The organism is Acinetobacter sp. P1(2023), from assembly GCF_028367635.1.
Taxonomy (GTDB): Bacteria; Pseudomonadota; Gammaproteobacteria; order Pseudomonadales; family Moraxellaceae; genus Acinetobacter; species Acinetobacter pittii_E.
In genome coordinates, this window is sequence record NZ_JAQNDD010000003.1 from 1 (window position 1) to 57671 (window position 57671).

Consider the following 57671-nt stretch of genomic DNA (forward strand, 5'->3'; position numbering starts at 1 on the left):
ATATTGATACAACTCCACAAGATCTGATTACAGCGATTACGGTTCCTGAAGACTTAAATGGCGACGGTATCTTAAATGCTGCAGAACTTGGCACAGATGGCACCTTCAATGCACAAGTGGCGTTGGGACCAGATGCAATCGATGGCACAGTGGTGAATGTGAACGGTACTAACTACACCGTGACAGCAGCTGACCTTGCAAATGGCTTTATCACAGCAACTCTTGCTGCAACAGCAGCAGATCCTGTGACTGGTCAGATTGTGATTCATGCTGAGGCTGTAGATGCTCAAGGTAATGTAGATGCTGCTGATGCTGATGTAACAGTAACACTTGATGTTACTCCACCAGATATCACTACAACTGTGTTAGCAATTGACCCGGTTACTGCTGATAACATCCTGGATGCAACAGAAGCTGGTGGAACTGTGACCTTAACAGGTACGTTGACTAACGTTCCTACAGATGCTGTAACAACAGAGGTTGTGGTGACTGTAAATGGTGTTGACTATACTGCAACCGTGGATTCAGCAACGGGTCTTTGGACTGTTGATGTAGCTGGTAGTGGCCTTGCAGCGGATACAGACTTAACAGTTGATGCTAAAGCTACTTTCACAGACCTTGCTGGAAATAGTAGTACTCTTCAAGATACTCAAACTTATACTCTTGCAGGTTCTATCATTGCTTTCGATAATACTGATACAGCAGTACTTGCACCTCAACCATTGCTTGTACAAGATGATGCAGCACTAGGAAGCAACATATCTAGCACTTGTATCACTTGCTGGACTTGATTTGCAGTTAGGATCAGAGTCAATCGGCTTTACAGTAGCTGCTGGTCAAGAAGGCAACGCGACATTTACCTATAGTGCATTGCTTGGTGCAGATGTTTTATCTGATTACTCTCTAGTAGTTCAGAAATTTGATACAGCAACAGGCCAATGGACTTCGGTTTATGGTGGTGGTGAGGCTGATATTCTTGATCTTACTTTACTAGGTTCAACTCCTGGTGTGGTTCTTGAAGGTCTAGAAGAAGGTCTACCGCGCATTCATGACTTACAATGGTCTTCTAGGTATAGGTTTACTGGGTACCTTAACTGGCACAATGGATGTTTATGACACAACACAAGTAGGTGGATACTACACCGAAGTTGCTGAAGGTAACGTCATTACAGAAATAAATGATGCTGGTCAAGTAGACGTTGTAACTCCAACAACAGTTATAAGTGAGGTTAACGGTCAACCTGTTGTAGCAGATGGCACAATCATCACTGGAACTTACGGTACATTGGTGATCAACCTTGATGGTTCATACACTTATACGCCTACTGCAAGTGCAGCTGGTGTAGGGCAAACAGATCAGTTTACATATACATTAATTGATCCTGTAACTGGAGATACGGCTCAAGCAAACCTTAATATTCAATTGAGCTCTGTGAAAGCAGTGGATAATGTTGTAACTGCAGAGATCAACCCAGAACCATTGCTAGTTGCGGATGATGTTGCTCTCGGTAGTTCAACTTACCTTGCAGCAGTATCGTTAGCAGGTATCGACTTACAATTACTTGGTAACGACGCAATTGAGTTTACTGTTGATCCAAACCGCGAAGGTACGGCAACGTTCACATTCGATGCGATAATCACAGCAGATTTACTCAGTGATTATGCGATTGTTGTTCAGAAATTTGATGAAGCAACAGGCCAATGGGTATCGATTGGTGGTACTAACCCAGAAGCATCACTCATTGATTTATCACTTATCGGTGGTACGCCAACAGCTGTACTTGAAGGATTGGATGCTGGTCATATCGCGCATTCATCGGATATGAAGGCTTGCTAGGTGTAGGTTTAGGCGGAACATTGACTGGTACAATGGATGTCTACAATCCATACATCGTGGCTGGTTACTCTGTTGAGCCGATTTCTGGTAATGTCATCAAAGATGCGAGCCTCACTGGTGAAGTCGATGCAGCAAGCAGCAGTGCTGTGATCTCTCAAGTGAATGGTGTCGCGGTCGATCCAGTTGCTGGTGCAACAATCACTGGTACATACGGTACATTGGTGATCGACCAAGATGGTAACTACACTTATACCCCAACTGTAGACGGAGCAAACCTAGGTCAGGTAGATCAATTTACCTACACCTTGCTTGATCCTGTAACAGGTAACACTTCTGAGGCAACACTTTACGTTCGTCTCGATAGTGACAGTGTAGATATGACTTGGAACGATGCAGATCCATCTCAACCAGCTGTAATTACTAGTCCGCTTCCAGTAGATGCGATGGATAACGTTGCTTCAGCTGAAATAGACATGGTTTATCCTGTAACGACTGAGGTACTTGATAACGCGATTAGCTATAACTGGTTACTCGGTGTGGGTGGTATTGTTATCGGAGCTAAAGAAGGTACAGCGACATTTACAGTTGATCCAGGTAATCTGACTGACGCCATTATTGCAGTGAACTTTGGTTCGGTTGCTACGGTTGTCGACGGTTTACATGTGGTATTAACACGAGTAAATCCAGATGGCACTCGTACTGTAGTTGCAGATAGTTCTGATACTGGCGTAATTGACTTGTTAGGTATCTTTGGTTCTGAAGTTCAATTCAAGATTGATAACCTAAGTGCTGGTACTTACGAGTTATTCATGGAAAGCAACACACTTCTTACAGCGCTAGGTAGTGTTACTGCGGATATCACGCTGAATCATGGTGATATCACTCAGCCGCCTGTACTAGTTGTTGACCCTGTAACTGGTAATGTACTCGCTGATGATAACTCTGCTGTTTACGGTACAAACTATGTGCCAGACTACATTACAACAACTTCAGTAGTAACTGCTGTTACAGCTGAGAATGGTAATACAACTACAGTTGTAGCGGGTTCTCCAGCAACGGTTATTGGTGCATACGGAACTCTGACTATTAATGCAGATGGTACTTATAGTTATCAGGCAACTGCGGATATGGCGAATGTAGGTAAAGTTGATAGCTTCACTTACACAGTGACAGATCCTGTAACTGGTAGAACTGATACCGCTACATTACATGTTCAAGTTGGTTCGCCAGATGTTGATGTAACTTGGAATACAGCAGATCCTTCGGCAGATGCTACACTTCCAACACCATCTGTAACAGCTGATATAGATGATGCAACAATCAGCATGGCACCAGTGGTAGACCCAGTTGTAGATGTTGTGAGCGGTAATGTGACTATCGGTAACCTAGCAGGCTTCCCACCACTACCTGTATTAAGCAGTACAGTAACCTCTAGCGAGTTTACAATAGCTGCAAATACAGTAAGTGATGTACATGTACAGTTGAACTACACTGCATCGTTAAGCTTGTCGGCTCTTCCAACGACTGGATATACAATTCAGCAATTGGTTAGCGGAACATGGGTAAATACCGCGTACTCTGGTTCTGCGACAGCATTAGCAGGTGTGTTGGGTGCTCCGGCATACTCAGCTGATGTACCTCATCTGTCAGAAGGTACTTACCGTGTTGTATTCAGTTTATCAAGTCTGATTTCTCTAGGTACTGTAACTCTAGATTCTGTAGTGACAACGACAGCGACTCATCTAGACCAATACACACCAGATGGTCAAACAGATTGGATTACTGGTAATGTATTTAATAATGATGTGGTAGAAGGTACTCAGCTCTATGTCATGAACTCAACCACTGGCACATATGAGTTAGCTGCTGGTCAAGGAGTGAATACAGGTGAAGGTACATTGTATCTATACAATGATGGTTCTTACTCTACAAACCATTAGACAGCGCTGCGAATGCGACAGTTGATGTGGTTGATTACAAGTTGGTTTCAGTGATTGATGGCAGTGAATATGTGTCTTCATTGACGATTAACTTGAGTCAAGAGTTGAATAGCCTTGCAGTAAGTACTGCGGCAAATGACACATTTGCTCTTGGTAACGGCTCTGACACCTTGATCTACAACACATTAACAGCTGCAAGCGTAACTAATGCAACTGGTGGCAACACTACAGCTGGTGGTGTAGATGTATGGACTGACTTCCATGTAGGTAACACTGCAACAGATGATCAGGCTGATAAGATTGACTTAAGCAACTTGTTGATTGGTTCTCAATCTAACTTAACAATCGGTCAATATGTGACAGTAAGTTATGATGCTGGTACTCAAACTGCGACAATCAGCGTAGACCGTGATGGTGGATTACTTGTAGAAGGTACTTACACTGAAACACCATTGCTTCAATTGACTAACCTCACTGGTCCAGTAACATTGAATGACTTGATCAACAATGGTCAAATCATTTTCTAATCTGACAATCGACTTATAAAAAAAAGAGCCTTCGGGCTCTTTTTTTACGTCTAAACAATACGTTAACTTAGCTTTTTATATGTTCAGTTATGATGCATTGAAAACTTTATAGAACAACAAATAACGGATAGGGACTGATTTCGAGTGACAGCATTTTTAAACTTCCAAAGACAACTGAACCTTTGGTTAGAACATATCGCTCCCCATGTTTCAGATCTTCAGAAAGAAACGATTTTATTCATATCATTTGGTCCCAAAGACCAAAGATGTAACGTATGGCATAGTAAAAAGACAAGCTTTTCACAAGCAAAGAAAGAATTATTAGATTTCATTAATGATCAGTTTGCACAGGAACCACTTCCAGACTATATAAAAATTGATGTTGCATATAATTTGACAAAACAAGCTTGGAAAGTAATAGAACAGCAGGTCCATCACCAATTTCATAACAACCACTATCGTCGAGGTATTGGATTTGATGAACAATGTTCTGTTGCATTTCTTGAGCAAGAGATTTATGGAAAAGCAATCATTCGAGGTTTGAGCTATGACAAACCCAATTTTTTTGATGAAACAAACCTAAATTACGCAGTTAAGCAAAAATATAATGCGACTAAACCACAGATTAAATTACAAGAGTTACAAGACATTTGGACTTTTGATACCTATGCAGCATTTTATGAAAATGGGCAATTCATTAATTTAGCGAGCCGCTATGATGCGAATGGGATTAGAGCGATTTCAAGCAATAAGAAACAGCATTTTCAGTCGTTAATTGAAAAAAATTCGGCATTTTTGCATGATCAGATTCAAGAAAATGGCAAACTTATCTATGGCTATTTTTCTGCTTATGATCGGGACATCCGTAACTATAACACAGTACGCCACTGTACTTCGGTGTATGCGTTGCTAGAAACATTTGAAGTGCAGAGTAAGCCAGAGTATTGGCCCAAGGTACATGCTGCTATCCAATATGCGCTGACCAACTTTTATAAAGAAAAAGACTCTGAAACCAGTTTTATGATTGATGGTAAAGAAGAGGAGTTTGAAATTAAATTAGGTGCCAATGCAGCTGCTATTTTAATGTTAACTAAATATCAAGACATTACTCAAAAAAATGATTATCAAAAATATGCAGAAAAACTCGCAAATGGTATTTTAAAATTAGTCGATTCAAATGGCTCAACCACTCATGTATTAAATTATCCAGATTATGATTTAAAAGAAAAATTCAGAATTATTTATTATGATGGTGAAGCTGCTTTAGCTTTATTAAGGTTATATCAAATTAATCAAAATTCTAGTTTATTAGAAACTGTTAAATTAATGTTTGAATATTTTATTAAAAATAGATATGAAAAATATCATGACCACTGGTTAAGTTATTGTACAAATGAACTCACTAAAATATGCCCTGAAGATAAATATTTTATTTTTGGTTTAAATAATTATTTAAAACATTTTATTTTTATTCGAAATCGAAAAACGACCTATGCAACTTTATTAGAAATGCTAATGGCTGCTTATAAAATGGTGAACCGTTTAAAAGAGCAGGGCCGAACGGTACTTTTTGAGCAGGCTTATATGTCTGAGCTTCAAAAGCTAATTGAGTTTAGAGCTGATTTCCAAACGACAGGCTTTTTTTATCCAGAAATGGCGATGTATATGGCGCGGCCAGATAAAATTTTACACGCTTCTATATCCGCCATGACCGCTTTCGAGTACGGATTGATGACCAGGAACATAACTTATCGGGCTACATCGCCTATGTAAAAGATTACAAAGGTGATGAGTCATGAACTATCAACCCGTTGAAATCAAATTATTAGCTCATATCAACACTACAAATTTTGATGAAGCTATATGGCAATTCGAATTTGATGAGGATGTTTCAACGCTCTTACTCATCGACTATGCACTAGAACAATTTCAACAAAAAAAAGTACAGGCTCAAGACGTCTATATTGTGCCACAAAAAAAGAGTGAACAAATTGGACAGCAAAATTTAGGTTTAAAAGCAACTGAAAGTTATACATTTACCGAGTTATTGCAGTTCTTAATTTTTACTCAAGCAGCAGATGTAAAAGATGCTTTAAGTAAAATGCTCTGCGGTACAAATGAGCAAGCATCTTTAATTTTCTCTAAAAGAGCTGCTACCTATAACTTGACTCTAAAAAATGCAGGTAACCAAAATCAGTTAAAGCATTTGTTTTTGTTGATTAGAAAAATTTTTAGTTACTCAATTGAAATAAAAAAACTTTTTTTTATTAAGGAACTTATTTTTAAAGGAAAGTCCTATCTTCCTCAGACCTCATTAATGGCACAGAACGTAGTAGAGGTCTTATATCTTACAAACTCATTTAGAAAAATTTATCTCACTTTCTTTGAAGAAAACAAACGATTGGTTTCTTTTTATTCTTAGATGATATTCATCGTGCTGAGCACTTGATTCCTTACTATCATTGTTTTCAAGCACAGAATGTAAAACCTAAAGTTTGCTCTGCTCCGAGTGGCATTATTAACATTTTTGGGGATACCTACTTTGGGGAAATCTACACCGAAAAGCGTAAGGCGAGAGGACAAACTGATGCTCTGCAACAATATGGGTATGACTATTCATTCGATAAAATAAAAGCCTTTTTAGGCGAAAATGACCTAAATATTGCTAACTTTGAAGCGGTCTTTGCTTTAGAAACTCAATCTCCTTTAGCACATAAAAAGCCATTCATTCTTAAAGCTGATGTTGAACAAACATTAGGTGCGTTCAAAAATATTCACCTTAACCATGTTGTACTGGCAAATAATCATCTAAAAGATTATGGGGATCGTGGATTAATTTATACATTACAACAATTTGATCAAGCTAATATTTCTTATATTGGGGCTGGCCTAAATCAAAAAGATGCTCATAGCTACTTTGAAATCACTTTTAATAACAAGCATTACGCTATTTTAATGGCTATTGGCACAGAGACACGGCCTATTTAGATTATGATTTTTATGCTTTAGGTCATACAAATGGAGTTTCGTGTTTAAATGGAGTTTTGCTTGAACAAATAGGCCGTTATAAGCAGACTAACCCTGAGCATAAAATTATTGTTATTTGTCATTGGGGTGTCGATTTTAAGCCCATTTCAAAAGAGCAGAGCAGACTTGCTAAGATTTTAACCCAAGCGGGTGCAGATCTTATAGTTGGTCATGGTGCTCATACTATTCAACCTATTCAGATGATCAACCATAAGCCAGTCGTGTTTGGTATTGGCAATGCTGTCTTTAATAGTAATGGTGAATATGATGCACACAATGCTTTACCTTATGGTTGTATAGCAAGGTTAGATTTGTCAAAAGATCAGCTGCGTTTATATCCGATCTACACTAATAATTTGAAAACATTTTGGCAGCCATATCCAGTCAATGCTGAAGATTTCTTAAAAGCCAGTAGTTACATGACAACTTTACTAGCCCAAGAAAATTATTACACGTCACAAGATGATTTAGGTTTTTACGTGGAAATGAGTTTTTAATAAAGTTTATGGATAGCGTTGATAGTTTTCTAAAATTGTTTGAAGTTGTACGGGCGTAAAACCTAAATTTCTAAGTCCACCACTACCAAGTTTACATTCTGCGCTTGTCATAATGTTGGTTGGCGTACGTTTAGTTGCGTTCGGTGCACATACATGTTTTAGTCCAAAAACATGGCCCATCTCATGTACGCTACCCGCCTGAATATTATAATTGAGACGGTTCCAGTCTAATAAAACAAAAGGTTTACCATTATTGCGAAACGCTCTACTCGTTACATCCTCAAATTTCCACTTCGTTGAGTAGGCATCATAAATGAAAACAATAATCTCTTTGCTCGCTGTCCGTTTAGGAAAACAGGTATTTACACTTGCAGGAATGGTTTCGATCGTAATTGGGTAAGGCTGATTAATCTGTTGTTTTAAATCACAGCGTAATTTTGAAAACTCTTCATAAGGGATATAACGATGTAATTTAAACTTGAAAATTTTATTATTTTTATCATCAACATAATATCTATTTAGTATTTTAATTTCCTTACGCATCTGTTGATAATTATCAAACTTCGTCGCTTCTGGTGTATTGGTTGTAAAAACAAAAGTGACTGGAACAATAGGGCGACCATCTATAGCTACTTTAGGGGGTTCTCCTGACGTAAAAGGAGGACGTGTAGTACAAGAAACGCATAGTAAAGTTCCAGTAACCACCAGTAATATTTTTTTCATGCAGATCTCCCTCAAGCCCACCTTGGATTGCATTTAGTTTTGGTCAAAAATTTTTATATGATATGAATTATGTCAATTTTTATGGAGTCCATTTTGACAACTCAGTATGAACTACATCGACAGATTTTAGAAGTCATTGCTTTGATTCCTTACGGAAAAGTTGCGACTTATGGGCAAGTTGCTCGTATGGCAGGATTACCTAAACATGCAAGGTTAGTGGGTTATGTATTAAAACATCTTGAAGCTGATCATCAAGTTCCTTGGTATCGTGTGATTAATTCTCAAGGCAAAATTAGCCTAAGTAAATTTAATGAAAAGGGTGAAAATATTCAGCAATTAAAGTTGGAAGCTGAAGGCGTCTATTTGTTAAATGGTAAAGTTAACTTAAAGCAGTTTGCTTGGCAGCCTTAATGTTCAGATTAGCGCCTAATTACACATGAAAAAGAATGATAAACGGTTTAGTGGAGCAATATGATTTTTCAGTTTGATGGCACAGATGAGTTATGCTGAAAAAGGGGAGTTTTAACTCAACCTTTTAAGAAATAAAAGCCTATCTTGCTCAATTTAGCCAGACAGGCAATTTCACTTTAGCGCACAATTAAAACAGGAATATGGCTTTCACCTAAGACTTTTTGTGCCACACTTCCTAACACAAGTTTTCGAACCCCTGTGCGGCCATGAGAGCCCATAACAATTAGATCTGCATTTAAATCTTGGGCAGCCTGAATAATTTCCTCATGAACAACAAAACCTTCCAGCAGTTTAGTTTCAACAGTGATGCCTTCATTAGAAAATTGCTGTTTTGCTTTTTCTAAAATATCGAGTAAATAAGTTCGAGTGCGTTCAATCAGCTCATTGGTTTCACCAGTTTTCACATAGGCATCAGCAATAAATGGATCAAGTGCCATCACCTGTACAACTGTAATTTTACTATTTAGCGCTTTTCCCAGTTTGATCGCCTCTTTCATGGCAACCATAGACGTTTCAGAACCATCAATTGGTACAAGAATATGTTGATATAACATGGGTGTTTTCCTTATTGTAATGATGCTTATTTATTAATACTTTAAACTTATTTTTTGACGATTTAAATTCAAGCGCGTAATCATTTGTGGCTTTATAACAACAATTTTTGTAGATATATTTTTTTATAAATTGCGCAAATTTTCTACATGTGCAGATAAAGCATCTATATCATCAGATTGTAAATATTCGCGTATTTTTAAAAATTGCTTCTCATTTAAGTCATAAAGTTTTAAAGCAAGTAATTTGTCTATTTGTTCTTGAGGAAAGCGATATTTAATAATTTTCGCGGGCACCCCACCGACAATTGCATAAGGAGGAACATCCTTAGTTACCACAGCTCCCGTTGCGATCACCGCACCTTCACCCAGTTTGACACCTTGCATGATCATCGCACGGCTACCAATCCAGCATCCGTCAGCAATTACAGTATCACCAGCTGCCAAAAAACTTCGAGTATCAAAAGGAAAAGTTGAAATCCAGTCTGGTCTGTGAAGTTGGTTACCACCCATCATGATCACACACTCAGCCCCAAAACAAACAAAATTACCAATATAAAGCTGGTCAATTGGCTTGTCTGGGGTAGAAGGCTTGTCATGTAAATAGCGCACAACACAACGTTCAAAACCCTGATCCCAATAGGCCGAATAATAAGAATAATTTCCTTTAATATGGATATTTGGATTTCTTACAGTTTTGGAAATAAACTCAAATTCGCACCAATGGCGGACTGGTGTGTTAATTAGAGGAGTATCCATAATTTATTATCCAAACAAAAATGAGCTAAACCATATTAAATAAAAAACCCCTCATGAAGAGGGGTCCAAGTGTATTACCTTAGAGATATTCTACACTTACGATTTCATATTCCACTTCGCCTTGAGGAGTAACGATTTTTACTTCATCACCTTCACTCTTGCTCAAAAGGCCACGTGCAATTGGTGAGTTCACTGAGATTTTATTGATTTTAAAATCTGCTTCATCATCACCAACAATTTTATAAGTCTTGCGTTCTTCAGTATCAAGGTTCTCAATCGTTACCGTAACACCGAATACAACACGACCGTTTTGTTCTAAGTCTTTAACATCGATGACTTGTGAAGCACCCAATTTACCTTCGATATCTTGGATGCGTCCTTCACAGAAACCTTGCTGTTCACGAGCAGCATGGTATTCTGCATTTTCTTTTAAGTCCCCATGTTCACGTGCCTCGGCAATCGCTTGAGTAATACGTGGACGTTCAACAGATTTCAGATGTTGTAATTCTTTCTCTAAGGCGATTTTACCTTCAGGGGTCATTGGATAACGTTGCATTTCGGTCCCTCTTAAGTTGAGAAAACACAGTTAAAAAAATGAAAAAATCCCGCCACCGATAAGGTGACGGGACTTATCGGTAAAAAAATTAACCTACAGTTAAATCTTGCAAGCGGTATACATCCATTGGCAATTTCACAGCAAAGGCTTGGCAAACAGCTTCTGCACCATTGATTGTCGTTGTGTAATACACTTTGCCTTGTAGGGCAGCACGACGGATCATTGCAGAGTCATATTGAGCCTGTTTACCTTCAGTGGTATTGACAATAAGGTGTATTTCACCATTTTTCAAGCGGTCAACAATATGTGGACGACCTTCAGTAACTTTATTTACAGATTCACATTCTAAACCTGCTTCTTTAAGCACTTGGTAAGTACCACCTGTTGCAACAAGCTTGAAGCCATACGCAACTAATTTCTTAGCGATATCAGCGATGTATTTCTTGTCAGATTCACGTACTGATAAGAAAGCATGTTTTACTTCGCCTTCAGTTGGTAAACCTGGTAAGCGTTCATTTGAGCCTAAAACAGCTTTATAGAATGCTTCACCAAATGTTTTACCTACACCCATCACTTCACCTGTAGATTTCATCTCAGGTCCAAGCATTGGATCAACGCCTTGGAATTTAGCGAATGGGAAAACTGCTTCCTTCACAGCAAAGTGAGTTGGAATGATTTCTTTAGTAAATCCTTGAGATTCAAGAGATTGACCTGCCATACAACGTGCAGCAACTTTAGCTAAAGAATCACCAATACATTTCGATACGAATGGGACTGTACGTGAAGCACGTGGGTTAACTTCTAGAACGTAAATATCGTCACCTTTTACAGCGAACTGAACGTTCATCAAGCCAACAACACCAAGTTCTTTTGCCATTGCAATCGTTTGACGACGCATTTCATCCTGAATTTCTTTTGATAAAGAATAAGGAGGAATTGAACATGCAGAGTCACCTGAGTGAATACCAGCTTGTTCGATATGCTGCATGATGCCGCCGATCACAACGTCTTTACCGTCAGATACACAGTCAACATCAACTTCAGTTGCGTCATCTAGGAAACGGTCAAGAAGAACAGGGGCTTCATTAGATGCCTGAACTGCTTCACGAAGGTAGCGTTTAAGTTCTTCTTCGTTATATACGATTTCCATTGCACGACCACCTAATACATAAGATGGGCGAACAACAAGCGGATAACCTACTTTTGCAGCTTCAGAGATACCTTCTTCAGCAGATTTTACAATGCTGTTGTTTGGTTGACGAAGCTGTAAACGTTGGATCATTTGCTGGAAACGTTCACGGTCTTCAGCACGGTCAATCGCATCTGGTGATGTACCGATAATTGGAGTACCTGCTTCTTCTAAAGCACGTGCCAATTTAAGTGGAGTTTGACCACCATACTGTACGATTACGCCTTTAGGCTTCTCGGTACGTACGATTTCAAGTACATCTTCAAGTGTTACAGGCTCGAAGTATAGACGGTCAGATGTGTCATAGTCGGTAGAAACAGTTTCAGGGTTACAGTTCACCATGATTGTTTCATAACCGTCTTCACGCATCGCTAATGCAGCGTGTACACAGCAGTAGTCAAATTCGATACCTTGACCAATACGGTTTGGACCGCCACCAATCACCATGATTTTGTCACGGTTTGATGGATTTGCTTCACATTCTTCATCGTAAGTTGAATACATGTATGCAGTACCAGACTCAAACTCTGCTGCACATGTATCAACACGTTTGTAAACTGGATAAACACCCAAGTTCCAACGTTGTTTACGGAATTGCTTTTGTGAAATGCCCATGAGGTGAGCAATACGAAGGTCAGATAAACCTTTACGCTTGAACGAACGGATGTTGTCAGCGTTTAAGTCACCAAAACCTAAAGTTTTCACTTGAGCTTCAGTTTTAACGATGTCTTGAATCTGGATGAGGAACCAACGGTCAATTTTAGTTGCTTCAAAAACTTCATCTAAAGAGAAACCATGACGGAATGCATCCGCTACGTACCAAATTCGCTCAGGACCCGGAACTTTAAGCTCTTTTAAAATAGTTTCTTTTGCATTTGTTGCACCAGCTTCGATTTTTTCATCAAAACCGCTTACACCAACTTCAAGACCACGTAATGCTTTTTGTACAGATTCTTGGAAGTTACGGCCAATTGCCATGACTTCACCAACAGATTTCATCTGAGTGGTAAGAACTGGTTCTGCTTGTGGGAATTTCTCGAAGTTAAAACGAGGAATCTTCGTTACAACATAGTCAATTGATGGTTCGAAGCTTGCAGGAGTGATGCCGCCAGTGATGTCATTTTTCAATTCATCAAGGGTATAACCAACAGCAAGTTTTGCTGCGATTTTAGCAATTGGGAAACCTGTTGCTTTAGAAGCAAGCGCAGATGAACGAGATACACGAGGGTTCATCTCGATCACAACCATACGTCCGTCTTTCGGGTTAATACCGAACTGAACGTTAGAGCCACCTGTCTCAACACCAATTTCACGAAGAACTGCAACTGAAGCATTACGCATCAATTGATATTCTTTGTCAGTTAATGTTTGAGCTGGTGCTACAGTAATAGAGTCACCAGTGTGTACGCCCATTGGGTCGAAGTTTTCGATCGCACATACGATAATACAGTTGTCGTTTTTGTCACGAACAACTTCCATTTCATATTCTTTCCAGCCAATTAATGATTCATCAATCAATAACTGGTGAGTAGGAGAGAGGTCGAAACCACGTTCACAGATCTCAAGGAATTCTTCACGGTTATATGCAATACCGCCGCCCGAACCACCCATTGTGAATGATGGACGGATAATTACTGGGAAACCAAAGCGTGATTGGATTTCTAAAGCTTCTTCCATTGTTTCAGCAATGGCAGCTTTTGGACATTCCAAGCCAATTTTACGCATAGCGATATCGAAGAGTTTACGATCTTCGGCTTTCTCAATTGCGTCTTTAGTTGCACCAATTAATTCAACATTATATTTTTCAAGAACGCCGTGCTCATCAAGTGCAAGAGCACAGTTCAATGCAGTTTGGCCACCCATAGTTGGCAATACTGCATCTGGACGTTCTTTTTCAATGATTTGAGCAACTGTTTGCCAAGTAATCGGCTCAATATACGTTGCATCAGCCATTGATGGGTCTGTCATAATGGTTGCTGGGTTAGAGTTAACCAAAATAACACGGTAACCTTCTTCACGAAGAGCTTTACACGCTTGAGCACCTGAGTAGTCAAACTCACATGCCTGACCAATCACAATCGGGCCAGCACCAATAATTAAGATGCTTTTAATATCCGTACGTTTAGGCATTATTCGCTCCGTAATTACTGTTTAGATGCTTCAATAAGTTCGATGAAGTGATCGAACAATGGGGCACAATCATGTGGACCTGGGCTTGCTTCAGGGTGACCTTGGAAGCTGAAAGCTGGTTTGTCTGTACGGTGAATACCTTGTAAGGTGCCATCGAACAATGATTCATGCGTTGCTTTTAAGTTAGCCGGTAAAGTTTCTGCATCTACAGCGAAACCATGGTTCTGTGAAGTAATCATCACTGTACCATCTTCAAGATTTTGTACAGGGTGGTTAGCACCGTGGTGACCATGGTTCATTTTTACAGTTTTTGCACCAGAAGCGAGTGCCAAGATTTGGTGGCCTAAGCAAATACCAAATACAGGTAATGTTGTGGTTTCAACAATAGTTTTTACAGCTTCGATTGCGTAATCACAAGCAGCTGGATCGCCTGGGCCGTTTGAAAGGAATACGCCATCTGGATTAAGTGCCAAAACTTTCTCAGCCGGAGTTTCAGCAGGTACAACAGTGAGTTTACAACCGCGGTCTGCAAGCATACGCAAGATGTTGGTTTTGACACCGTAATCGTATGCAACCACGTGATATTTTAATTCGGGTTGAGTAAAGCCTTTACCTAATACCCACGAACCTTCAGACCACTCAAAGCCTGTTGGATCACAGCATTCTTTTGCAAGATCTAAACCATTTAAACCACCAAAAGCACGAGCTTTGGCAATTGCTTCTTCTTCAGTAATATTTTCGCCAGCAAGGATGCAACCATTTTGTGCACCTTTGTCACGTAAAATACGCGTTAATTTACGTGTATCAATATCAGCAATCGCAACAACATTGTGCGCTTGTAAATATTCACTTAAAGACTGTTCAGCACGGAAGTTGCTGTGTAGTAGTGGAAGGTCACGAATAATTAAACCATTCGCCCATACTTTATGGATACGACCAGATTCAACGTCTTCCGCGTTGCAACCAGTGTTACCAATATGAGGGTAAGTTAATGTCACAATTTGTTGTGCATAACTTGGGTCAGTCAAAATTTCTTGATAGCCTGTCATGGCTGTGTTAAAAACGACTTCTCCAGTCGTACTTCCCGTTGCGCCGATTGACGTTCCTTTAAAGATCGTTCCATCTGCGAGGGCTAAAATGGCGGGGGTGCTCAAACCAAAGCTCCTGAATTTCGGCTGTAAAAAAGCGAGTAGACCCAAAAAAGATAGGCGATGTTGTGATAAAACATGCCCCTCCCTATCGGTCTGCTCGCTTGTAACTTAACAGCGCATTATACGCATGGAACCTTAAAAAGTCTATTTATTTTCTGCTAAAAAATATAATTCATTGCTTGCTTTTTACAAAAAAATTATCCACTCATCTGAATCAAGTACTTTTGATAAATTGTCTAACAATTTGCAAGGTCGATTTTTAGAACTGGATTTATTGTATTGTTAGTTAAAAAATAACCAATACGAGGAAATAGCATGAGTAATGATCAAGTTTCAAAAGATGTGAGCGAAAAAGCTCAAGCTGTAGTTGATTCAGCAAAAGCCGAGGTGAGTGAGGTGAAAGAAACCGTAGCTGCTACCACGACTAAAGCTAAAAGAGCAGTCACTGCTAAAACTGCACAAGTAAAAGAAAGTGTTGCTGAGAAAACCGAGCAGATTAAAGAAGTTGCTACAGAAGCGAAAACTCAGGTAAAAGAAGCTGTCGCTGAAACTCAAGAACAGGTCAAAGAAGTCATAAGTGAGGCTCAAGAAAAAATTGAAGCTGAAACTCATGAGTTAAATAAGAATATTCAGAATCAATTTATCCAAATTAAACAAGATATTTTGCAACGTCTAGATGTGATTAAAGCTCAGTTTAGTACTTCACAAGAAGGATTGTCTGAACTTAAAAATGCTTTGAAAGCAGAAATTAATGCTCTTATTGAAGATTTGACCAAAGTCAGCAAAGAGCTTAAAGGTGATATTAGCCAAATTTCTTTAAAGCACAAAGATTCTTTAAGCGAAAGCATTAAACGTACTAAAAATAATGCAGTTGAAGCTTGGAATAAAGCGCGAGATAATTAATAGTTCCAGTTTTTCAAAGCTATAAAAAAGCGAGAATTAATTTCTCGCTTTTTTACTTTTAAAACTGATGTAACCAGTCACGCTTATTATGGAAATCTGCACTTTTTCCACTATGCTGCATTGCATAGTATTGAATACCTTCTTTGGTTTTTAAAACTGCAGTTAAACCTAAATAAAGGTTTGCCCATTTCAAGCGATGCTGTTGCATAAATTGTCCCAAATCAAGACTAACATTTAAGCCATAATGAGTACGCTTGAGATGGTTCAGTTCAATATCGTAAGCAGCAAGGGGAGGCATACTTTCTGGATAGCGATATTCTTCAAACTGATAAGACTGCCATGCTTGAGAAGGGGAAAGGTTAATTTCCCGATAATAATCTTCACCATGCACGCCAACAAAAATTTCGAAACAAGTTTCTTCCCACAAAAAATCCTGACGAGGATGAGCCGCGACTTCTTGGGGCCAGACAATGAGTTGATTTGGATCACGGATCCAAAAACCGACATTTAAGGTGTGCGGAGCCTGCTGTTCAATTGCGCCAACAACAGAAACAGCATGAAAACGATCAAAAGCTGAAAGTTCGTAACTTGCCATAGTTTGTCAAATCAAATTAGTTTGCTAGGTGAGCGTGGCGAACAAGATTAGACAAATGCTGGTTTTGTTTAGCTGCTTTTTTGTAAAGTAAAACAATTTTACCAATCTTTTGAACAGCTTCTGCACCAGTCGCTTCTACAATTGCATCAATGACAGCAGTACGTGCTTCACGATCTTCACCGGCAACCTTAACTTTGATAAGTTCATGGTCATTTAAAGCACGAAGAGTTTCTTCGATTACAGCATCTGTTAAGCCTTGTCCACCAATCATGACAACCGGATTAAGCACATGACCAATTTGACGTAAACGTTTACGTTCATGGATAGATAAAGCGGCCATTAAAAATACCTGATTTTAAAAACGACTTAGTATAGCAAAAAACTTAAATTCAAATGTACGAAAAACTGTATAAATAATCGATTAACATTATTGAAAAAAAACTGTAAAACTTGGTGAGATTACGCTACATCCGTACTGTAATGAGAGTAATTTTCACGTACAATGAACGATCAGAAGTTTTTTTGATATTTAGTGAGTTATGGCAACACGCATTACAAACCAGAAATTGTCGAAAAGTAGTCGTGCGTGGATGAGGGAGCATCTAGACGATCCTTTTGTAAAAAAAGCACAAAAGGAAGGGTATCGTGCGCGAGCAGCATATAAACTTCTTGAAATTCAAGAAAAATATAAGTTGATCAAGCCAGGCATGACGGTGGTAGATTTGGGTGCAGCTCCTGGTAGTTGGTCTCAAATTGCTGGAAAACTTGTGGGTAGCAAGGGATTAGTAATTGCTTCCGATATTTTGCCTATGGATGCTTTGCCTGATGTCACTTTCTTACAAGGCGACTTTAGAGAAGAAGCTGTATTTGAAAAATTGTTAAATATTTTAAATGGGCGACAAGTAGACATTGTAATTTCTGATATGGCCCCCAATACATCAGGTAATAGGGCTGTTGATCAACCTAGACAGATTTACTTATGTGAACTGGCTTTAGATTTTGCTCAAAAGGTTCTTGGTCCTAATGGACAGTTTGTGGTTAAAGTGTTCCAAGGCGCAGGATTTGATGAGTTTCGTAAACAAGTGGTTGATAGTTTTGATGTGTTAAAGACAGCAAAACCAGCAGCTTCTCGGGCGCGCTCTAAAGAAGTTTTTTTGGTTGGACAAGGGCGTAAGAAAGCATTGCAATAAAGTTTACTTGCCAAGCTCCTAAAAATTGTGCATTTTGTACTTTTAGGTTATCCGCAAGCAATACAGTTGCTGTTTTTATGACGATCGGCCAAGATTGGGCATGATCAAATTAGATCGATATGGGAATAAAGCTTTGAGCGATTACTTCAAGAATGCCGTATTGTGGCTAATAATACTTGGTGTTCTGATTTTAATTTTCAGTAATATCAGTGACCGCAATAAGCCTACTGCGATGAAATATTCAGATTTCGTTGCAGCGGTGAATGCTGGCCAAATTAAGCAAGTCACAATTGACGGTTTAAATATTAATGGTGAAAAAACTAACGGATCACAGTTTGAAACTGTTCGTCCGCAAGTTGAAGACACTGAGCTTATGCCGAGCTTAAATAAGCAAAATGTTGTTGTAGAGGGAACGGCTCCTCAACGTCAAGGCATTTTGATGCAACTTCTCATTGCTAGTTTCCCTGTACTGTTAATCATTTTGTTATTCATGTTCTTTATGCGTAACATGGGTGGTGGTGCAGGCGGAAAAAATGGACCGATGAGTTTTGGTAAATCGAAGGCAAAAATGCTTTCTGAAGACCAAATCAAAGTCAATTTTTCTGACGTCGCCGGCTGTGATGAAGCAAAACAAGAAGTTGTTGAAATTGTAGATTTCTTAAAAGACCCAGCAAAATTCAAACGTTTGGGCGCTACGATTCCTCGTGGCGTACTTATGGTTGGACCTCCTGGTACTGGTAAAACGTTATTAGCCAAAGCAATTGCTGGTGAAGCTAAAGTTCCTTTCTTCAGCATTTCAGGTTCTGACTTTGTAGAAATGTTCGTGGGTGTGGGTGCGTCTCGTGTCCGTGATATGTTCGAGCAAGCGAAGCGTCATGCGCCTTGTATTATCTTTATTGATGAGATTGATGCAGTAGGTCGTCACCGTGGTTCAGGTACAGGTGGTGGTCATGATGAGCGTGAGCAAACCTTAAACCAAATGCTCGTAGAGATGGATGGTTTTGAAGGTAACGAAGGTGTAATCGTAATTGCTGCGACAAACCGTGTTGATGTGCTGGATAAAGCATTATTACGTCCAGGTCGTTTTGACCGTCAAGTAATGGTCGGTTTACCTGACATTCGTGGTCGTGAGCAAATTCTGAATGTACATTTGAAAAAATTACCTTCAGTTACGGGAGTGGATGTTAAAGTTCTATCTCGTGGTACTCCAGGTTTCTCTGGTGCACAGTTGGCAAACCTTGTGAACGAAGCTGCATTATTTGCTGCACGTCGTAATAAGAATACTGTCGACATGCATGACTTTGAAGATGCAAAAGACAAGATCTACATGGGGCCAGAACGTAAGTCGATGGTTTTACGTGAAGAAGAGCGTCGTGCAACTGCTTATCATGAGGCGGGTCATGCGATTGTTGCTGAGATTTTGCCAGGTACAGATCCTGTTCATAAAGTAACGATTATGCCACGTGGTTGGGCTTTGGGTGTAACTTGGCAGTTACCTGAACAAGACCAAATTAGCCATTATAAAGACAAGATGCTAAACGAAATTGCAATTTTGTTTGGTGGACGTATTGCTGAAGAAGTATTTATTCAACAGCAATCTACTGGTGCTTCAAACGACTTTGAGCGAGCTACTAAAATGGCACGTGCGATGGTTACGAAGTACGGTATGTCTGACAAAATGGGTGTCATGGTTTACGAAGATGAAAACCAAAATGGTTTCTTTGGAAATGTAGGAAGCCGTACGATTTCTGAAGCAACTCAACAGTTAGTTGATGAAGAAGTACGTCGTATTCTTGATGAGCAATACAAAGTTGCACGTAATATCTTGGAAGGTAATAAAGATATTGCACATGCAATGGTAAAAGCTTTGATGGAATGGGAAACTATTGATCGTGATCAAATCCGTGACATTATGGAAGGTCGTGAGCCACAACCACCTAAAGTATATGTTGCTGAAAACCCAGTGGCTGCATTTGAACCACCAAAAGATGGTCCATCTACACCGCCACCATTGCCAGCAATGAACTAATTAGTAAATAAAAAAAAGCCACAGTCATGTGGCTTTTTTTTGGGGATGAATTTAATAAAAGCTGAAAACAAATCAACACTATAGATAGTTGATAATTGCTAAAATACTTATCAGATTTTAAACCGGAGCTTTTTATGCAGTTAATGCCTTTACCTCAGCAAATTTTAGAGTGTGGACAGCTTCAGTTGGATCTATCACAGCCTCACGTTATGGGTATTTTAAATGTCACACCCGATTCTTTTAGTGATGGTGGAAAACATAATCAAGTAGATCAAGCTATTGCTCATGCGCTAGTCATGATAGAACAGGGTGTTACCATTATTGATATTGGTGGAGAATCTACTCGCCCGGGGGCGTCTGAGGTAAGTGTAGAAGAGGAAATTAGAAGAGTTGTACCTGTAGTTGAAGCTTTGGCCAAACATGATGTGATTCTGTCAATTGATACAAGTCAGCCAGATGTTATTCGTGCAGCGAAAGAGGCAGGAGCACATATTTGGAATGATGTACGTGCGCTTACTCGACCAAATGCTTTAAAAACGGCAGTAGAGCTAGATATACCTGTGGTAATTATGCACATGCGTGGTGAACCCACTACGATGAATCAGCTAGACCGATATACAGACGTAACCTTGGATGTTATAGCAGAGCTCCAGCAGCGTGTGAATGAGGCTTTAAAGGCAGGCGTAAAAAAACAAAATATTATTATTGATCCCGGGTTTGGTTTTGCAAAAAATGCGCAGCAAAATTTAAGACTTCTCAATGAATTTTGGAAGCTTAATGAAATGGGTTATCCAATTTTATCTGGTCTTTCTCGTAAACGTTTTATTGGTGAAGCCTTGCAAGGTGCAGCCGCAGATCAGCGCGCTGTAGGAAGCGTTACGGGGCATTTGCTGAGTATTCAGCAAGGTGCATCCATTGTTAGAGCACATGACGTGAAAGCAATGACAGATGCAATACGGGTTTGGAAAGCGATGATACAAGCTTATTGAAATAGGCTGTATAGAATCAAAGGGTGATCATTAATTGATTGGGCTAGATGGCTGAGTCAGGGAAAATGATCGTTATTCTTTGGAAAATATGTTATAAGCGGCAAGTTTTTGCTGTTGTGTAAACTTTTGTATGTTCGAAGACTTACTTCTCCCAATGTTTGATGATGAATATTATCCAGATATTTTAGTCGCTGAACTCAAGCAGTTGATTGAACAATTTGCTAAAAAAGTTCAGAAACCTGCTTTAGCTGAGCAGGATATCTATCGATATGCTCATCAAACTGTTATTGAAATTAATGAAATGAAACCTCAGTTTGAGGATCTAGATTCTTCCTTGGATGATAGTGCTGCTGACTATATTGCTGAGGCAATGATGATGGTGGCACAGGATGCAGGATATTTAGACCTTGAAATGGAAGAACTGGTGATGAATCGAGAGTGGTGATTACTCTCGATTTTCTCAATTTTTAAAATTAAATTTCCATTCACCTGTTCATTTTCTTCTGCCAATACGCTGATCCAATAGTTTTTTCTTATGGCTATCATTTTCATCAGATATAAAAAAACCAGCTTACGCTGGATTCTTTGTAACACCATATTCAATATTTGAAAATGGTGCCCGGGGCCGGACTCGAACCGGCACGCTTTGTGGGCGGGGGATTTTAAATCCCCTGTGTCTACCTATTTCACCACCCGGGCATGTGCGCAATAATAGAGGACAAGTGCACGATTGGCAAGAGAAAATCAGAGAGTTTGCTTTATTTTCAATCAGTTCTTGTCAGTATTGATATAAATTAACCAGTTTATGTCATGATTTGTTCATTAAACTGAGATCAGTTGTTCATCTTATTTACCTAAATTTAAGACACTCATTGCTTAAAACTTAGGTAATTTTATGTCAGAAAAAATTTCACGCCGAGAATTAATTCAAAAAAGTCTATTCGGTTTTGGGGCACTATCTTTGCCTGTTGCTTTTACAGGGTGTAATGATGGTTCCGATGATGAAAGTTCAGAAGTGCAAGCAGATTTCCTTCATGGGGTAGCAAGTGGGGATCCATTACAAGACAGAGTCATTTTGTGGACACGTGTGACACCGACAGATTTTGGGGTGCGCCTGAAAGTAACTTGGGAAATTGCCACCGATAATCAATTTACTCAGAATTTAAAGACTGGTACGGTTCAAACGACTAAAACTGACGATTTTACCGTGAAGGTGGATGCAACAGGTCTACAGGCGGGTACGACTTATTATTATCGCTTTCGATTTGGTAGCATAGTCTCGCCAGTAGGGCAAACAAAAACATTACCTGTAACTACCAATAAGGTCAGCTTCGCAGTATGTTCTTGTTCTAATTATCCTGCGGGTTATTTTTATGTATACCGTGAAATGGCAAAACAGAATGTGGATGTAGTCATTCATTTGGGCGATTATATTTATGAATATGGGGCTGATGGCTATGCGACAGAAGATGCTGCAAAGCTGGGCCGTACTTTGCCCTCAGATAATAATAAAGAAATTATTAAATTAGATGATTATCGCAAACGTTATGCGCTGTATCGTCAAGATAAAGACTTACAGGCAGCGCATCAGCGTCATCCTTTTATTGTGATTTGGGATGATCATGAGCTAGCGAATGATACTTGGCGCGAAGGTGCAGAAAATCATCAAAGTAATGAAGGCCCTTTCTTGGAACGTAAATTAGCTGCTCTACAAGCTTATTTTGAATGGATGCCAATTCGCCCAGTGTCTAGTGCCGATCATTTGAATATTTATCGTCAATTTAATTTTGGCTCATTGGTTGAGCTGACGATGCTGGATACACGTATTATTGCGCGAGATAAACAGCTTGAATATAAAGATTACATGACCGCTTCTGGTTTAGATGCTCAAAAATTTCAGACTGATTTAACAGATCCAAAGCGTACTTTAATGGGACACACACAAAGAGGCTGGTTGGTTGATAAATTAAAGCAATCGACGGCAATATGGAATGTGATTGGTCAGCAAGTTTTAATGAGTAAAATGTGGATTCCTGCTGAATTGTTGGCTTCTCTAGGGCGAATTACTTCAGGGGGAGCTTCGCCTGAAACGCTAGCTAAAATGAATGCACAAATTACAGAATTAGTCACATTAAAGTTACGACTAGAGCAGGGTGATTCAACTTTAACTATTCAAGAAAAAGCGCGAGTCACAACTTTAGTTCCATATAACCTTGATGCTTGGGATGGGTACTATGCTGAGCGAGAGTTTATGTATGATAAGTTGGTAGAGTTTAATAAGAAAATTATTGTTTTGGCTGGCGATACCCATAATGCATGGACCTCTTACTTGTATAGCCAAAAAGGGGAATATGTTGGTGTTGAACTGGCAACAAGCTCGGTTTCTTCACCAGGCCTTGAAAAATATTTAAGTATTCCGCTAGCTCAGTTGCAACAGTTTGAATTTGCTTTTACTACGCTTATCGATGAGTTGGCCTATTGTAATTTAAATCAGCGGGGCTATCTGGTAGTCACGCTTGATGATAAACAGGTGCAATCGGATTGGATTTTTGTAGATTCAATTAAAAATGCAGAATATAAAGTAGATTCAAGCCGACACTATCAATTAGTGTTGGATGCGAATTTAACACCTGAAAAAGATAAGCAAAAAACTGCTTAGATATATGGGGGAAGGGATAGTAATAAATATCCCTTTTTTTAGGCATAAAAAAACCAGCTTACGCTGGATTCTTTATTGCACCAATTTCTGTACTAGAAAGTGGTGCCCGGGGCCGGACTCGAACCGGCACGCTTTGTGGGCGGGGGATTTTAAATCCCCTGTGTCTACCTATTTCACCACCCGGGCTTTACCAAATTTGGAGGCGGAGGTCGGAATCGAACCGGCGTCCACGGAGTTGCAGTCCGCTGCATGACCACTCTGCCACCCCGCCTACATTTGGTGATGCACATATTAGCAACCTTTAGAAAAAAAACAATACTGTTTTGAGATAAGATGAACATAAAAGCAACATCTAGAATAAATTTGCCCAAATAATCATGTATTATTGGCACATTAAATTCATGTCTACCTTGGAGATGTGCTGTGGCATTGGTTTTAGACGGTCGTGCATTAGCAAAGCAAATTGAAGAAAATTTGTCAGTACGTGTTGAAGCTTTAAAAGCTAAAACAGGTCGTACCCCAATTTTGGCGACTATTTTGGTTGGGGATGATGGCGCATCTGCAACTTATGTACGCATGAAAGGAAATGCTTGCCGTCGAGTTGGCATGGATTCTTTAAAAATTGAATTACCACAAGAAACGACAACAGAACAATTATTAGCAGAAATTGAAAAACTTAATGCTAATCCAGATGTGCACGGTATTCTTTTACAACATCCAGTTCCTGCACAAATTGATGAGCGCGCATGTTTCGATGCAATCTCATTAGCTAAAGATGTTGATGGCGTAACGTGTCTTGGCTTTGGCCGTATGGCTATGGGTGAAGCTGCATATGGTTCAGCGACTCCTGCTGGCATCATGACGATTTTAAAAGAAAATAATATCGAAATTGCTGGTAAACATGCAGTTGTGGTTGGTCGTTCAGCAATTTTAGGTAAACCAATGGCAATGATGTTATTGCAAGCCAATGCAACAGTAACGATTTGCCATTCACGTACACAAAATTTACCTGAGCTGGTAAAACAAGCTGACATTATTGTGGGTGCAGTGGGTAAAGCTGAACTGATCCAAAAAGACTGGATTAAACAAGGTGCAGTGGTTGTTGATGCTGGTTTCCATCCGCGTGATGGCGGTGGTGTTGGTGATATCCAACTACAAGGTATTGAAGAAATTGCTTCTGCTTACACGCCAGTACCAGGTGGTGTTGGTCCAATGACAATTACAACTTTGATTCGTCAAACTGTAGAAGCTGCTGAAAAAGCTTTAGGTTAATTTAATTTAATCACGACGGCGTCCTACCGTTTAACGCAAATGTTAGGAGCTCGTATGTTACTTTTCTTTCGGGAAAAGTAACCAAAACCATTTGTCATCCGCAAAACTCGTCAGCTACTGGTTAGCTCTAGATGGGTCGCAGAAACATTTTAGTCTAATGTAGCCCTGCCTCGAACAATTGCGGATGACGTTAACGTGTATCAAATAGTAATTATAAATTGTTGAGCTTATTTATGAGCTGCACTTTTCAATTGACCAAAGCCCCTGAACATTTACTTCAAGCACTCAATGAAGTTATTCCCAATTGTGAATTGATGGTACAACAGTTACCAGAAACACCTATTTCTTTATGGTTGATTCCACCTGTTTTTCCAACTGATCGCTTAGATGACGAAGTTATTCGCCGCATTTGGAATGATACGCCGTATTGGATCTTCTGTTGGGCTTCAGGTTTGGCGATGGCTCAGTGGTTACTTGCAGAGCCACATCATGTTAAAGATAAAGTCGTTTTGGATTTTGGAGCGGGTTCCGGTGTAGTCGCAATTGCTGCAAAAATGGCAGGAGCAAAACGAGTAATATGCTGTGATATTGATCAGGTTAGTTTAAATGCTTGTCGCGAAAACGCTTTGTTGAATGATGTTGAGCTAGAATATTTAGAGGATTTATATAAAGCTGAGCAAGTCGATGTTTTATTGGCAGCTGATGTTTTATATGACCAATGTAATCGGTTCTTCTTAGATGAATTTTTAAAGTTTGCGCCAGAAGTCTGGGTGGCTGATAGTCGTGTTAAAAACTTTAGTCATCCGAAATATCAAAAGATTGATGAAAGAAGTGCTTCTACATGGCCTGATCTGGATGAAGCTAAAGAATTTAGAAATGTGAGTTTTTATAAGACGCTGTAAAAAGAACAGCGTCTTTTTTTATTTTATGAACAAGTATAACGAACAACTTTTAGTGTGCTTGGGCGTGCTTCAAGCGCTTGGCGAGTTGCATAGTCTTCACCATTATTTAAACTAGGTGTATTCGATAAACCAAAAGAAGCACGAGTCTCACCGAGTTGAATTCCATAATGCTCATCTTTTGCTGGATTAGGAATTTCGTTAATACTCAAAACTGATAATTTATAAACTTTCTGAGCGCCTAGCACATTTTGACAAGCGCGTTGTAATTTACGTTCATCGATTTGCTGGTTATTACGACTAGCTAAAGTGTAAGCTAAAGTCGCTGAAGTTTCTGTTTTGTTTTCAATCTGGTATCCAGTTGAACCATTATATTGTCGAGGGGTAGTCTGACAAGCAGTTAAAACAAACATACTACTTAATGCCAAGCATAAAATACTTCTATTCATCAGTATCGTCCTTATTTTCTTATAGCTAGTATCTCATAAAATACAGAGGTTGTTGGGGCTTAATCGCATGTTTGAGCTAACATCGGCGAACGATATTAGCCCTTATGAGAAAATTATTAATGTTCTTTAATTTTTGAATGATGCTTGGTGTCTTTCATGAAAATATAAATAATGAGGGAAATGAAGATCATGATACTGACATAAATAAAGTACCAAGATTCATGTCCAGCTTCTTTAAAACTTAAAGCAAAGAACTCTGCTGTACCGCCGAATAACGTATTAGCAATTGCATAAGGTAAAGCTACCCCTAAAGCGCGAATGTGCGCAGGGAAGAGCTCAGCTTTAACTACGGCATTAATTGATGTATAGCCGGTTACCATGACCAAACCTGCTAAACATAACCAGAAAGCAGTCCAATAGTTGTCTGTCGTTGCAAGGGTATTAAATAGAATATAAGTAAATAGAACCCCAGTTACACCAAAAGCGATCATGAGTGGCTTACGACCAATACGATCAGATAAAGCTCCCGCTACCGGCTGTAGACACATAAAAATAAATAGCGCTAAGGTTGTAATTTGGGTAGCTTCAGGTTTAGTAAATCCAGAAGTATTCACTAAATATTTTTGCAGATAAGTTGTGTAAGTATAGAAAGCTAATGTCCCACCAGCTGTTAAAAACAATACTGTGAACGCTTCTTTCGGATAATGTTTAAATAAAGCAAACATGCCTGATTTGGGCTGGTCTGTTTCAGTTTGAGCATTTTTAAAAGATTGGGTTTCTAATAGGCCGCGTCGAATACGGAAAACTACAATAGCAAGTAAAGCCCCGATAAAGAATGGAATACGCCATCCCCAATCATGAAGTTGTTCTTCGGTTAGTACCATTTGTAAGATTAATAGAACACATAGAGCTGTGAGCTGTCCGGCAATCAATGTTACATATTGGAAGCTAGAGAAAAAACCTCGACGGTTTCTTTCTGCCATTTCACTTAAATAGGTAGCACTAGCACCATATTCGCCGCCTACACTTAAGCCTTGGATTAAACGAGCGACTACTAAAAGAAGAGGGGCAAATACACCAATACTTTCATAACTTGGTGTCACGGCAATAAGCAGCGAACCTACACACATTAATGTGACGGATAGTGTAAGGCCTGCTTTACGCCCTTTACGGTCTGAATAGATTCCCATAATCCATGCACCGATCGGGCGCATGAGAAAGCCTACGGCAAAAATTGCAGCTGCTTGAAGGAGCTGAGCAGTTTGGCTGCCTTTTGGGAAAAATGCATGAGCAAAATAGAGCGTGAATGCGGCATATACATACCAGTCGTACCATTCGACAAGGTTACCCGCAGAACCACCCAAAATTGATTTTAGGCGTGTTTTTGTATCTAAATGAGGTTGTGGAGTTGTTGCGGTAGAAGGTTGATCAACCATGAGTCGCTCCATGTTTCGCTTGGGTTGAATGCTAAAAGAAAAGATTTATTCCGTTTCTACATATTTTCTAGAGGAGTATTTCACTTTATTTTTTTTATGTCTGTAAAACAATGTTTATTATTTAAGCAAAGGAATAAGTTGAATATTTATGTGATTTCAAATTAGCCGATCAATATATTTTCATCATCTAATTCTCATATTTCGCTTATTATTTTTCCCAAGTAGTAAAAAACTGATAAAGAATGAGTGATGTTTAGGCGAAGAATTCCTGTATACCTTAAAAATAATGATATATTCCAAAGAAAATTTTTAATAAATACAGTTAGACATAATGTTTTGGCATTGTGAACTAGATGTGTGTGGATAATGAAAGGGACATTTAGATGTCAAGTTGCCCGAAAAAATATATTGTGGCTTTCGATCAGGGAACTACAAGCTCAAGAGCAATCGTTTTAGATCATGATGCTAACGTTGTAAGTATTGCTCAAAGAGAATTTACTCAGATTTATCCGCAGCCAGGTTGGGTCGAGCATGATCCTATGGAAATTTGGGCAACGCAAAGTGCTGTTTGGGTAGAAGCTCTAGCTCAAGCAGGTATTAAGAGTGAACAAGTTGCAGCAATTGGCATTACAAATCAGCGGGAAACCACAATTGTTTGGGATAAAAAAACAGGCAAGCCTATTTACAATGCGATTGTTTGGCAAAGCAGACAGACGACTGAAATATGCAATCAATTGCATAAAGCAGGATGGCAAGAATACATCCGAAAAACCACAGGTTTAGTGATTGATCCGTATTTTTCAGCCACAAAAATTAAGTGGATTTTAGATCATGTTGAAGGAAGTCGTGAACGCGCTGAGCGAGGAGAGCTGTTGTTCGGTACAGTAGACACTTGGTTAATTTGGAAACTCACCAATGGTGCAGTTCATGTTACTGATTTTACCAATGCTTCACGAACCATGCTTTTTGATATCGAAAAGCTTGAATGGGATGAAAAACTTTTACAAGCTTTAGATATTCCTAGAGCAATGCTACCCGAAGTTCGTAGTTCATCTGAGGTTTATGGATATACACATACCATTAGTGGACAAGAAGTAGGGATCCCAATTGCCGGAATCGCGGGTGATCAGCAGGCTGCGCTTTTTGGTCAAATGTGTGTTGAGTCGGGACAGGCTAAAAATACCTACGGTACCGGCTGTTTTCTACTCATGAATACGGGTAAAAAGATTGTCCGTTCAGAGCATGGATTACTTACAACTATTGCCTGTGGTGCGAGTGGTGAGGTGAACTATGCCTTAGAGGGTGCCGTATTTAACGGTGGTTCTTGCGTACAGTGGTTACGCGATGAATTAAAGGTTATTAAGAATGCTAAGGATTCCGAGCTTTATGCAACACGTGTAAAGGATAATAATGGTGTATATGTAGTACCTGCTTTTACCGGATTAGGAGCACCATATTGGGACCCGACAGCACGCGGCGCAATTTTTGGTCTGACACGTGGGGCTAGTATTGAACATATTATCCGCGCAACTCTAGAGTCTATTGCCTTTCAAACTCGGGATGTTTTAGGTGCCATGCAACAAGATGCAGAGGAAGAGCTTCGTACACTCCGTGTTGATGGAGGAGTAACGGAAAATAATTTCTTGATGCAATTTCAGGCCGATATTTTAACGACACCGGTAGAGCGTCCAATAATGAAAGAAACTACAGCATTGGGTGCAGCTTTCTTAGCAGGGTTGGCCACTGGTTTTTGGCAAGATCTTCATGAGTTAAGAAATAAATCTGCCATAGAAAAGGTATTTGAACCGAAAATGTCTTCTGAGCAATCCGAGCTGATTTATAAAGGATGGCTCAAGGCAGTGAAGCGTAGTCAAAGTTGGGCTGAGGATTGATCTATTCTTTAGCTGGTTGAATTCAATAGTGGGGTAATCAATTAACGATTAAATACTTGGTTATTTAAAATTGATTATTCTACTTTTTTGATTGTTGTTTCATCAATTTGATGGTTTAATTTTTATAAGATCAACAATAAAAAGAAAATGAGAAATGACAGTACAGCCTAATGATTATTCAAAAATATATGATCTTGCCGTAATTGGTGGCGGTATTAATGGCGTCGGTATTACTAATGATGCAGCAGGCCGTGGTCTGTCCGTATTTTTATGTGAAAAAGATGATTTAGCTAGCCACACCTCATCTGCTAGTAGCAAATTAATCCATGGTGGTCTGCGCTATTTAGAACATAAAGAATTTAGATTGGTTAGAGAGGCTCTAGCAGAGCGTGAAGTGCTATTGGCTAAAGCTCCACATATTATTAAACCTATGCGTTTTATTATGCCTCATCGACCACATTTACGCCCTGCATGGTTAATTCGTGCAGGACTGTTTTTTTATGATCACTTGGGAAAACGAGAAAAATTATTAGGTTCGAATCTTATTTACTTCAAAGAAAATAGCCCTTTAAAACCAGCTATCACACGTGGTTTTGAATATTCTGACTGTACTGTAGATGATGCACGTCTTGTAGTGTTAAATGCACTACAGGCCAAAGAGCAGGGTGCTAAAGTCGTGACACGAACACGATGTGTTAAGGCTTATAAAGAACAAGAACTGTGGCATTTGGAATTACAAAGTGGGGCTGAGTTTTATCAGATCCGTGCAAGAGCTTTAGTGAATGCGGCAGGACCTTGGGTCGAGAAGGTTATTAGTGAAAGTCTAAATTTTAGATCGCCTTATCAAATCCGATTAATCCAAGGAAGTCATATTGTTGTACCAAAACTATATGATTGTCATAAAGCCTTTATTATGCAAAATGAAGACCGACGCATCGTTTTTGCAATTCCATATTTAGAAAAATATACGTTGATTGGTACGACAGATCAGGAATATACAGGTGATCCACAAAAGGTAGAGATTACCGATGTAGAAATAGATTACCTCTTAACCGTGACCAATTCACATTTTAAAAAGCAGTTAACTCGAGCTGATATTGTAAGTCAGTACTCGGGTGTACGTGCGTTATGTGATGATGAGTCAGATAACCCATCTGCAATTACCCGTGACTATACTCTGGCACTGCAGAGTGAACATGAAAAAGCACCTTTGTTATCTGTATTTGGCGGTAAGATCACGACTTATCGGAAATTGGCAGAGGCTGCTTTAGAAGATCTATCCCCGTTTTTTAATGACATGACAGAGGAGTGGACTGCAAACGAGCCCTTACCGGGAGCTGAAAACTGGACAACCTTAGATGATTTAACGCATCAGATCCAGTCCCGTATAAGCGGAGTTTCTGAGTCACTTGCCAATCGTTGGGCGCATGCATATGGCACAAGAGTGTGGAATATGCTTCAAGAGCGAAATGCATTAGAGCAATTGGGCCAAAACTTTGGACATGATCTATTTGAATGTGAAGTTAAATATTTATGTGAATATGAATGGGCGACTACTGCTGAGGATATATTGTGGCGTAGAACCAAACTCGGTCTAGCATTTAATGAAAAACAAGTAAAAGTATTAGAAGCTTATTTATCTGAGCGTCGACAAAAAGATGATGCCGCATAATAAAAAAGGTCGCACATAGCGACCTTTTTTATATTTAGCAATTAGAAGCCAGTTTTTACAGCTTCAAGTAAAGCTGCTTGACGTTCTTTTAATGCTTTAGGTAAGCGATCACCTAGCTTATTAAATAAATCAGTGTGGCTTTCAATTTCAGTAATCCACTGATCTTTATTTTGAGCTGTGATGAGGTCAAACTCTTCTTTAGAGAATTCAGTACCTTGCCAGTTCAAGTCGTCATATGTTGGAACAAGACCAATTGGTGTTTCAACAGCATTTGCACGACCTTCACAACGGTCAATGATCCACTCAAGAACACGCATGTTTTGACCGAAACCAGGCCATACGAAGTTGCCTTCAGCATCACGACGGAACCAGTTTACGTTGAAGATTTTTGGTAATTTATTACCGGCAGCTTCAGCTTTTGTACTTACTTCTTGACCAATGTTTAACCAGTGATCGAAGTAGTCAGCCATATTGTAGCCAGCAAATGGAAGCATCGCGAATGGGTCACGACGAACGATACCTTGTTGACCAACAGCAGCAGCAGTAGTTTCAGAACCCATAGTTGCAGCTTTATATACACCGTCAACCCAGTCGAAAGCTTCAGAAACTAAAGGAACCGTATCTGCACGGCGACCGCCAAAGATAAATGCAGAAATTGGAACACCTGCTGGATTTTCCCAGTCAGCATCGATAGAAGGACATTGACCAGCTGCAACAGTGAAGCGAGCATTTGGATGCGCTGCTTTTTCACCATTTACATGAGGTTGACCTTTCCAGTTTGTTAAGTTTGTTGGAACTTCTTTAGAAAGACCTTCCCACCATACTTGACCATCTTCAGTTACCGCTACGTTTGTATAGATAACATCTTTGTGAAGAGTTGCCATACAGTTAGGGTTAGTCTTGGTATTTGTACCAGGAGCTACACCGAAGAAACCAGCTTCAGGGTTAATCGCATATAAACGACCATCTTCACCTGGTTTGATCCACGCAATATCGTCACCTACAGTTTCGATTTTCCAACCTTCATAACCTGCTGGCGGAATTAACATTGCAAAGTTTGTTTTACCACATGCAGACGGGAATGCAGCAGCGATGTAGTGTTTTTCACCTTGAGGGTTAGTTACACCAAGAATAAGCATGTGTTCAGCTAACCAACCTTGTTCGCGTCCCATGACAGAAGCGATACGAAGAGCTAAACATTTTTTGCCCAGTAATGCGTTACCGCCGTAACCAGAACCGAACGACCAGATTTCACGAGTTTCTGGATAATGAACGATGTATTTTTCAGGGTTACATGGCCAAGCAACATCTTGTTGACCTTCAGCAAGTGGAGCACCTACTGTATGTACACAAGGAACAAACTCACCGTCTGTACCTAATACGTCATAAACTGCTTTACCCATACGAGCCATTTTACGCATGCTAACAGCAACGTAAGGAGAGTCAGTTAACTCAATACCGATATGAGCAATATGGCTACCTAAAGGACCCATAGAGAAAGGAACAACGTACATTGTACGGCCTTCCATTGAGCCTTCAAATAAACCATTTAATTTTTCACGCATAACAGCTGGGTTTTCCCAGTTGTTTGTCGCACCAGCATCTTCTTTATTTTGAGAGCAGATGTAAGTACGGTCTTCAACACGTGCAACGTCAGATGGGTCAGAATTTGCAAGATAAGAACCAGGATGTTTTTCTTGGTTTAATTTCTGCATGGTGCCGTTAGCGATCATCAAGTCGATTAGACGTTGATACTCTTCTTCGCTTCCGTCACACCATTCGATTTTTGCTGGTTTGGTTAAGTTTGCAATTTCTTCAACCCATGCGATAAGCTTAGGATGACGAACGAATTCTGGTGCGTTCACTGTGGTCATGGTGAGGCCTATTCAAAATATGTACAACGTACAAGTCATTCATTGAGAGGTACAATGAAAGATCAAATAAAAAAGTGGCTGTATTAAAGCACAAAATCATAAAAAAAATAAGACTAAAGACTAAGAAATAGATATTTTGATTTTTTAAATTTTTATTATTTAAATCATTAACTTATAGTTTTTCACAATATCTTATTGGTCATATTTTTATGTTGTATGTATGTTATTTATAATATTTATTTATTTAAAAATCAATTAGTTGAATTAAATTTTTTTCTTGAGAATTATTATTGATTATATAGATGATGTTCATTCGAAATTTACATAAAGGGACTTTTATTAGATGTTTTTATATACAATATTTGTGATGAATCCCTCTAAGATAATAAAAATGCGGACTTTAAAACCTCTCTCTATCATCTATAACCAAAAATCGGGTTTTCATGCGTCAAAACATGAAGATATGTATGAGCAGTTAATGACTTTATTCACCGAATTTGGTTTCGAAATACAAGTTTTTGAATTGGCAGAAGATGTTTCCTTTGATGATTTGATGAGTCAAGTGATCCATCGGCATAGTCAAAATACAAATTCAGGCGTTGTCGTTGCAGCGGGTGGGGATGGAACTTTAAATGCAGTAGCGTCAAAGCTTAGACATACTCATATTCCTATGGGAATTTTACCTTTGGGAACCTTTAATTATGTCGCTAAAGTTTTAGATATACCCTTAGATTTGTTAGAAGCTGCTGAAGTTATCGCTACAGGTACATCTCGTTCTGTACATATTGCGACTATTAATGATCATGTTTATTTGAATAATGCGAGCCTAGGGTTGTATCCATTATTTATAAAAAAACGTGAGCTTTATAATAAGTACTTAGGACGTTTACCTTTACATGCCTATACCTCAGCTCTCGATGTCTTGTTAAGAGAAAATAAATCCATGAAACTATCTGTCACAGTTGATGGGAAGAAATATCCAGTTAAAACACCTTTAATTTTCTTTGGTAATAACCAATTGCAATTGTGTGATATGAAATTAAGGATTGCCGATTGTGCTGCACAAGGACGGGTCGCTGGAGTGGTCATTACAAAAAGTGATAGGCTTAGTTTATTAAACATGTTGTGGCAGTGGATTCAAGGCAAAGTAGAAGAAGCACAAGATGTTTATAGTTTTTGTGCAGATCACGTTGTGGTTGAATGTGCAAAAAAATCGAAACTCACAGTTGCTTTAGATGGTGAAATAATAGAGATGAAACCCCCTTTAAATTTCACTGTAGAAAAAAATGCTTTAAATATTATGGTGCCAAATGTTGTTACATCTGTCTGATCTGCATTTTGGAACAGAAATTGAGGCATGTTTAGATGCAATCCGACTTTTTTGCATTCAACATAGACCTGAAGTCATTGTTGTAAGTGGAGATATTACTCAACGTGCCCGATATCAACAGTTTTATAAATGCCGTCAGTTTTTAGATAGTCTTAATATTCCTTACCTTGTTGTGCCTGGTAATCATGATATTCCGTTGTACCATATCTGGAACCGTTTTTTTTCACCGTTTACTCGCTATCAATATTTTTTTGGTCAGCTTGAACCAACTTTAGAAACTGAGCATTTTTATATTGTCGGAGTGAATAGTATACGTCGCCGTTATCATACTCGTGGACATATTTCGATTGAACAAATTCAAACTACATATGAGCGATTACAACGAGCACCAAAAAATAAAATTAAATTAGTTGTTTTTCATCAGCCTTTTTATACTCCACCTGATGATGAGCATGGTATTAAGGATTGCCCTGTATTAGGAAAAATGGCACTTGAAAAATGGAGTACAACAGGGCTATTTGGAATGTTGCATGGGCACTTACATAAAACTGCTGTATATGATTTAACGCAAATTTATCAATTAAAGATTGATCATCCTATTTATGATATTCATGCAGGAACAGCAACTTCTAGCCGTTTACATTACCATGTTCCGAATAGTTTTAATGTCATTTCAAATGAAGGAAAAATTAATCATTATTGGTTTAATGATGATTTAAAGATTTTTCAATTAATTTAATTTATAAAAACACTATAAGACATTTAACTTAAGAGTAGATTGATAAAATTTTATCCATTACAATGCCTAAGCTCAAATTCTATATGTGGGGAATAGAAAAACATTTTAAATGTTTTATCATTTTAAAAATAATATTAATGGATACATAAAAAATTTTTAACTATATAAAAAGCCGCGATTTAAAGTAGCTACAATAAGGGTTTAGTGTTTTATGATAGTTAATAATATTTGATTAAAATGAGTATCTATTTGACTTAATATTTTAGAATAACTTAATAATATTTAAAATTTCATGGTGGAAAAATGGTACAAGTATCATTAATGGCAAATAATGCTTCAAAAAATAATACAGTTGATATTAATGTAGGCCAGACAAAAAATATTGTAGTAAATCCTAAAGAAGTCGCAAAAATCGATATAAATCCAGAAAAAATTTCTTCAATAACAAGAGAAGGAAACAGTGCAATTGTTCATCTAAAAGATGGAACTGAAATTATTTTAGAAAACTATTTTATTAGCGAAAATCCGCAAATTCTTTTAAATGAAGGGCAGAGTTATTGGGCTGCTAATCTGGGAGAAGATGTTAGCGGACAGACCACTGTTAATTATTTAGAATTAAAAGATACACCAAAGTTTATAGATTCTTCATCTTCTGTACCTATCTGGTCGTGGGTAGTTAGTGCTTTAGCAGGGGCAGGAACAGTTGCTTTATTGTCTCGAAAAGATTCTAAAGATACGACGCCCCCTGAGCCAGGTACTTTGAATCTCAAAAATTTTTTAGATTCTGGAGTTTCAACAAACGACCAGATCACTCAAGACAAAAACTTTAATTTAAAAGTTGAAGGACAGGAAAATGGTAGCCGAGTAGCGTATTTAGTCTCTACTGATGATGGAAAAACTTGGCAGGAAACAACGGTTGTTCAAAAAGATTTAACTGATGGTGTATATCTTTATAAAGCCGTAGTAACGGACCGAGCGGGAAATGCTTCGGAAACTGCTATACAAAAAGTTGTTGTAGATACTACGGCGCCAAAAGCAGGCGAACTGACTTTAGCTGATTTGACTGATACAGGCGTTTCGGCAACAGACCAGATTACGCAAGATAAGAACTTCAATTTAAAGCTTGAAGGACAGGAAAATGGTAGCCGAGTAACGTATTTAGTCTCTACTGATGATGGAAAAACTTGGCAGGAAACAACAGTTGCTCAAAAAGATTTGGCTGATGGTATTTATCTCTACAAAGCCGTAGTAACAGACGTTGCAGGCAATGTATCTGAAAGTGCTATACAAAAAGTTGTTGTGGATACCACAGCGCCAAAAGCAGGTGAACTGACTTTAGCTGATTTGACTGATACGGGTGTTTCGGCAACAGACCAGATTACGCAAGATAAGAACTTCAATTTAAAGCTTGAAGGGCAGGAAAATGGTAGCCGAGTAACGTATTTAGTTTCTACTGATGATGGAAAAACTTGGCAGGAAACAACAGTTGCTCAAAAAGATTTGGCTGATGATATTTATCTCTACAAAGCCGTAATAACTGACGTTGCAGGCAATGTATCTGAAAGCACTATACAAAAAGTTGTTGTGGATACCACAGCGCCAAAAGCAGGTGAACTGACTTTAGCTGATTTGACTGATACGGGTGTTTCGGCAACAGACCAGATTACGCAAGATAAGAACTTCAATTTAAAGCTTGAAGGACAAGAAAATGGTAGTCGAGTAACATATTTAGTCTCTACTGATGATAGAAAAACTTGGCAAGAAACAACAGTTGATCAAAAAGATTTAGCTGATGGTGTTTATCAATATAAAGCTGTAGTGACAGACCTTGCAGGCAATATATCTGAAAGCGCTATACAAAAAGTTGTTGTGGATACCACAGCACCGAAAGCAGGCGAACTGACTTTAGCTGATTTGACTGATACAGGTGTTTCGGCAACAGACCAGATTACGCAAGATAATAATTTTACTTTGAAGCTAGCTCAACCGATTGTGATCGGAGAGCAAGCTGCTTTATTAGATCACTATGAAGTTTCAAAAGATGAAGGAAAAACTTGGCAAGAAACAACAGCTGATCAAAAAGATTTAGCTGACGGTGTTTATCAGTATAAAGCTGTAGTGACAGACCTCGCAGGCAACATCTCAGAATCTGCTGTACAAAAAGTGATTGTAGATAATTCCTTAAATGTTGAATCAACTACAGTAACTGTAAAGCCGATTACCGAAGACAATACAATAAGCCTAGTTGAAAAAGATCAAGTTATTTCTATAAGACTTGAAGTCGGTAATCTACCAACAGATTTAAATAATTCTCTGACTTCAGTAAATACGACTTTAAACGATGTTGTTTATAACTTTCATTTTGATGAGGTCACCCAAGAGTGGGTTACTGAAATTCCAGCAGAGTTCTTGTGGTCAGAAGAATCACAAACCAATATATCAATTGATATTAGTCTTACTGATCAAGCTGGCAATACAGCCATTATTAAACAGACCCAAAATTATAATGTAGATCATACTCCGAATTCTCCAACTCTAGATTCATTAACTTTCAATAATATAGATGGAGCTATCATTTCAGGTAGTGCATATAAAGGAAGTAAGGTTGATATCTATAATAAAAATGGTGAATTGCTTGCAAGTACAATAACGAATGAAGAAGGTAAATTTACTTTACAAGATCTTTCAATTAACTCAAATCAAGAGGTTTATGCAGTTGCTACTTATAGTGGATACAGTAGTGAAAATTCATCAATTGGACTAGTTACTGAAGTTCCAGCTATTAGTATTACAAGAATTAGTCCAGAAGGTGTGATCACTGGTTATGCGACTGAAGGTAGTCATTTTATTGTAAAAGATCAGAATGGAAATATTCTACAAGAGTTTAACTCCATTGCATTTGAGGGCGCTGGTATTACGCCTTTTAATGTAATGACATTAGGTGAGGTAAGACCATTTACTTTGTCCCTCGATCAACCTTTGGAGGAAGGGACTCAAATTATTATCTCTACAGATAAAGATAATGTTTCAGGTCATCCACAATATATTACCGCAGACTATACGCCCGCGGTATTTATAGAAACTCCACAGTTTGATGTTAGTGGTGAAACTTTATCAGTACATGTTAATGAGCCGAACAGCTTTATTCGTGTATTTTCTGGAGAAGGTAATTTAATTGCTACAGGTTTTACCGATGAACAAGGCTTTGCAAGTTTAGTTGTTTTCCAATTTTTAAAAGAAGGCGAATCAGTTACCGTACAGGTAGTGGATAAAAATCAGAATGTTAGTGAAACCCTAATTGAAGTTCCAAACTTTGCTTATATTCCACATGTCGAACGTATTACACAAGAAGGCTTAATTTCTGGAGTTGCTGAAGATAATAGTACGGTAATCGTGCGTGATGCTGAAGGAAATGAATTAGGAAAGGTTACATTAGGTGATGATAATAGTTGGAATGAATTTAGTCATTTTAGCTTGAGTGTAAACCGGCCTTTAATTGATGGAGAGCAAATTTCCGTTCAAATTATTGATAATAAAGGTTTGACTAGCCCTGAGCAGAATATTGTTGTAGATCTGACTCCTCCACCTATTCCAACAGATTTAAATTTCAATGAGGCTGGTGATCTAGTTTATGGTCATGCAGAACCTTTCTCTGAAATTTTAGTTAAAGATGGACAAGGAAACATTCTTAATAAATGGTTCTGGAATAACTGGACCGATGAAAGTGGAAGTTTCTCGATAGAACTAGGTATGTTTTTAACTAATGCTGAGACGGTTTATGTCACAGCTACAGATGTAAATGGAAACGTAAGTTTAGCTGCTCAGATACAGGCACCTAACTATGCTTTTGCCCCATATGTAGATAGCTTTACTTCGGACGGAGTGATCAGTGGGCAAGCTGAAAATAATAGTACTCTCATTGTTAAAGATGCCAAAGGGGAAATCGTAGCCGAAATTAAAGTCGGTGAAGATAACGGTTGGAATGGGTCAAGTTACTTTAAACTCCAGCTTAACCGCCCTCTTGTTGATGGTGAGCAATTGTTCTTATCAATCACAGATGCGCGCGGCCAAGTAAGTGCCGATACTGTAATTACCGCCGATACGGTTGCTCCTACACCAGCTACTAATTTAGTTTTCTCAGAAGATGGTTCATATCTTACAGGTATAGCAGAACTGAACACTACGATTCAGGTTTTTGATCATAATGGTCAGCTCGTGAATATATGGAATAACACCATAAACTCGGACGGGACATTTAGTATTTTCTTAGGTAGTAATAATTTACATGGAGAAGCATTCACGGTCACCGTTAAGGACCAAGCCGGAAATGTGAGTGAAGCTGTTTCAATAAATGCTCCACTTGATGATATTGCACCGGATCCAATTAAAAATATTTTACTTGATGCCAACGGTCAAAGCTTTACAGCACAAGCAGAAGCAAATAGTCAGATTGAAGTTTTTGATTCATTAGGTAATCAGACGGGTTGGGGCTCTACAGATAGTGCTGGTAATGCCTCAGGCTTTTTCAGTCAAATCTATTTACATGGTGAGGAACTTACTTTTGTTGTTATAGATCGAGTAGGTAACCGCAGTGTTGAATTTAAGCAAAATGCTTTAATTGATACCATTGCACCCCATGCGATTGAAAATATTATCTTCAACGAAGATGGTCAAAGCTTTACAGCTCAGGCAGAAGCTGGAAGCTCTATTGATGTATTCGATCAGGATGGAAATAAGATTACTACTAGTTATACCGATAGCTTAGGTAATGTATTTGGTTATTTCCCGCAAGTTTACTTACACGGTGAGGAACTTACTTTTATTGTAGTAGATCGAGCGGGTAACCGCAGTGCGGAGATCAAGCAGAGTGTTTTGAATGACGATGTCGTACCTAATCCGATTGAAAATATTGTATTAGATATCAATGGGCAGAACTTTACAGCTCAGGCAGAAGCAAATAGCCAAATTGAAATTAAAAATGCCAATGGTGATGTCATCGGATATGGATCAGCAGATAGTACAGGCAATGTTTCAGGATCTTTTTATCAAGTACATTTACATGGTGAAGAGCTCACGTTTGTTGTCGTTGACCGAGCGGGTAACCGTAGTACAGAAGTTAAGCAGAATGCCTTGATTGATGACATTGCACCAAATCCGATTGAAAATATTGTACTCGACTCAAACGGTCAAAACTTCACGGCGCAAGCAGAAGCAAATACTCAAGTTGAAGTTAAAAATGCTGCGGGTGAGGTCATCGGTTCAGGTTACGTAGATGGCGCTGGTAATGTGTCAGGTTATTTATATCAGGTCTATTTACATGGAGAAGAACTCACTTTTGTTGTCGTTGACCGAGCGGGTAACCGTAGTGCAGAGATCAAGCAAAAAGCTTTAACTGATGATATTGCACCAAATCCAATTGAAAATATTGTACTCGACTCAAACGGTCAAAACTTTACGGCACAAGCAGAAGCAAATACTCAAGTTGAAGTCAAAAATGCTGCTGGTGAAGTGATAGGGTCTGGTTCAACCGATAGCATGGGGAATGTTTCAGGTTACTTATATCAAGTCTTTTTACATGGAGAAGAACTCACTTTTGTTGTCGTTGACCGAGCGGGTAACCGTAGTGCAGAGATCAAGCAAAACGCTTTAACTGATGACATTGCACCAAATCCGATTGAAAACATCATCTTCAATGAAAACGGTCAAAACTTTACAGCGCAAGCAGAAGCAAATACTCAAGTTGAAGTTAAAAATGCTGTGGGTGAGGTTGTAGGTGCTGGTTATGTAGATAGTGCTGGTAATGTCTTAGGTTACTTGAATCAAGTTTATTTAAAAGGTGAGGAACTCACTTTTGTTGTGATTGATCAAGTTGGTAATCGGAGCGTTGAAGTAAAACAAACAGCCTTTCTTGATAATACTGCACCGGAAAATGCAACTAATTTAGTATTTAGCGAAGATGGTTCATATCTAACTGGTGTGGCTGAACCCAATGCTACGATTCAAATATTTGATCAGAATGGCCAATTATTAAATCTTTGGAATAATAATGTTAATTGGGATGGAACATTTAGCATCTCTTTAGATACTAATTATTTGCATGGCGAAGAGTTTAAGGTAGTTGTAGTAGATCGGGCTGGTAATTTGAGTGGTGGGGTTACTGTAAAAGCACCGATTGATGATGTTGCTCCTATGGCTGCAAGTAATCTTACGTTTAGTGAAGATGGTTCATCCCTTTCTGGTGTAGCTGAGCCAAATACCTTCATTCAGATTTTTGATCAAAATGGTCAACAGATGAATACGTGGAATCAGAGTGTAAATGCTGATGGTACATTCACTATTTCTTTCGGTACTTACAATTTACATGGTGAAGAGTTCACAGTCACTATTAAAGACCGAGCTGGAAATGTGAGTGAAGCTGTTTCAGTTAAGGCTCCATTTGATGATATTGCGCCAAATCCGATTAAAAATATTGTACTTGATGCGAACGGTCAAAACTTTACAGCACAAGCGGAAGCAAATAGTCAGATTGAAGTTTTTGACTCATTTGGTAATCAGATAGGTTGGGGCTCTACCGATAGCACTGGTAATGTAACGGGTTATTTATATCAAGTCTATTTACATGGAGAAGAACTCACTTTCGTTGTCATAGACCGAGTAGGTAACCGTAGTGATGAAGTGAAGTTAAATGCTTTGATGGATACCATTGCACCAAACCCGATTGAAAATATTATCTTTAATGAAAATGGGCAAAATTTTACGGCACAAGCAGAAGCAAATAGTTTTATTAGTGTCAAAAATGCTGCGGGTGAGTTTGTTGGTTATGGTTATGTCGATAGCACTGGTAATGTGACAGGCTACTTCAATCAGGTTTATTTAAAAGGTGAGGAACTCACTTTTATTGTTATAGATAGAGCAGGTAATCAAAGTGTTGAATTTAAGCAAAATGCTTTAACTGATGATATTGCACCAAATCCGATTGAAAACATCGTCTTAAATGAAAATGGTCAAAACTTTACAGCGCAAGCGGAAGCAGATAGTCGAATCGAAGTTAAAAATACTGCGGGTGAGGTTGTAGGATCTGGTTCAACCGATAGCATGGGTAATGTTTCTGGTTACTTATATCAGGTCTATTTACATGGCGAAGAGCTCACGTTTGTTGTGATAGATCGAGCGGGTAACCGCAGTACAGAGATCAAGCAGAATGCTTTGATTGATGATATCGCACCAAATCCGATTGAAAATATTGTGCTCGACTCAAACGGCCAAAACTTTACGGCGCAAGCAGAAGTAAATACTCGAATTGAAGTCAAAAATGCTGTGGGTGAGGTTGTAGGTTTTGGTTATGTAGATGGTGCTGGTAATGTGTCAGGTTCTTTTAATCAAGTCTATTTACATGGAGAAGAGCTTACTTTTGTTGTAATTGATCAAGCAAGTAACCGAAGTGTTGAGGTTAAACAAAATGCTTTAATTGATGATGTTGCACCACCAGCTGCTTCAAATATTATATTAACCTCCGATGGATTGCTTTTTGGTGAGGCTGAGCCAAATGCAACTGTTGAAATTATTGATCAATATGGTGCAGTTATCACAACAACTTATGTTGGATATGATGGACGCTTTTATCAATTGATCAACTTGAGTCAATACCAGACACAAAATTTAAGTATTGTTGTCAAAGATCAAGCAGGTAACCACAGTGAAGTTGTACATGAATTAGTACCAGTATTTACCAACTCACCAATTGCTGCAACAGAGCTAAAACTGGATATAGATGGTCATATTCTGACAGGGAAGGCGACAGTAGGAATGTCGGTTGTTGTTACATCGACTGATGGTCAGATCATTAATGGAGGGTGGAATAATGCTGTGAATGAAGATGGTAGTTTTGCTATTCAGTTAAATGATTACTATCTACAGGGACAGACATTACAAGTTCGAGTTTATGACCAGAATACGAATCAATATAGCTTAATCACTGAAATTATTGCGCCTTTAGACAATATTGCTCCAATAATTAATGAAGTGGTAATTAACAATGATGGTTATGGTATTACTGGGCAAACTGATTCAAAAGCAATCATTCAGGTAATGGATGCGGATGGAGATTTACGAGCAGAATTTCAAGCGGATGAGACTGGATATTTTAACGCTAGTATTTATCCACCTATATTACGTGGAGAGCAGTTATTCATCACTGCGATAGATTTAGCCAAAAATATAAGTAAGCCATTTAATATTACTTTTAATGCAGATACTAATGCACCGCCATCAGCAGAGCATATTGTGGTATCTGAAAATGGTTTTTTTATTGAGGGAACCGCTGTAGCAATTAGTACTGTGCATATTTTTGATGTGCATAGTAACCATGTTGCCACTAATGTTGCAGATGAAGCTGGAAACTTTAATATTCAGTTGTATCCACCTCTAGCGAGTGGACAAATTTTACGCATTGTTGTGGAATACAATGGGTATCAAAGTGCTTACACCGAAATTACGGCACCTATAGACACTGTCGCACCAAATGCAGCAACTCAGCTTCTCTTAGAAGATGGAAATGTACTTTCAGGACAAGCGGAAGCATATTCAATTGTTAATATTTTTGATGCTAATAATAATTTGGTTGGTCAGACTAATGTTGGAAGTGATGGTGCTTTCTTAACACACCTATGGTATGAGTATTGGCATGGCGAAACATTAACGGTAAAAGTAGTTGATGCCAATCAAAATGTGAGTGTGGGGACAACGATTGTTGCTATAAATGATACGGTAGTTCCAGATGTAGTTACGCAGCTTGCTATAGATGAATGGGGTTCGCTCACAGGGAGGGTAGAAAGTTATGCTACTGTTGAGCTTACCTATCATTTTACTGACCAACCGCTTTCTGTAACGAGCACTACAGCATTGGCAAATGGAATGTTCTTTATCTATCTGGATAGAAATGCAACTTCACTTGACCTTACTGTTATTGATCGTGCTGGAAACCGTAGTGAAACCATTAGCCAAATAATTAGTGATTTACCGACTGTTATTATTGATCACTTTAAAGGTGATGCTACAGATAATACTTATAACATTGATACTATAGATGATTTTGTTCAAGAATATATTGTTGAGCCGTATGCAATATATAAAGACGTCTGGATTGATAATAGCTATATGTATTCAGATTGGGTCATTGAAGGCCATTATGAACAGATATGGTTTGTTGATGGATATTATGAATCGCAATGGGCCAAAAGTGGTTATTCAACTGTACAAAATATTTATCAAAATCAAAATGGTATAACTTATATTGATAATGGCACGGCAGATAGCGATTATAGTCGATATGAACAACAATATTATGATTTCGTGAATGGCCAATGGCAAGAAGGCTATGAATTAACTTATATACGTTCAGAAGAAGGATGGGTTGATACAAGTCATTATGAAGATGTTTATATTGATACAAGTCATTATGAAGAGGTTTGGGTAGATACTAGCCACTATCAAGATATTTGGGTAGAAAATAGTTATTGGGAGAGTCAACTTGTTGAATCTGGCCGTAGAGATGTGGATTTAGGCGGGCATGATAAAATTATCAGTTCTGTTAATTATAGTTTGGTTGGTTTATATCAAACAGTAAATGATCCAACGACTGTAGATTCGTTTTTGGAAAGCGGTCGTTATGTAGAAGACTTGGAGCTGGTTGGTTCTGCTCATCTAAATGCAACAGGCAATGCTTTAGATAATCTTTTAACAGGTAACTCTGGTAATAACGTTTTGAATGGGCGTGAAGGTAACGATACTTATATGGCTAATGAAGGTACTGATACCATTGTGTTCCAATTGCTAAATAGCCAAGATGCAACTGGCGGGAATGGAGATGACACGGTGTTAGATTTTACTTTAGGTGATATAAGAACTAACCTTCAAGCTGACAAAATCGATTTAAGTGAACTATTAATTGACTATTCTAAAGATGTAAGCGCATTAGCTAAATTTATTACTGTAGAGCAAGATGCTGGGAACACGACTATTAGTCTTGACCGAGATGGCGAAGGTACAATGTTTAATAGGGTGTCACTGTTAACTCTAAATCAAGTAAATACAACATTAGACGAATTACTAAACAATCAGCAAATTATTGTTTAATATGAATATTTAACTTTAGGAAAGAGGCTGTGAAAATAGCCTCTTTTATTTTGTGCTTTAAATTTAATAAAAACTCTTCACAACCTGTTAAAAAATGACCAAAAAAATAGAATTTTTTTTCATTTTCCCCTTGAAGCCATTTTTTTCATCCCCACAAAAGTGACATCTAAATATTTTGTTATTGCTCTGGATTAAAGCAATAACGATTAATCAAAAAGACTTAGTCTGATGGAGTTAATTATGAGCAACATTCGTCCATTACATGATCGCGTTGTAATTCGTCGCGTAGAAGAAGAAACCAAAACTGCTGGCGGTATTTTACTTCCAGGTTCTGCTGCTGAAAAACCATCTCAAGGTGAAGTAATTGCAGTAGGTAATGGTCAAATCACTGAGAATGGCGTACGTGCTTTGGATGTTAAAGTTGGTGACAAAGTATTGTTTGGTACTTATGCAGGTACAACAGTGAAAGTAAGTGGTGAAGAACTCTTAATCATGAAAGAGTCAGACATTTTAGCTGTGTTGGAAGGCTAATCAATCCATAACTCAATTCATTATCAGATTCAGTATTTAAAAAGATTCGGAGTTTAATATGTCAGCTAAAGACGTAAAATTTGGTGATTCAGCTCGCTCAAAAATGATTGCAGGTGTAAACGTACTTGCAGATGCGGTTAAAGTGACTTTAGGCCCTAAAGGTCGTAACGTTGTTATTGATCGTTCTTTCGGTGCTCCGCACATCACTAAAGACGGTGTAACTGTTGCTAAAGAAATTTCATTAAAAGATAAGTTTGAAAACATGGGTGCTCAACTTGTTCGTGAAGTTTCTAGCAAAACTAACGACATCGCTGGTGACGGTACGACAACTGCAACTGTACTTGCTCAAGCAATTTTGAATGAAGGGATCAAATCTGTAACTGCAGGTATGAACCCAATGGATTTAAAACGTGGTATCGATATCGCAGTAAGAACTGTAGTTGAAAATATCCGTTCAAATGCAAAACCAGCTGATGATTTCAAAGCGATCGAACAAGTAGGTTCTATCTCTGCAAACTCTGACACTACTGTTGGTAAACTTATCGCTCAAGCGATGGAAAAAGTAGGTAAAGAAGGCGTAATTACTGTAGAAGAAGGTTCTGGCTTCGAAGACGCATTAGACGTCGTAGAAGGTATGCAGTTTGACCGTGGTTATATCTCTCCTTACTTCGCAAACAAGCAAGATACTTTAACTGCAGAACTTGAAAACCCATTCATCCTTCTTGTTGACAAGAAAATCAGCAACATCCGTGAATTGATTTCTGTTTTAGAAGCAGTTGCAAAAACTGGTAAACCACTTCTTATCATCGCTGAAGATGTTGAAGGTGAAGCACTTGCTACGCTTGTTGTAAACAACATGCGCGGTATTATTAAAGTGTGTGCTGTTAAAGCTCCTGGTTTCGGTGACCGCCGTAAAGCAATGCTTCAAGATATTGCAATCTTGACTGGCGCAACTGTTATTTCTGAAGAAGTTGGTATGTCTTTAGAGCAAGCGACTCTTCAAGATTTAGGTACTGCGCACAAAATCACTGTTTCTAAAGAAAACACAGTTATCGTTGATGGTGCTGGTGATGCTGCTGGTATTGCTGAACGTGTTCAACAAATCCGTGCTCAAATCGAAGAGTCTACTTCAGAATATGACCGTGAAAAATTACAAGAACGTGTTGCTAAATTAGCAGGCGGTGTTGCTGTAATTAAAATCGGTGCAGCGACTGAAGTTGAAATGAAAGAGAAGAAAGACCGTGTAGACGACGCGCTTCATGCAACTCGTGCTGCGGTTGAAGAAGGTGTTGTTGCTGGTGGTGGTGTTGCTCTAGTACGTGCGGTAAATGCATTAGACAACTTAAAAGGCGCTAACGAAGATCAAACAGCGGGTATCAATATTTTACGCCGTGCGATCGAAGCTCCACTTCGTCAAATCGTTGCAAACGCTGGTGACGAGCCATCTGTAGTCATCAATGCTGTTAAGAATGGTGAAGGTAACTTTGGTTACAACGCTGCAACTGGTGAATATGGCGATATGTTAGAAATGGGTATTCTTGACCCAGCTAAAGTAACTCGTTCTGCACTTGAGCATGCTGCTTCTGTTGCTGGCTTAATGTTAACTACAGAATGTATGATTACTGACATTCCTGAAGATAAACCAGCTGTTCCAGATATGGGTGGCATGGGCGGTATGGGCGGAATGATGTAATATCGCATCAACGCTTTAACCAAAAAAATCCCTGCTTATGCAGGGATTTTTTTATTTTTCACATAATTTTAAGAAATAATTAAGTTCACTTGCTTATATTAAAAAACAGGAACAGCAGCTAGAAGTTCCTCTTTTGTTACAACCATGCTTATTTACTTGTAGGCATGGTTTTTTTTAGCCTAATAAAATAATTAACCAAGTAATAGCGATGATAGAGAGTGCAACAAACTGAGCCGCACTTCCCATATCTTTTGCATTTTTAGAAAGTTGATGTTTCTCAAGAGAAACACGATCAACCACTGCCTCAATAGCCGAGTTGAATAGTTCCACGATCATTGCAAAAAGACATACGATAATCAGTAATACATGTTCGCTACGGCTCACATCAAGAAAAAAACTAACTGGAATCAAAATAATATTTATCAAAACAATTTGGCGAAAAGCGGCCTCATTTTTATAGGCTGCTTTAAATCCCGAAATGGAGTAGCCCGTAGCATTGAGTATGCGTTTCAGACCACTTTTACCCTTATAAGGAGAATAGCTATTCATTTACTTATATTTCTGACACTTTTCATGCATTATATAATTTGGGTCTTAAAAAATTATTAAATCTTTTTTAAAGATTTCGACTTTATAACTTGATAGAGAAGAAGAGATGAAAAAATTATGTGTCGCTTTGGGCCTTGCAATTGGAAGCATACATGCAAGTTATGCTGAGCCAAGTACAACCACACAAGTACCGGGATATTATCACCATCAATTTGGCAACTACCGTGTAACTTCTTTGCTTGATGGTACGATTTACTTAAATCCTGAATTATTTAAAAATTTAAATCAGGCACAAAAAACTAAAATTTTAACTAAATATGCTGCTGTTAATGAGAAAGGGATTCAGACTTCGGTAAATGCATTTTTAGTTGATGACGGCAAAAGCTTAACACTTGTAGACAGTGGGGCAGCAAGTTGTTTTGGCCCGCAACTGGGTTCAATTGCAAAAAATATTGAATTAGCAGGTTATAAACTTGCTAATGTAAAAACTGTTTTACTTACTCATTTACACCCAGACCATGTGTGCGGTATTGCTCAAAATGGAAAAGCTGTATTTCCTAACGCAACTGTATATGCCCATGAGCGTGAAGCTGATTATTGGTTAAATCCTGCTTCTGAAAAAACAGTACCAGCAGACAAAAAAGAAAATTATTTGAGCACGGTTAAAAATGTAAAAACTGCTCTTGCTCCATATCAAGCAAAAAAAGCATTTAAGACATTTAAAGATGGCGATGTTATTCAAGGTTTTGAGGTGATTGATACGCGTGGTCATACACCAGGTCACCATAGCTTTCGCTTAAAGAGTAATGATCAGCAAATCATTTTTGTTGGAGACATCGTACACTCGCATTCTTTGCAGTTTGATGCTCCAAAAACAGGAGTGGATTTCGATGTGAATTCTGAGCAGGCGATTAATACACGTTTAAAAATGTTTGCTGAAATTTCAAATAAGCAGCAATGGGTTGCAGCGCCTCATTTACCGTTTCCGGGCATTGGTCATGTTTATAAAGTAAATGCTGAGCAATATCAGTGGATCCCGCTTTATTTTGACAATGTTGTAGGGAAATAAAAAACAGGGCATTTATTGCCCTGTTTTTTATTAGAAACTTTATTTATTTTGTGGCTTTTTCAAAGTTAATGACTGCTTCACGGCCAAGTGCTGGGTCATCTGTAAACACACCATCAACACCAGCTTTGAAATAGGCTTCAAACTCTTTTAAAGCACCAGATGGGCAGCGCTCAGCTGGCTTATCTTGACTGCATTTTAAAGGCTTTGGTAAAAAGTTGTTTTCTGGACGGAAAGTATAAGGATGCACTTTTAAGCCAGCCGTATGTGCATCAGAAATAAATGAAGTCGTCTGAACTGAACCATTGTCATTAAAGTTAAGGATATAGCCTTTACTTGGTCCTACACCGTTTGCATATTTAGCAACTTCCTTTAATCCTTGTGCTGTGGCTAAATCAGCATAAGTTTTAGTGTCGCCAGCTTCAACGAAGTCGGCTGGTTGAGAGGTTTTAGCATCATATAATTGAATGATTTGTGCATGCTTAATCGTTTTATGAAGGTCGAGCTGATCTTTTAAATATTTTAAATTACTCACTTCAAAAGACTGTAAATAGACAGGTGCAATATCACGTGTATATTCATATTTGGCTAAGGTTTTAAGAAGGGTATCTTCCATTGCCAATTTCTGGTTTTTAAAGTAAGTCGGATGTTTAGTTTCAATATATAAGCCAATAATTTTGCCCGTTTTCTTATAATTTGCTTCAGCCAGCTCAATCACTTGTTCTAGAGTCGGGACCGGGTAAAGGTCGTTATAGGCTGTGTTTGCAGGTCGGAACTCTGGAATACGTTCACGCGCTTTAAGTTGCTGTAATTCACTTAATGTGAAGTCTTCTGTAAACCAACCCGTTAAGTCTTTACCATCAATATTTTTTGTTGTTTTACGGTCTGCAAACTGACTTAAAGTGCTTACATTAGTTGTTCCGCCAATCTCATTTTCATGGCGAGTAACCAATACGCCGTCCTGTGTGGAAACAAGGTCAGGCTCAATAAAATCTGCACCATCATCAATAGCCTTTTGATATGAAGCTAATGTGTGCTCAGGACGTAAAGCGCTCGCGCCACGGTGGCCTACCACTAAGATTTTAGGAAGTTGATATTCAGGTGTGGTCGGTGAATTTTCAGTTTTATCGTCGTCATTACAACCCACCAAGCTAATTAAACTTAAGCATAAAAGTGCTTTTTTAAACATAATTCTACTCATATTGTTTTAGTCGAAACGTATTTAGTCTGATGATTGAACTTGACGTGATCATGAAGAATTCATGAATTTTCAGTGACACTTGTTAAAACCTTGTTTATGGGTTTGTAGGAAATTCCAGTTCTTGCTTTGTTTTTGTTCTAATTGCATTTATTGTGTTAATTCTACTTGTCTTTTTTATATCGCTCGTTGATGATCAAGAGGCCAAATTTGGCATTGCCACCTGTTAATTGACGACTTAATTCTGAGCAGCCATGCTATCTAAATTTTTTATTCAGCGCCCTATTTTTGCCAGTGTTCTAGCAATTATTGTTATGGCATTTGGTATTTTCTCGGTGCTGAATTTACCCGTAGAGCGCTATCCTGATATTGCCCCTCCTAAAATTACAGTATCGGCAAGTTATAGTGGGGCAGATGCACAAACGGTTGAGCAAAGTGTTACTCAGATTTTAGAGCAGCAAATACAAGGTATTGATCACTTACTTTATTTCAGCTCTACCAGTGATTCATCGGGACGTAGTCGAATTACCATTAGTTTTGATAATGGAACCAATCCAGATACAGCACAGGTCCAAGTCCAAAATAGTATTAGTGGTGTCATAAGACGTTTACCCGATGAAGTACAACGCCAAGGGGTGACGGTGAGTAAGTCACTCGGTGATACTTTTATGGTGATAGGTTTATATGACTCGTCTGGTAAATCGGGAAATATTGAGCTATCGGACTACTTAACTACACATGTGGTCGATAACCTAAACCGTATTGAAGGGGTGGGTGAATCTGATGTTTTTGGTTCGCAATATGCAATGCGAATCTGGCTAAATCCAGAGAAATTAAAACAATATAATTTAATACCAAGTGATGTTGCCAGTGCAATCACTGCTCAAAATACACAAGTTGCCGCAGGTGCAATCGGTGATTTACCTGTTATTGATGGACAATATTTAAATACTAAAGTCACCGCAGGTTCTCGACTAAAAACAGTCGAAGATTTTAAAAATATTGTGGTGAAAGCCAATCAAACAGCAAGTTATGTCTATTTAAAGGATATTGCTAGAGTCGAGTTGGGTGCAGAAAATTATCAGTCTTTTAACACCATTAATGGCTATCCCGCCGCTGGTTTAGGTATTTCGCTATCTTCGGGCGCGAATGCGATTCAGACTTCTAAACTCATCCATCAAACTCTAGATCAGCTGACAACTAAACTACCTGCCGGCTATAAAATTGTTTATCCACGAGATAATACGCCGTTTGTTCAAGAGTCAATTAAGGAAGTCGTAAAGACGCTTATTGAAGCCATTATTTTAGTTATTTTGGTGATGTTCCTGTTCTTGCAAAGCTGGCGCGCTACACTCATTCCGAGTATTACCGTTCCTGTTGTGATTTTAGGAACTTTTGCTGTTTTATATGTGCTCGGTTTTAGTATTAACACTTTAACGTTATTTGCATTGGTACTCGCTATTGGTTTATTAGTCGATGATGCGATTGTGGTGGTCGAAAATGTTGAGCGGCTCATGCATGAACAGCATTTAACCCCAAAAGAAGCAGCCATTGAGTCGATGGGAGAAATTAGTGGAGCTTTAATTGGGATTACATTGGTTTTAACTGCCGTTTTTATTCCAATGTCGTTTTTAGGTGGCTCAATTGGCGTGATTTATCGCCAGTTTTCTATCACTTTAGTTGCTGCTATGGCGTTATCGCTCGTCGTTGCCTTAGTGCTTACACCTGCGTTATGCGCTTTAATTTTAAAGCCTAATCCAGAGCCTATGCGTTGGGCGGTTTGGTTTAACAAAAAAATTGATCAACTTAAAAATCAATATATAAAAATCGTCCAAACAAGCATTCGCTACAGTAAATCGGTTGTGGTCATTTTTGTGGCCTTGATTGCTGTGTTTATGCTGTTTTATAGCGGTTTAAAAAGTGGATTTATTCCTAAAGAAGATCAAGGCATTTTAAGTGTTCAAATTAAGCTTGTTGATAGTGCACCAATTTCTCAAAGTCAGAAAATTGGAGAACAAGTCCGTCAATACTTCTTAACCCAAGAAGATAAGAATGTGGATTTGGTTTTGATCCGCTATGGTCGAAATTATTCTGGTACAGGGCAGAACTTGGCACAAGGATTTATCGCTTTAAAACCTTGGGATGTACGTACAGGTAAAGAAAATTCGGCTGAAGCTATACAAAAGCGTGCGATGAAATATTTTAGTCAATTCAATAATGCACAAATTAATGTGACATTACCTGCTTCAGTCAATGGTTTAGGCCAAACCGATGGTCTGGATTTATGGATTCAAGATTTGAATGGGCAAGGGCAAGATTTTCTAGATAATACCTTCCGTCAGTTGCAAACCCAGAGTAAAAGCTATTCAAGTTTTGAAAACTTTGATAAGCAGTCTACTAACAGTAAAGCAAACCTTAATATTAAGATTGATCAGAAACAAGCATTAGCAAATGGATTAGAGCTACCCGCAATTAACAGCACTTTGTCGAGTGCATGGGGTGGAACGTATGTAAATGACTTTATTGACCGTGGTCGTATCAAGCGTGTCATGATTCAAGGTGATGCCCAATTCAGATCAAAACCGGAAGATTTATATAATTGGTCTGTACGTAATAACCAAAATGAAATGGTACCTTTTAGCTCATTTGCTAACTTCAGTTGGGGCGGCGCTCCTGAAATTGTAAAACGTTATATGGGTTATAGTGCCTTGCAGTTACAAGCCGATGTGGCGAGTGGCAGCAGTTCGGGTCAGGCAATGAAAGATGTTGAACAACTCGTAAATCAGCAAAAAGACGTTGGCTTGGCATGGACAGGTTTATCTTTTGAAGAACAGAAGTCGACAAATCAGGCCGTCTGGTTATATTTAATTTCGGCAGGCTTTATCTTCTTATGCTTAGCCGCACTCTATGAAAGCTTAAGCATTCCTGCCGCCGTGATGACCTCTATTCCGCTTGGTGTAGGGGGAAGCGTCATCTTCTCTTATATTTTTGGTCTACCCAATGATGTGTATTTCCAGATTGCACTATTAACCACAATTGGCTTGTCATGTAAAAACGCAATTTTAATTGTTGAGTTTGCAGCTTTAGCTCAAGAAAAAGGTAAGACTGCAATTCAAGCCGCTCTAGAAGGCGCAAGCTTACGTTTAAGACCGATTTTAATGACTTCTTTGGCTTTTGGTGCAGGTGTAATTCCTTTAGTCTTTGCACAAGGGGCAGGGGCTGTAAGCCGTCAAGAAATCGGTATTAGTATTTTAGGTGGCGTTATGTTCGGTACCGTACTGGTTCTGTTCTTTATTCCAGTCATGTACGTGTTATTGCGTTCATTGTTTAGATCGAAAGCTGCTCGTTAAGTAAATAATTTAAAAAGAGGTATTAAATCAAGTATATTAAGATTAACTTCTCTTCATATATTTGATTTAGATGCCTCAAGAAAAAAAATTAACAGAGCAACAGGTCATCGCACTAGAACGAGATCTGGCCAAGTTCGCGACCATGATGGACAGCGCAGTTCGTATTCCTTTTACAAAGCAGGGCATTGGTGCCGATGCTGCACTGAGTACTATTCCGATTGCCGGTGATGTTGCTGGTTTCGTATTGACCTGTTATGCGATTTATAAAGCTAAACAAATTGGTGTACCTCAACATAAGCTAACGCCAGTCATCAAACTCGCTGTTGTAGATGCTGTAGTGGGTTTTGTTCCAGTTGCTGGGACTATTTTCGATATTTTTATACGACCGAGTCGAAAAGCATTAGATGTGGTTCATACGCATATACGCGAAGAATATAAGATCCAAAGTGATATTCATGTCATTCATCCATACTTACATGAAAAACTCGAAAAGAAGCAGCAGAATTCAGCTTTCTGGCGTAATCCCGTGGTGAGTTGGTTATGGCTGCATATTCCAGATTTGCTTGGTGCGTTTGTACTGCTTTTAATTGGTATAGCTGTTTGGTGGGGCGCAAGTTACCTGTGGGGTCTCTATCAAACCATGTAATAAAAAATAAAGCCTCCAGTTGGAGGCTTTATTTTTACATTAAACGTTTTATGGGCAATCTAATTGATGTAAAGCTGCCACACGTTGTTCAATTGTTGGGTGGGTTTGGAACAAAGCAGCTAAGCTAAAACCTTGTTCTTTACCTTCCGCAATTGCGAAAGCTTTCATTTCTTTTGGCATTTGATCTGGCATTTCAGTCTCAGCTTGTAGACGTAATAATGCAGAAATCATTGCTTGTTTACCTGCTAAACGTGCACCTGCTTCATCAGCACGGTATTCACGATAACGAGAGAACCACATCACAATGGCAGAAGCGAGAATACCAAAGACGATATCCAATACCATGGTAATAATGAAGTAACCCATACCAGGGGCTTCATCATCTTGACGACCAAAAACGTTACGGTCGATAAAGTCACCAACTACACGAGCAAAGAACATAACAAAGGCGTTCACGACACCTTGGATGAGTGCGAGGGTAACCATGTCACCATTCGCAACGTGACCAATCTCGTGCGCAAGCACAGCACGTAGCTCATCTTTGTTCATACGCTCAAGTAGACCAGATGAAACGGCAACTAAGGCATCATTTTTGTTCCAGCCTGTTGCAAAGGCATTGGATTGATATGATGGAAAAATACCAACCTCTGGCATGTTAATACCAGCGCGTTGAGAAAGTTCAGCGACTGTTTGCAATAACCAGCTTTCAGCTTGGTTACGAGGAGCATTCGGGTCGATCAGTTCTGTACCGGTCGTTTTCTTAGCCATCCATTTTGACATGAATAGCGAGATTAAAGATCCCACCATACCAAACACAAAACAGATCACTAGAAGGTTGCCTAGATTCAAGCCACCCGCGCCATGGTAACTACCGACACCGAAGAGTGACAAAATAATGCCAGCTACAACCAGTACCGCGAGGTTGGTAAGCAAAAACAAACCAATCCGCATCATTGAGAAAATCCTCTTATAAATAAAATGTTATCTGATTTACAAATTCTAAATCATGCAGCTAATATGCGGGGCTTAGGGGAAAAATTCAAGAAAAAAATAAGGAATTGATACATTCTTTCATTTAGCAGAATGTGCCTAAATTTAAAGAATAATTGGCTAAGTTCGTCAAAATGGTAAAGATCAGGTAATAGATCATTACAATTTAAAACATCTGAACTTAACTACATAGAACCGTGAGCTACAGTTCTTCTTCATTGTTTATTCAATTCGTATATGGGCAATTGCGGTGGCATTATTGGTGACATAAGTGCCTGTCGGTGCATCTGTATAGCTACCGTCAGATAAGGTCACGATTTGACGAGAAGATGAATATTTCGGTGATTGAGTCGTGATTTGAGCTGTTGTGTTTTCTACCAAATTGGAGGAATGAGAAACGGTTTGCGCTGAAGTATTCGTAAAAGATGAAAAACCTGAACCCGATGCATATAGGTTTTGATATCGGCTTGTCACACGGCGCACATAATCTTGTGTTTCGCGGAAAGGGGGAATACCACCATATTTATCGACATTACCTTCACCTGCATTATAAGCCGCAAGTGCCATTTGTGTATTTCCATTAAAACGCTTGAGTAACCAGCTTAAATATTTCGCACCGGCAAAAATATTTTGTTGCGGGTCATACGCGTTAGATACATTAAAACGACGGGCCGTCGCAGGCATAAGCTGCATTAAACCTTGAGCACCTACTGGCGAACGAGCTTTTACATTAAATCCGGACTCGGTGTGCATAACGGCTTTAATTAAACCTTCCGATACACCATGTTGCTGTGCAGCTTGTCTAATAATATGGTCGAACGCATTTTTATTCTTGTTGTAACTTGGCAGAACAGAAGCTTCTGACGTTCCCCAGTTTGTATAACTGTGAATATTACTATCTGGATAATAGGTTACTTTTACTTTTTTTAGAGAGTGATCATAGCTTTTTCGGTTGGTGAGCAATGTACTACCGTTTTTATCTTGGTAAATATACATTTGACCTGCTGAACTTGAAGTTATGCCGACCATAAAAGTGGTCATCCCCAGCGAACAAGAAATAAGAAATTGAACCGATTTTTTCATTTTATGTTATTCACAATTTTAAGGTACTCAAAACTTGCAAAAGAGTTTATCAAAAAATACAACTTAAAGAAGATTTGTGTAATTTTTTTTATTTCGACTCTTTCAAAAAATCAAGCTTATTTGTTCGAATGCTCATCAAAAAAAATTAAAAAATTTTTTTAAAATGATTCTATTGACTTGAATAACATGTTGATTATTAAAGGTAAAAAACATTGGTTAAAAAATGATCAATTTAAATAAAACCCTTAACAGAAGGTCAAAACAGTTTGTCAAGTACGAAGAAATCCACAATTTTATCCACAGGTTTTGTGGAAAACTGTGGAAAAGTCCAAAAAGTAAGCATTTTGCACAAAATTTGAACGCTTGAGTCAAAAATAAAGCATGTGTTTTGCATCATGCATGAGCAATGTGACGACTTCAAGAATTGAAACTATTCTTTTGATGCGATTCTCTTCTGAATCATATAAAATTGCGCGGTATTTTTATTTATGGGTATACCTCGTCTATGTACGCGCCAGTTGAGTCCAATCAGGGATTTAATTTTAAGCCTGAACTTCCAACAAGCTCGGCCTATTACCGTTTGCTCAAGAAGCTTCGCCGTCAAGTTGGGCATGCTATTCGTGACTTCAATATGATTGAAGATGGCGATAAGGTCATGGTGTGTGTGTCTGGTGGTAAAGACAGTTATACCTTGCTCGATATTTTGTTGCAGTTTAAGCGTATCGCACCGATTAATTTTGATGTGGTTGCGGTTAACCTTGACCAAAAACAACCAGGCTTTCCTGAAGATGTTTTGCCTCGTTATATGGAAGAGAACAACATTCCATATTACATTTTAGAAAAAGACACCTATACCATTACTAAACGTTTAACGCCGGAAGGTAAAACCTACTGCGCAGTATGTTCACGTTTACGCCGTGGTTCTTTATATGGCTTTGCACAAGAAATTGGTGCAACTAAAGTGGCTTTAGGTCATCACCGTGACGATATCATCGCGACGTTCTTCTTAAACCTCTTTCATGGCGGTAGCTTAAAGGCGATGCCTCCAAAGCTTTTATCGTCAGATAAAAAGAACATTTTGATTCGTCCTTTGGCATATGTTGAAGAAAAAGACATTATTAAATATGCCGAGTTACGTCAGTTCC

35 protein-coding genes, 3 tRNA genes and 4 pseudogenes (1 of these 42 running past the window's edge) are annotated in these 57671 nt (G+C 38.6%); 24 read left to right on the forward strand and 18 right to left on the reverse strand.

The window, feature by feature from the left end; translation table 11 throughout:
- The 3 pseudogenes from POD11_RS05125 to POD11_RS05135 form a co-directional block, all read left to right on the forward strand.
- Positions 1-4304, forward strand: a pseudogene (locus POD11_RS05125) (beta strand repeat-containing protein); the annotation flags it as partial.
- A gap of 144 nt (positions 4305-4448) precedes the next feature.
- Positions 4449-6103 (forward strand): annotated as a pseudogene (locus POD11_RS05130) (poly alpha-glucosyltransferase).
- Positions 6100-7828, forward strand: a pseudogene (locus POD11_RS05135) (CapA family protein). The pseudogenes POD11_RS05130 and POD11_RS05135 overlap by 4 nt, the downstream one beginning before the upstream one ends.
- A gap of 6 nt (positions 7829-7834) precedes the next feature.
- On the opposite strand, the gene POD11_RS05140 reads toward POD11_RS05135, so the two are convergent.
- Complete coding sequence (locus POD11_RS05140; RefSeq protein WP_262456774.1) at positions 7835-8551, reverse strand: metalloprotease; 717 nt, start codon at positions 8549-8551, stop codon at positions 7835-7837.
- Positions 8552-8632: 81 nt separating this feature from the next.
- Between POD11_RS05140 and POD11_RS05145 the strand changes: the two genes are divergently transcribed.
- A complete protein-coding gene (locus POD11_RS05145) occupies positions 8633-8962 on the forward strand; it encodes an MGMT family protein (protein WP_079748510.1) in 330 nt (109 codons plus the stop codon).
- Between the two features lie 176 nt (positions 8963-9138).
- On the opposite strand, the gene POD11_RS05150 is transcribed toward POD11_RS05145, so the two are convergent.
- The 5 genes from POD11_RS05150 to carA all read right to left on the reverse strand — a co-directional run bounded on the left by POD11_RS05150 (position 9139) and on the right by carA (position 15361).
- Entirely contained in the window at positions 9139-9576 is a 438-nt protein-coding gene (locus POD11_RS05150) for a universal stress protein (protein WP_239969877.1), read from the reverse strand.
- Between the two features lie 123 nt (positions 9577-9699).
- Positions 9700-10332 carry a CatB-related O-acetyltransferase gene (locus POD11_RS05155; protein ID WP_262456626.1) on the reverse strand — a complete coding sequence of 211 codons (633 nt, stop codon included), beginning with the start codon at positions 10330-10332 and terminating at the stop codon, positions 9700-9702.
- Between the two features lie 79 nt (positions 10333-10411).
- Positions 10412-10888 carry a transcription elongation factor GreA gene (gene greA / locus POD11_RS05160; protein ID WP_002115570.1) on the reverse strand — a complete coding sequence of 159 codons (477 nt, stop codon included), beginning with the start codon at positions 10886-10888 and terminating at the stop codon, positions 10412-10414.
- Between the two features lie 88 nt (positions 10889-10976).
- Positions 10977-14207, reverse strand: a complete 3231-nt coding sequence (gene carB, locus POD11_RS05165; RefSeq protein WP_016140178.1) for a carbamoyl-phosphate synthase large subunit — start codon at positions 14205-14207, stop codon at positions 10977-10979.
- A 14-nt stretch (positions 14208-14221) separates the two neighbouring features.
- Complete coding sequence (gene carA, locus POD11_RS05170; protein ID WP_239969871.1) at positions 14222-15361, reverse strand: glutamine-hydrolyzing carbamoyl-phosphate synthase small subunit; 1140 nt, start codon at positions 15359-15361, stop codon at positions 14222-14224.
- 136 nt (positions 15362-15497) lie between these two features.
- Here carA and POD11_RS05175 point away from each other — a divergent pair.
- Both POD11_RS05175 and POD11_RS05180 read left to right on the forward strand, forming a co-directional pair.
- Positions 15498-15644, forward strand: a pseudogene (locus POD11_RS05175) (hypothetical protein); the annotation flags it as partial.
- Positions 15645-15673: 29 nt separating this feature from the next.
- Positions 15674-16261 (forward strand): hypothetical protein, encoded by a 588-nt coding sequence (locus POD11_RS05180; RefSeq protein WP_016140180.1) that lies wholly within the window; start codon positions 15674-15676, stop codon positions 16259-16261.
- Between the two features lie 58 nt (positions 16262-16319).
- Here the strand turns inward: POD11_RS05180 and POD11_RS05185 are convergent, their stop codons facing one another.
- Both POD11_RS05185 and yhbY read right to left on the reverse strand, forming a co-directional pair.
- On the reverse strand, positions 16320-16856 hold the full coding sequence (locus tag POD11_RS05185) for a DOMON-like domain-containing protein (RefSeq protein ID WP_224991557.1): 537 nt from the start codon (positions 16854-16856) through the stop codon (positions 16320-16322).
- A gap of 16 nt (positions 16857-16872) precedes the next feature.
- Positions 16873-17196 (reverse strand): ribosome assembly RNA-binding protein YhbY, encoded by a 324-nt coding sequence (gene yhbY, locus POD11_RS05190; RefSeq protein WP_002115576.1) that lies wholly within the window; start codon positions 17194-17196, stop codon positions 16873-16875.
- A gap of 199 nt (positions 17197-17395) precedes the next feature.
- Here yhbY and rlmE point away from each other — a divergent pair, with 199 nt between their 5' ends.
- The 4 genes from rlmE (at position 17396) to POD11_RS05210 (ending at position 21509) form a co-directional block, all read left to right on the forward strand.
- Positions 17396-18046, forward strand: coding sequence for a 23S rRNA (uridine(2552)-2'-O)-methyltransferase RlmE (rlmE, locus tag POD11_RS05195; RefSeq protein ID WP_000235573.1), 651 nt, complete (start codon positions 17396-17398; stop codon positions 18044-18046).
- A gap of 133 nt (positions 18047-18179) precedes the next feature.
- Complete coding sequence (gene ftsH / locus POD11_RS05200; protein WP_005803954.1) at positions 18180-20075, forward strand: ATP-dependent zinc metalloprotease FtsH; 1896 nt, start codon at positions 18180-18182, stop codon at positions 20073-20075.
- A gap of 134 nt (positions 20076-20209) precedes the next feature.
- On the forward strand, positions 20210-21064 hold the full coding sequence (folP, locus tag POD11_RS05205) for a dihydropteroate synthase (protein WP_262456627.1): 855 nt from the start codon (positions 20210-20212) through the stop codon (positions 21062-21064).
- Positions 21065-21194: 130 nt separating this feature from the next.
- Positions 21195-21509 carry a DUF5713 family protein gene (locus POD11_RS05210; RefSeq protein WP_016140183.1) on the forward strand — a complete coding sequence of 105 codons (315 nt, stop codon included), beginning with the start codon at positions 21195-21197 and terminating at the stop codon, positions 21507-21509.
- 168 nt (positions 21510-21677) lie between these two features.
- On the opposite strand, the gene POD11_RS05215 is transcribed toward POD11_RS05210, so the two are convergent.
- Positions 21678-21763, reverse strand: a tRNA-Leu gene (locus POD11_RS05215).
- 196 nt (positions 21764-21959) lie between these two features.
- On the opposite strand from POD11_RS05215, the gene POD11_RS05220 reads away from it, so the two are divergent.
- Positions 21960-23723 carry an alkaline phosphatase D family protein gene (locus POD11_RS05220; RefSeq protein WP_262456628.1) on the forward strand — a complete coding sequence of 588 codons (1764 nt, stop codon included), beginning with the start codon at positions 21960-21962 and terminating at the stop codon, positions 23721-23723.
- Between the two features lie 100 nt (positions 23724-23823).
- Here the strand turns inward: POD11_RS05220 and POD11_RS05225 are convergent.
- Together POD11_RS05225 and POD11_RS05230 are read right to left on the reverse strand one after the other, a co-directional pair.
- Positions 23824-23909, reverse strand: a tRNA-Leu gene (locus POD11_RS05225).
- A gap of 11 nt (positions 23910-23920) precedes the next feature.
- A tRNA-Cys gene (locus POD11_RS05230) sits at positions 23921-23994 on the reverse strand.
- Positions 23995-24146: 152 nt separating this feature from the next.
- On the opposite strand from POD11_RS05230, the gene folD reads away from it, so the two are divergent.
- A complete protein-coding gene (folD, locus tag POD11_RS05235; RefSeq protein WP_016140185.1) occupies positions 24147-24995 on the forward strand; it encodes a bifunctional methylenetetrahydrofolate dehydrogenase/methenyltetrahydrofolate cyclohydrolase FolD in 849 nt (282 codons plus the stop codon).
- 233 nt (positions 24996-25228) lie between these two features.
- Positions 25229-25897, forward strand: a complete 669-nt coding sequence (locus POD11_RS05240) for a class I SAM-dependent methyltransferase (protein ID WP_262456629.1) — start codon at positions 25229-25231, stop codon at positions 25895-25897.
- Between the two features lie 23 nt (positions 25898-25920).
- Here POD11_RS05240 and POD11_RS05245 read toward each other — a convergent pair whose 3' ends face one another.
- Together POD11_RS05245 and POD11_RS05250 are read right to left on the reverse strand one after the other, a co-directional pair.
- Positions 25921-26343, reverse strand: coding sequence for a hypothetical protein (locus POD11_RS05245; RefSeq protein WP_125697390.1), 423 nt, complete (start codon positions 26341-26343; stop codon positions 25921-25923).
- A 116-nt stretch (positions 26344-26459) separates the two neighbouring features.
- Entirely contained in the window at positions 26460-27791 is a 1332-nt protein-coding gene (locus POD11_RS05250) for an MFS transporter (RefSeq protein WP_080649424.1), read from the reverse strand.
- A 371-nt stretch (positions 27792-28162) separates the two neighbouring features.
- On the opposite strand from POD11_RS05250, the gene glpK reads away from it, so the two are divergent.
- Positions 28163-29671 carry a glycerol kinase GlpK gene (gene glpK, locus POD11_RS05255; RefSeq protein ID WP_262456630.1) on the forward strand — a complete coding sequence of 503 codons (1509 nt, stop codon included), beginning with the start codon at positions 28163-28165 and terminating at the stop codon, positions 29669-29671.
- A 154-nt stretch (positions 29672-29825) separates the two neighbouring features.
- Complete coding sequence (gene glpD, locus POD11_RS05260) at positions 29826-31343, forward strand: glycerol-3-phosphate dehydrogenase (RefSeq protein ID WP_262456631.1); 1518 nt, start codon at positions 29826-29828, stop codon at positions 31341-31343.
- 41 nt (positions 31344-31384) lie between these two features.
- On the opposite strand, the gene POD11_RS05265 is transcribed toward glpD, so the two are convergent.
- On the reverse strand, positions 31385-33217 hold the full coding sequence (locus tag POD11_RS05265) for a phosphoenolpyruvate carboxykinase (GTP) (protein WP_031949122.1): 1833 nt from the start codon (positions 33215-33217) through the stop codon (positions 31385-31387).
- Between the two features lie 391 nt (positions 33218-33608).
- On the opposite strand from POD11_RS05265, the gene POD11_RS05270 reads away from it, so the two are divergent.
- The 5 genes from POD11_RS05270 to groL all read left to right on the forward strand — a co-directional run bounded on the left by POD11_RS05270 (position 33609) and on the right by groL (position 47644).
- The gene (locus tag POD11_RS05270; protein WP_262456775.1) at positions 33609-34547 is read left to right on the forward strand and encodes a diacylglycerol/lipid kinase family protein; all 939 of its coding nucleotides are present in this window, start codon (positions 33609-33611) and stop codon (positions 34545-34547) included.
- Positions 34528-35286 carry a metallophosphoesterase family protein gene (locus POD11_RS05275; RefSeq protein ID WP_262456632.1) on the forward strand — a complete coding sequence of 253 codons (759 nt, stop codon included), beginning with the start codon at positions 34528-34530 and terminating at the stop codon, positions 35284-35286. The genes POD11_RS05270 and POD11_RS05275 overlap by 20 nt, the downstream gene beginning before the upstream one ends.
- 303 nt (positions 35287-35589) lie before the next feature.
- A complete protein-coding gene (gene blp1 / locus POD11_RS05280) occupies positions 35590-45420 on the forward strand; it encodes a biofilm-associated Ig-like repeat protein Blp1 (protein ID WP_262456633.1) in 9831 nt (3276 codons plus the stop codon).
- Between the two features lie 240 nt (positions 45421-45660).
- Positions 45661-45951: a co-chaperone GroES gene (locus tag POD11_RS05285; protein WP_002120604.1), complete on the forward strand. Its 291-nt coding sequence runs from the start codon at positions 45661-45663 to the stop codon at positions 45949-45951.
- Positions 45952-46009: 58 nt separating this feature from the next.
- Complete coding sequence (gene groL / locus POD11_RS05290; protein WP_016140195.1) at positions 46010-47644, forward strand: chaperonin GroEL; 1635 nt, start codon at positions 46010-46012, stop codon at positions 47642-47644.
- Between the two features lie 174 nt (positions 47645-47818).
- Here groL and POD11_RS05295 read toward each other — a convergent pair whose 3' ends face one another.
- The gene (locus POD11_RS05295; protein ID WP_002118962.1) at positions 47819-48193 is read right to left on the reverse strand and encodes a diacylglycerol kinase; all 375 of its coding nucleotides are present in this window, start codon (positions 48191-48193) and stop codon (positions 47819-47821) included.
- A 106-nt stretch (positions 48194-48299) separates the two neighbouring features.
- Between POD11_RS05295 and POD11_RS05300 the strand changes: the two genes are divergently transcribed.
- Positions 48300-49262: an MBL fold metallo-hydrolase gene (locus POD11_RS05300; protein WP_262456634.1), complete on the forward strand. Its 963-nt coding sequence runs from the start codon at positions 48300-48302 to the stop codon at positions 49260-49262.
- 43 nt (positions 49263-49305) lie between these two features.
- Here the strand turns inward: POD11_RS05300 and POD11_RS05305 are convergent, their stop codons facing one another.
- Positions 49306-50448, reverse strand: a complete 1143-nt coding sequence (locus POD11_RS05305) for a glycerophosphodiester phosphodiesterase (protein WP_262456635.1) — start codon at positions 50446-50448, stop codon at positions 49306-49308.
- A 263-nt stretch (positions 50449-50711) separates the two neighbouring features.
- On the opposite strand from POD11_RS05305, the gene POD11_RS05310 reads away from it, so the two are divergent.
- Together POD11_RS05310 and POD11_RS05315 are read left to right on the forward strand one after the other, a co-directional pair.
- The gene (locus POD11_RS05310; RefSeq protein WP_262456636.1) at positions 50712-53807 is read left to right on the forward strand and encodes a multidrug efflux RND transporter permease subunit; all 3096 of its coding nucleotides are present in this window, start codon (positions 50712-50714) and stop codon (positions 53805-53807) included.
- Between the two features lie 70 nt (positions 53808-53877).
- Positions 53878-54453, forward strand: a complete 576-nt coding sequence (locus tag POD11_RS05315) for a DUF4112 domain-containing protein (protein ID WP_262456637.1) — start codon at positions 53878-53880, stop codon at positions 54451-54453.
- A 48-nt stretch (positions 54454-54501) separates the two neighbouring features.
- Here POD11_RS05315 and htpX read toward each other — a convergent pair whose 3' ends face one another.
- Both htpX and POD11_RS05325 read right to left on the reverse strand, forming a co-directional pair.
- Positions 54502-55407: a protease HtpX gene (gene htpX / locus POD11_RS05320; RefSeq protein WP_002118851.1), complete on the reverse strand. Its 906-nt coding sequence runs from the start codon at positions 55405-55407 to the stop codon at positions 54502-54504.
- 258 nt (positions 55408-55665) lie between these two features.
- Entirely contained in the window at positions 55666-56526 is an 861-nt protein-coding gene (locus POD11_RS05325; RefSeq protein ID WP_025470247.1) for a lytic transglycosylase domain-containing protein, read from the reverse strand.
- Positions 56527-57031: 505 nt separating this feature from the next.
- Here POD11_RS05325 and ttcA point away from each other — a divergent pair.
- Positions 57032-57671, forward strand: the 5' portion of a protein-coding gene (gene ttcA, locus POD11_RS05330) for a tRNA 2-thiocytidine(32) synthetase TtcA (RefSeq protein ID WP_016146199.1). 266 nt of this gene lie beyond the right edge of the window; only the first 640 of its 906 coding nucleotides appear in the window; it begins with the start codon at positions 57032-57034; the stop codon falls past the right edge of the window.

Excerpts from the sequence above, each read along its gene's own strand:
- POD11_RS05140 (WP_262456774.1), bottom strand. The coding sequence starts at position 8,551 with ATGAAAAAAATATTACTGGTGGTTACTGGAACTTTACTATGCGTTTCT.
- POD11_RS05145 (WP_079748510.1), top strand. The coding sequence starts at position 8,633 with ATGGAGTCCATTTTGACAACTCAGTATGAACTACATCGACAGATTTTA.
- POD11_RS05150 (WP_239969877.1), bottom strand. The coding sequence starts at position 9,576 with ATGTTATATCAACATATTCTTGTACCAATTGATGGTTCTGAAACGTCT.
- POD11_RS05155 (WP_262456626.1), bottom strand. The coding sequence starts at position 10,332 with ATGGATACTCCTCTAATTAACACACCAGTCCGCCATTGGTGCGAATTT.
- greA (WP_002115570.1), bottom strand. The coding sequence starts at position 10,888 with ATGCAACGTTATCCAATGACCCCTGAAGGTAAAATCGCCTTAGAGAAA.
- carB (WP_016140178.1), bottom strand. The coding sequence starts at position 14,207 with ATGCCTAAACGTACGGATATTAAAAGCATCTTAATTATTGGTGCTGGC.
- POD11_RS05180 (WP_016140180.1), top strand. The coding sequence starts at position 15,674 with ATGAGTAATGATCAAGTTTCAAAAGATGTGAGCGAAAAAGCTCAAGCT.
- POD11_RS05185 (WP_224991557.1), bottom strand. The coding sequence starts at position 16,856 with ATGGCAAGTTACGAACTTTCAGCTTTTGATCGTTTTCATGCTGTTTCT.
- yhbY (WP_002115576.1), bottom strand. The coding sequence starts at position 17,196 with ATGGCCGCTTTATCTATCCATGAACGTAAACGTTTACGTCAAATTGGT.
- rlmE (WP_000235573.1), top strand. The coding sequence starts at position 17,396 with ATGGCAACACGCATTACAAACCAGAAATTGTCGAAAAGTAGTCGTGCG.
- folP (WP_262456627.1), top strand. The coding sequence starts at position 20,210 with ATGCAGTTAATGCCTTTACCTCAGCAAATTTTAGAGTGTGGACAGCTT.
- POD11_RS05210 (WP_016140183.1), top strand. The coding sequence starts at position 21,195 with ATGTTCGAAGACTTACTTCTCCCAATGTTTGATGATGAATATTATCCA.
- POD11_RS05220 (WP_262456628.1), top strand. The coding sequence starts at position 21,960 with ATGTCAGAAAAAATTTCACGCCGAGAATTAATTCAAAAAAGTCTATTC.
- POD11_RS05240 (WP_262456629.1), top strand. The coding sequence starts at position 25,229 with ATGAGCTGCACTTTTCAATTGACCAAAGCCCCTGAACATTTACTTCAA.
- POD11_RS05245 (WP_125697390.1), bottom strand. The coding sequence starts at position 26,343 with ATGAATAGAAGTATTTTATGCTTGGCATTAAGTAGTATGTTTGTTTTA.
- POD11_RS05250 (WP_080649424.1), bottom strand. The coding sequence starts at position 27,791 with ATGGAGCGACTCATGGTTGATCAACCTTCTACCGCAACAACTCCACAA.
- glpK (WP_262456630.1), top strand. The coding sequence starts at position 28,163 with ATGTCAAGTTGCCCGAAAAAATATATTGTGGCTTTCGATCAGGGAACT.
- glpD (WP_262456631.1), top strand. The coding sequence starts at position 29,826 with ATGACAGTACAGCCTAATGATTATTCAAAAATATATGATCTTGCCGTA.
- POD11_RS05265 (WP_031949122.1), bottom strand. The coding sequence starts at position 33,217 with ATGACCACAGTGAACGCACCAGAATTCGTTCGTCATCCTAAGCTTATC.
- POD11_RS05270 (WP_262456775.1), top strand. The coding sequence starts at position 33,609 with ATGCGGACTTTAAAACCTCTCTCTATCATCTATAACCAAAAATCGGGT.
- POD11_RS05275 (WP_262456632.1), top strand. The coding sequence starts at position 34,528 with ATGTTGTTACATCTGTCTGATCTGCATTTTGGAACAGAAATTGAGGCA.
- blp1 (WP_262456633.1), top strand. The coding sequence starts at position 35,590 with ATGGTACAAGTATCATTAATGGCAAATAATGCTTCAAAAAATAATACA.
- POD11_RS05285 (WP_002120604.1), top strand. The coding sequence starts at position 45,661 with ATGAGCAACATTCGTCCATTACATGATCGCGTTGTAATTCGTCGCGTA.
- groL (WP_016140195.1), top strand. The coding sequence starts at position 46,010 with ATGTCAGCTAAAGACGTAAAATTTGGTGATTCAGCTCGCTCAAAAATG.
- POD11_RS05295 (WP_002118962.1), bottom strand. The coding sequence starts at position 48,193 with ATGAATAGCTATTCTCCTTATAAGGGTAAAAGTGGTCTGAAACGCATA.
- POD11_RS05300 (WP_262456634.1), top strand. The coding sequence starts at position 48,300 with ATGAAAAAATTATGTGTCGCTTTGGGCCTTGCAATTGGAAGCATACAT.
- POD11_RS05305 (WP_262456635.1), bottom strand. The coding sequence starts at position 50,448 with ATGTTTAAAAAAGCACTTTTATGCTTAAGTTTAATTAGCTTGGTGGGT.
- POD11_RS05310 (WP_262456636.1), top strand. The coding sequence starts at position 50,712 with ATGCTATCTAAATTTTTTATTCAGCGCCCTATTTTTGCCAGTGTTCTA.
- POD11_RS05315 (WP_262456637.1), top strand. The coding sequence starts at position 53,878 with ATGCCTCAAGAAAAAAAATTAACAGAGCAACAGGTCATCGCACTAGAA.
- htpX (WP_002118851.1), bottom strand. The coding sequence starts at position 55,407 with ATGATGCGGATTGGTTTGTTTTTGCTTACCAACCTCGCGGTACTGGTT.
- POD11_RS05325 (WP_025470247.1), bottom strand. The coding sequence starts at position 56,526 with ATGAAAAAATCGGTTCAATTTCTTATTTCTTGTTCGCTGGGGATGACC.